The sequence below is a fragment of the Gottfriedia luciferensis genome, from assembly GCF_001712755.1.
Taxonomy (GTDB): domain Bacteria; phylum Bacillota; class Bacilli; order Bacillales; family Bacillaceae_G; genus Gottfriedia; species Gottfriedia luciferensis_B.
Genome location: NZ_MDKC01000006.1, coordinates 1 through 57,671, shown reverse-complemented (window position 1 = coordinate 57,671; position 57,671 = coordinate 1). Strand labels below are relative to the sequence as shown.

General features: G+C 32.5%; 43 protein-coding genes and 2 pseudogenes. 12 read left to right on the top strand and 33 right to left on the bottom strand.

The window, feature by feature from the left end; all coding sequences use genetic code 11:
* Nucleotides 1–275 precede the first annotated feature (275 nt).
* The 11 genes and pseudogenes from pstA to BED47_RS07090 all read right to left on the bottom strand — a co-directional run bounded on the left by pstA (nucleotide 276) and on the right by BED47_RS07090 (nucleotide 10,884).
* On the bottom strand, nucleotides 276–1,187 hold the full coding sequence (gene pstA / locus BED47_RS07140) for a phosphate ABC transporter permease PstA (protein ID WP_069033077.1): 912 nt from the start codon (nucleotides 1,185–1,187) through the stop codon (nucleotides 276–278).
* Between the two features lie 13 nt (nucleotides 1,188–1,200).
* Complete coding sequence (gene pstC, locus BED47_RS07135) at nucleotides 1,201–2,082, bottom strand: phosphate ABC transporter permease subunit PstC (protein ID WP_069033076.1); 882 nt, start codon at nucleotides 2,080–2,082, stop codon at nucleotides 1,201–1,203.
* 87 nt (nucleotides 2,083–2,169) lie between these two features.
* The gene (locus BED47_RS07130; protein ID WP_069033075.1) at nucleotides 2,170–3,057 is read right to left on the bottom strand and encodes a phosphate ABC transporter substrate-binding protein PstS family protein; all 888 of its coding nucleotides are present in this window, start codon (nucleotides 3,055–3,057) and stop codon (nucleotides 2,170–2,172) included.
* 150 nt (nucleotides 3,058–3,207) lie between these two features.
* Nucleotides 3,208–3,861 (bottom strand): phosphate signaling complex protein PhoU, encoded by a 654-nt coding sequence (gene phoU / locus BED47_RS07125; protein ID WP_069033074.1) that lies wholly within the window; start codon nucleotides 3,859–3,861, stop codon nucleotides 3,208–3,210.
* A gap of 25 nt (nucleotides 3,862–3,886) precedes the next feature.
* Nucleotides 3,887–4,711 (bottom strand): phosphate ABC transporter ATP-binding protein PstB, encoded by an 825-nt coding sequence (pstB, locus tag BED47_RS07120; RefSeq protein WP_069033131.1) that lies wholly within the window; start codon nucleotides 4,709–4,711, stop codon nucleotides 3,887–3,889.
* Nucleotides 4,712–5,163: 452 nt separating this feature from the next.
* On the bottom strand, nucleotides 5,164–6,141 hold the full coding sequence (locus tag BED47_RS07115) for an NAD(P)H-quinone oxidoreductase (RefSeq protein ID WP_069033073.1): 978 nt from the start codon (nucleotides 6,139–6,141) through the stop codon (nucleotides 5,164–5,166).
* A 182-nt stretch (nucleotides 6,142–6,323) separates the two neighbouring features.
* Nucleotides 6,324–6,695, bottom strand: coding sequence for a GntR family transcriptional regulator (locus BED47_RS07110; protein ID WP_025568487.1), 372 nt, complete (start codon nucleotides 6,693–6,695; stop codon nucleotides 6,324–6,326).
* Nucleotides 6,696–6,703: 8 nt separating this feature from the next.
* Complete coding sequence (locus tag BED47_RS07105; RefSeq protein WP_025568486.1) at nucleotides 6,704–7,453, bottom strand: ABC transporter permease; 750 nt, start codon at nucleotides 7,451–7,453, stop codon at nucleotides 6,704–6,706.
* Between the two features lie 67 nt (nucleotides 7,454–7,520).
* Nucleotides 7,521–8,162, bottom strand: a pseudogene (locus tag BED47_RS07100) (response regulator transcription factor).
* Between the two features lie 322 nt (nucleotides 8,163–8,484).
* On the bottom strand, nucleotides 8,485–9,156 hold the full coding sequence (gene deoC / locus BED47_RS07095; protein ID WP_069033072.1) for a deoxyribose-phosphate aldolase: 672 nt from the start codon (nucleotides 9,154–9,156) through the stop codon (nucleotides 8,485–8,487).
* Between the two features lie 297 nt (nucleotides 9,157–9,453).
* Complete coding sequence (locus tag BED47_RS07090) at nucleotides 9,454–10,884, bottom strand: PLP-dependent aminotransferase family protein (protein WP_069033071.1); 1,431 nt, start codon at nucleotides 10,882–10,884, stop codon at nucleotides 9,454–9,456.
* Nucleotides 10,885–11,314: 430 nt separating this feature from the next.
* Here BED47_RS07090 and qoxA point away from each other — a divergent pair, with 430 nt between their 5' ends.
* From qoxA to BED47_RS07060, 7 genes are all read left to right on the top strand, one after another.
* Nucleotides 11,315–12,211, top strand: a complete 897-nt coding sequence (gene qoxA / locus BED47_RS07085; RefSeq protein ID WP_069033070.1) for a cytochrome aa3 quinol oxidase subunit II — start codon at nucleotides 11,315–11,317, stop codon at nucleotides 12,209–12,211.
* A 49-nt stretch (nucleotides 12,212–12,260) separates the two neighbouring features.
* Nucleotides 12,261–14,204 (top strand): cytochrome aa3 quinol oxidase subunit I, encoded by a 1,944-nt coding sequence (gene qoxB / locus BED47_RS07080; RefSeq protein WP_069033069.1) that lies wholly within the window; start codon nucleotides 12,261–12,263, stop codon nucleotides 14,202–14,204.
* Nucleotides 14,205–14,207: 3 nt separating this feature from the next.
* On the top strand, nucleotides 14,208–14,804 hold the full coding sequence (gene qoxC / locus BED47_RS07075; protein WP_069033068.1) for a cytochrome aa3 quinol oxidase subunit III: 597 nt from the start codon (nucleotides 14,208–14,210) through the stop codon (nucleotides 14,802–14,804).
* Nucleotide 14,805: 1 nt separating this feature from the next.
* Nucleotides 14,806–15,090, top strand: coding sequence for a cytochrome aa3 quinol oxidase subunit IV (qoxD, locus tag BED47_RS07070; RefSeq protein WP_025568480.1), 285 nt, complete (start codon nucleotides 14,806–14,808; stop codon nucleotides 15,088–15,090).
* A 55-nt stretch (nucleotides 15,091–15,145) separates the two neighbouring features.
* Nucleotides 15,146–15,307 (top strand): YtzI protein, encoded by a 162-nt coding sequence (gene ytzI / locus BED47_RS23410; RefSeq protein ID WP_094030738.1) that lies wholly within the window; start codon nucleotides 15,146–15,148, stop codon nucleotides 15,305–15,307.
* 359 nt (nucleotides 15,308–15,666) lie between these two features.
* A complete protein-coding gene (locus tag BED47_RS07065) occupies nucleotides 15,667–16,488 on the top strand; it encodes a YitT family protein (RefSeq protein WP_175403465.1) in 822 nt (273 codons plus the stop codon).
* Nucleotides 16,489–16,626: 138 nt separating this feature from the next.
* On the top strand, nucleotides 16,627–17,370 hold the full coding sequence (locus BED47_RS07060) for an SDR family NAD(P)-dependent oxidoreductase (protein WP_069033067.1): 744 nt from the start codon (nucleotides 16,627–16,629) through the stop codon (nucleotides 17,368–17,370).
* Nucleotides 17,371–17,459: 89 nt separating this feature from the next.
* On the opposite strand, the gene BED47_RS07055 is transcribed toward BED47_RS07060, so the two are convergent.
* The 5 genes from BED47_RS07055 to BED47_RS07035 all read right to left on the bottom strand — a co-directional run bounded on the left by BED47_RS07055 (nucleotide 17,460) and on the right by BED47_RS07035 (nucleotide 23,687).
* Nucleotides 17,460–18,647 carry an MFS transporter gene (locus BED47_RS07055; RefSeq protein WP_069033066.1) on the bottom strand — a complete coding sequence of 396 codons (1,188 nt, stop codon included), beginning with the start codon at nucleotides 18,645–18,647 and terminating at the stop codon, nucleotides 17,460–17,462.
* 133 nt (nucleotides 18,648–18,780) lie between these two features.
* On the bottom strand, nucleotides 18,781–20,130 hold the full coding sequence (locus tag BED47_RS07050; RefSeq protein WP_084006811.1) for an MFS transporter: 1,350 nt from the start codon (nucleotides 20,128–20,130) through the stop codon (nucleotides 18,781–18,783).
* A 201-nt stretch (nucleotides 20,131–20,331) separates the two neighbouring features.
* A complete protein-coding gene (locus BED47_RS07045; RefSeq protein WP_025568475.1) occupies nucleotides 20,332–21,036 on the bottom strand; it encodes an SDR family oxidoreductase in 705 nt (234 codons plus the stop codon).
* 340 nt (nucleotides 21,037–21,376) lie between these two features.
* Entirely contained in the window at nucleotides 21,377–21,952 is a 576-nt protein-coding gene (locus BED47_RS07040) for a TetR/AcrR family transcriptional regulator (protein WP_069033064.1), read from the bottom strand.
* Nucleotides 21,953–22,358: 406 nt separating this feature from the next.
* Nucleotides 22,359–23,687 (bottom strand): glycosyl hydrolase family 18 protein, encoded by a 1,329-nt coding sequence (locus BED47_RS07035; RefSeq protein ID WP_069033063.1) that lies wholly within the window; start codon nucleotides 23,685–23,687, stop codon nucleotides 22,359–22,361.
* Nucleotides 23,688–24,378: 691 nt separating this feature from the next.
* Between BED47_RS07035 and BED47_RS07030 the strand changes: the two genes are divergently transcribed.
* Nucleotides 24,379–25,302: a LysR family transcriptional regulator gene (locus tag BED47_RS07030; protein ID WP_025568472.1), complete on the top strand. Its 924-nt coding sequence runs from the start codon at nucleotides 24,379–24,381 to the stop codon at nucleotides 25,300–25,302.
* 64 nt (nucleotides 25,303–25,366) lie between these two features.
* Here the strand turns inward: BED47_RS07030 and BED47_RS07025 are convergent, their stop codons facing one another.
* The 8 genes from BED47_RS07025 to BED47_RS06990 all read right to left on the bottom strand — a co-directional run bounded on the left by BED47_RS07025 (nucleotide 25,367) and on the right by BED47_RS06990 (nucleotide 42,757).
* Nucleotides 25,367–29,740: a S8 family serine peptidase gene (locus tag BED47_RS07025; RefSeq protein ID WP_069033062.1), complete on the bottom strand. Its 4,374-nt coding sequence runs from the start codon at nucleotides 29,738–29,740 to the stop codon at nucleotides 25,367–25,369.
* A 263-nt stretch (nucleotides 29,741–30,003) separates the two neighbouring features.
* The gene (gene nagZ / locus BED47_RS07020) at nucleotides 30,004–31,803 is read right to left on the bottom strand and encodes a beta-N-acetylhexosaminidase (protein WP_025568470.1); all 1,800 of its coding nucleotides are present in this window, start codon (nucleotides 31,801–31,803) and stop codon (nucleotides 30,004–30,006) included.
* Between the two features lie 646 nt (nucleotides 31,804–32,449).
* A complete protein-coding gene (locus BED47_RS07015; protein ID WP_069033061.1) occupies nucleotides 32,450–33,589 on the bottom strand; it encodes a Ger(x)C family spore germination protein in 1,140 nt (379 codons plus the stop codon).
* Nucleotides 33,586–35,013: a spore germination protein gene (locus BED47_RS07010; RefSeq protein ID WP_025569214.1), complete on the bottom strand. Its 1,428-nt coding sequence runs from the start codon at nucleotides 35,011–35,013 to the stop codon at nucleotides 33,586–33,588. Before BED47_RS07010 ends, BED47_RS07015 begins: the two co-directional genes overlap by 4 nt.
* Nucleotides 34,997–36,094 carry a GerAB/ArcD/ProY family transporter gene (locus BED47_RS07005; protein WP_069033060.1) on the bottom strand — a complete coding sequence of 366 codons (1,098 nt, stop codon included), beginning with the start codon at nucleotides 36,092–36,094 and terminating at the stop codon, nucleotides 34,997–34,999. Before BED47_RS07005 ends, BED47_RS07010 begins: the two co-directional genes overlap by 17 nt.
* Nucleotides 36,095–36,497: 403 nt before the next feature.
* Entirely contained in the window at nucleotides 36,498–39,761 is a 3,264-nt protein-coding gene (locus BED47_RS07000; RefSeq protein WP_069033059.1) for an Ig-like domain-containing protein, read from the bottom strand.
* A 930-nt stretch (nucleotides 39,762–40,691) separates the two neighbouring features.
* Nucleotides 40,692–41,552 (bottom strand): PIG-L deacetylase family protein, encoded by an 861-nt coding sequence (locus tag BED47_RS06995; RefSeq protein ID WP_069033058.1) that lies wholly within the window; start codon nucleotides 41,550–41,552, stop codon nucleotides 40,692–40,694.
* Between the two features lie 125 nt (nucleotides 41,553–41,677).
* Entirely contained in the window at nucleotides 41,678–42,757 is a 1,080-nt protein-coding gene (locus BED47_RS06990; RefSeq protein WP_069033057.1) for a bifunctional glycosyltransferase family 2/GtrA family protein, read from the bottom strand.
* Between the two features lie 249 nt (nucleotides 42,758–43,006).
* Here BED47_RS06990 and BED47_RS06985 point away from each other — a divergent pair.
* Nucleotides 43,007–43,395: pseudogene (locus BED47_RS06985) on the top strand (Lrp/AsnC family transcriptional regulator).
* Nucleotides 43,396–43,553: 158 nt separating this feature from the next.
* Here BED47_RS06985 and BED47_RS06980 read toward each other — a convergent pair.
* Nucleotides 43,554–44,507, bottom strand: coding sequence for a cation diffusion facilitator family transporter (locus BED47_RS06980; protein WP_025568831.1), 954 nt, complete (start codon nucleotides 44,505–44,507; stop codon nucleotides 43,554–43,556).
* Between the two features lie 367 nt (nucleotides 44,508–44,874).
* On the opposite strand from BED47_RS06980, the gene BED47_RS06975 reads away from it, so the two are divergent.
* On the top strand, nucleotides 44,875–45,330 hold the full coding sequence (locus BED47_RS06975; protein WP_025568833.1) for a DinB family protein: 456 nt from the start codon (nucleotides 44,875–44,877) through the stop codon (nucleotides 45,328–45,330).
* 245 nt (nucleotides 45,331–45,575) lie between these two features.
* Here BED47_RS06975 and BED47_RS06970 read toward each other — a convergent pair whose 3' ends face one another.
* The 7 genes from BED47_RS06970 to BED47_RS06940 all read right to left on the bottom strand — a co-directional run bounded on the left by BED47_RS06970 (nucleotide 45,576) and on the right by BED47_RS06940 (nucleotide 53,524).
* Nucleotides 45,576–46,238, bottom strand: a complete 663-nt coding sequence (locus BED47_RS06970) for a peroxiredoxin (protein ID WP_025568834.1) — start codon at nucleotides 46,236–46,238, stop codon at nucleotides 45,576–45,578.
* A 262-nt stretch (nucleotides 46,239–46,500) separates the two neighbouring features.
* Nucleotides 46,501–46,890, bottom strand: coding sequence for a YidH family protein (locus BED47_RS06965; RefSeq protein ID WP_069033056.1), 390 nt, complete (start codon nucleotides 46,888–46,890; stop codon nucleotides 46,501–46,503).
* A 1,042-nt stretch (nucleotides 46,891–47,932) separates the two neighbouring features.
* Nucleotides 47,933–49,093, bottom strand: coding sequence for a murein hydrolase activator EnvC family protein (locus BED47_RS06960; protein WP_069033055.1), 1,161 nt, complete (start codon nucleotides 49,091–49,093; stop codon nucleotides 47,933–47,935).
* Between the two features lie 267 nt (nucleotides 49,094–49,360).
* The gene (locus tag BED47_RS06955) at nucleotides 49,361–50,173 is read right to left on the bottom strand and encodes a VOC family protein (RefSeq protein ID WP_069033054.1); all 813 of its coding nucleotides are present in this window, start codon (nucleotides 50,171–50,173) and stop codon (nucleotides 49,361–49,363) included.
* Nucleotides 50,173–51,285, bottom strand: coding sequence for a flavin monoamine oxidase family protein (locus BED47_RS06950; protein ID WP_069033053.1), 1,113 nt, complete (start codon nucleotides 51,283–51,285; stop codon nucleotides 50,173–50,175). Before BED47_RS06950 ends, BED47_RS06955 begins: the two co-directional genes overlap by 1 nt.
* A 217-nt stretch (nucleotides 51,286–51,502) precedes the next feature.
* On the bottom strand, nucleotides 51,503–52,891 hold the full coding sequence (locus tag BED47_RS06945; RefSeq protein WP_069033052.1) for a PLP-dependent aminotransferase family protein: 1,389 nt from the start codon (nucleotides 52,889–52,891) through the stop codon (nucleotides 51,503–51,505).
* Between the two features lie 165 nt (nucleotides 52,892–53,056).
* Entirely contained in the window at nucleotides 53,057–53,524 is a 468-nt protein-coding gene (locus BED47_RS06940; RefSeq protein ID WP_069033051.1) for a hypothetical protein, read from the bottom strand.
* A 195-nt stretch (nucleotides 53,525–53,719) separates the two neighbouring features.
* On the opposite strand from BED47_RS06940, the gene BED47_RS23650 reads away from it, so the two are divergent.
* A complete protein-coding gene (locus BED47_RS23650; protein WP_175403464.1) occupies nucleotides 53,720–53,896 on the top strand; it encodes a hypothetical protein in 177 nt (58 codons plus the stop codon).
* Nucleotides 53,897–54,075: 179 nt separating this feature from the next.
* Nucleotides 54,076–54,777 carry an FHA domain-containing protein gene (locus BED47_RS06935; protein WP_069033050.1) on the top strand — a complete coding sequence of 234 codons (702 nt, stop codon included), beginning with the start codon at nucleotides 54,076–54,078 and terminating at the stop codon, nucleotides 54,775–54,777.
* Between the two features lie 489 nt (nucleotides 54,778–55,266).
* Here BED47_RS06935 and nagZ (BED47_RS06930) read toward each other — a convergent pair whose 3' ends face one another.
* Entirely contained in the window at nucleotides 55,267–56,907 is a 1,641-nt protein-coding gene (gene nagZ, locus BED47_RS06930) for a beta-N-acetylhexosaminidase (protein ID WP_069033049.1), read from the bottom strand.
* Between the last annotated feature and the right edge of the window lie 764 nt (nucleotides 56,908–57,671).

The window sequence follows — 57,671 nt, the reverse complement described above, 5'->3', positions numbered from 1 at the left end:
ACTCATTTAATTTTGTTATTCTGTATTTCTATAAATATTGAAATTATAAATATAATTTGGTTACACATAAAAGCATTAGCTCCTTACTTATATATTTAAACATATTGAGAACGAACGGTAAATAATTATTTTTTACCATTTGTTCTCAAATTTTAATTTGATCATTATTATCACAAAGTAATGTACAGCTATTTTTATTTAAATTTCCATACACTTTTTTAATAATTGATGATTCACGAGAATGCGTGGTGAAGAGCATGACAATTGGACCAAAATCACATAATTTCTTTTACTTTCACTTTTCTATTAGTACCTGTGTATCTTCTATGAATAAAATTAGCAATTAATCGAGCTAATAAATTAAATAATAGTACCATAACGATCAACACTGCAGCCGACTTTGCAGCAATTTCGTGAGCGTCTGGAACAATACCTTCAGAATTCAATTTCCAAATATGAACTGCTAATGTTTCTGCAGGACGAAAAATATTAAATGGATTCATTTGACTATTAATTGGAGCAATCGAATTTAAAACTGGAGTTGTTAATCCTGCTGTATAGATTAGCGCTGCTGCTTCTCCAAATATTCTGCCTGCGGATAGAATAATTCCAGTAATGAGTTGTGGAATTGCTGTTGGAATACTAATTTTAACGATTGTTTGCCATTTTGTAGCCCCTAACCCAAAACTACCTTCTTTAATATTTTTCGGAACATCTAGTAGTGCTGTTTCTGATACACGGGTAAGACTTGGTAAATTTAATATTGTAATTGCTAAAGAACCTCCAATTAAAGAATAGCCCCAACCAGTCATTGTAACAAATACAAGTAATCCGAATAAGCCAACTACAATTGATGGTAAAGAAGCTAAAGTTTCTATACAAAGTCTCACAAAAGTTAGAAATTTCCCTGGCTTTGCATATTCTGCCAAATAAATACCTGATCCTAATCCAAGAGGTATAGAAATAGCCAATGTTAATACTAAAATATAAAATGAATTAAATAATTGAGGACCAATGCCTCCCCCGGCTTGCGTATTACTTGGTCTTCCAAATAAAAAGTTTGGGTCCCAAAATCCCCAACCATTTGAAATGATTTCCCATAGTAGATAAATAAGTAGTAAAACAATTAAATATGAAACGATATAGAGAATGATTGTCCATAATTTATCAATACTTCGAGCATTCATTAATCTTGTCCCCCTATCTTTTACCAATTAATCGAATAATTAAAATAAAGAAAAATGAAATGAGTAGTAAAATCATCGCCAATGACCATAACGCATTGTTCCATGGGGTTCCATTCATCGTATTCGCCATATCCATTGTTAATATACCAGTTAATGTGACAGTGGGATCAAAGATGCTTTTAGGGAATTGAAGAGTATTACCAATAACCATCTGAACTGCTAAAGCTTCACCAAAAGCTCTAGCTAAACCTAGTACTACACCAGTCAATACATTAGTGATAGCAGCAGGAACAATAGCCTTAGTAATTGCTTGCCATCGGGTAGAACCTAATCCATAAGAAGCCTCTAAATAATCTTTTGGAACTGCTCTAATAGCATCTGATGCTATACTGGCAATTGTTGGAAGAATCATAATACTCAATACTATTATTCCGGCAATTAAACTAAAACCAACCCCACCAATATGATTCCGAATAATCGGAACTAGAATTGTTACCCCCAGAAATCCGTAGACAACTGAAGGAATACCGACTAGTATTTCTAAAACAGGTTTTAATATTTTATCTCCAAAAATCGGTGAAATATAATTCATAAAAATAGCTAAGGCGATTGCAATTGGTGCTGCAATAATAACTGCCCCAATTGATACTACGATTGAACCAGTAATAAATTTTAATGCTCCAAACCTAGGATTTTGTGCGTCATTTGGGCTCCAATTAGGAGAAAATAGCATTTCAAATAATGAAATATTACTCTGAGTAAATGATTGTATTCCTTTACCTACAATAAAAATAATAATCAAAATCGTAGTAAGTACCATTAAAATACCGCAAAAGGTTACTAATGTTCTTCCTAAGTATTCATTTGCAAAATAATTTTTTTTTCTTATTTTCATAAATAACTCCTAATAATAATATAAGTGCTAATAAAGGGTGCCTAATCAAACTTAATTTGAAATAGAACACCCTTTAGAGTTAGATCATTATTTTAAATTACCCATTTTAGACATTGGTATATAACCCATTTCTTCAACTTTCGCTGAAAAATCATCGCCTTTAACAAAATCTATATAACTTTTTACAGGGTCTTTTAAATCGCCTTTTGTAATCATATACTCGTACGAATAAAATGGATATTTTCCATTTGTTATATTATCAATTGAAGAATCATTTCCATCAATTTTAACAATTGTTAAGGCATTCTTCTTATCTCCAACTAGATATGAATTTGCTAGATATGAAATCGTCCCAGGAGTACTATTAATTGCTTGCTCTACAGCTCCATTTGAATCTTGAACTGTACCGACTGAATCGTTTATTTTCACACCACTCATAACTGTTTTTTCAAAAGCTGCTCTTGTTCCAGAAGCAGCTGGACGATTGATCACATTTATTTTCTCGTCTTTGCCCCCAACATCTTTCCAATTAGTAACTGCCCCTGAAAAGATATCTTGAATTTGTTTTAACGTTAATGAAGAAACAGTAACATCTTTATTAACAATAATCGAATAACCGATACCTGCAACTTTTGTTTCAACTAAATCCTTTGCAAGAGCCGGATCACTAAGTTTTTCAGCAGCTGGTACATCTGAATTCCCAATTTGAACTGCTCCTGATGTTACTTGGTTCACCCCGGTTCCACTTCCTCCACCTTGTATAGTAATCGAAACACTTGGATTATTACTCATGAATTCTGTAGCAGCTTCCTCAGCTAAAGGCTGCAATGCAGTTGAACCAGCCGCTGTAATTGTGCCACTTAATTTTCCGCCACCAGTTTGATTCTTTTTATTCGTATTTTTTTGAGTGTTACATCCTACTAAAATGACTGCTACTAATAAAAATGAAAATATCAGTTTAATATTACGTTTCATAACTTACCTCCAAAAAGCAATTTGTTTAACTTTCAAAGTGTTGCACTTTATATTTACAAAAAATAGTTTATGTCAAATAAAAGCTGCTATTCAATGTAGATTCATTCACTCTCGATTCTTTTACTTTTCAAAATTTTTATAGTTTCACCGTTATTGGTTTAAAAAATAATGTTTACCTTTTACAAGATAATAAATATTTTCAGCAATATTTGTTGCATAGTCTGCAATTCTTTCTAGATATCTGCAAATAAATGCCATTTGCATTAAATTTGTAACGTGATCAGGTGAATCGGCGATACTATTCATTAAAAATTTAACAGTTTCTCCATATAAATCATCTACTTGATCATCGATTTCACCAATTTCTTTAGCCGCATGTAAATCCTCTGAGCGATAAGCATCCACCGCTCTAGATAACATATCAATTCCTAGTTCATGCATTTTTTCAATATTTTCTAATGGTAAATTTTCTTGTCGATCACGTATCCTAATCGTCGATTTCGCAATATTTACAGCATAATCTGCTACTCGTTCAAGGTCATGTGAAATTTTTATAGCTGTTAAATTCCTTCTTAAGTCTACGGCTACGGGTTGTTGTCTAGTAATGATTACAACGATTAATTCATTTATCTCTTCTTCTAGTTTATTAATACGATCATCTTCATCAATTACTTCTAAAGCTTTTTCAATATCTTCAGCTCGAAAAGCATCCATACTTTTAATTACAGCCTTTTTTGTTTTCTCAGCTAATTGGATGATTAATTCTTGCAAGGTCCTTAAATCTTCTTCAAATTTATGTCTCATAAATGATCACCTCCTAATCCTTCTATTAACCGAAACGTCCAGTGATATAATCCTCTGTACGTTTATCTTTTGGTGTAGAAAATAATTTATTCGTATCAGAGTATTCAACTACTTCACCACTTAAGAAAAAAGCAGTTCGATCAGATACACGAGCAGCTTGTTGCATATTGTGAGTAACGATAATAATACTGAATTCCTTTTTCAGATTATGTATAAGCTCTTCTACTTTTAATGTAGATATAGGATCTAATGCAGATGTGGGCTCATCCATTAAAATAACATCTGGTTCAATTGCTAAACATCGCGCTATACATAATCGTTGTTGCTGACCTCCTGAAAGACCAAAAGCATTTTCATGGATACGATCCTTCACCTCTTCCCAAATCGCAGCACCCTTTAAACTTTTTTCAACTATTTGATTTAACTCTTTTTTATCTTTAATACCTTGAATTTTTGGTCCATAAGCTACATTTTCCCAAATCGATTTAGGAAAGACGTTTGGTTTTTGAAATACCATACCAACATGGGTTCGTAATTCTTCAACGGGATAATTTTTATCAAAAATATTTTGATCACGATATAAAATACTACCCTCAGTTCTAACGGTTGGTACTAATTCAACCATTCTATTTAAAGTTTTTAAATAGGTGGATTTACCACAACCACTAGGTCCAATTATTGCTGTCACTTCATTTTCATAAATACTTAAATTGATATCTTTTAACGCTTTATCTTGACCATACCAAAGAGATAAATTCTGTGTATCATAAACAATAGGTGTTTTAAAATTAGACTGTTCTTCATTGTTTTTTTTTAGATCATTTTTTTCTTTAATCATTGTATTAGTCATGTATTTTGATACCCTTCCATTTTGAAGTTTTATTACTATACTTGAACTCTTAAATTTCAATTCGCCTCCAGTCGCTAATCTCCCTTATTTTTGCTACATTCGTTTTAATTACTTCGTCTTTACTTCTTGCTTAACAAGCGTCAATTTTACAATCCTATAAATATTAGTTAGATTTCCCTATTAACGAAGTAACATACTAATCAGAATTGTAAAGAAAAACTCACTATTCTAGTTGTAAAAGGAAGCACAAAAAGTCAACCCCCATATTCGAGCAAGCTGCCAACTTCATTTAACTATCATTATCCTTAAATAATAGGAACTTCCGGTACTAGAAAGTGTCCATCGATTTAATTCTTCTCTACAGTCATCAATTTCCATGTATGCTAAACAAAAATATGGACCAGAAATCTGGTCCATATCATATCTTGGTATTTAGGTACATTTGTCATCTATTAGTTTACACGTAAAATGATTTTACCTAAGTTCTTATTTGCTTCCATATGTTTATGAGCATTTTGTATATCTTCAAATTGGAATACTTGGTCAACAATAGCTTTTATTTTGTTTTGAATGAATAACGGCATTGCGTTTTGAACAAATTCTTTTGTTAATTCTTTTTTATACTCATCGCTTCTAGGAGTTAATAGCGTAGCTTTTAATTGAACTCTCTTTTGAAGAAGTTCCATTAAATTCACTTTGTTAACTTCAGACCCACCTAAAATACCTATCATGATCCAACGCCCATCGGTTTTTAAACTCTTTAGATTTCTCTCCCAATAGGATGCCCCAATAAAATCTAGAATCAAATCTACACCTTGGTTATTTGTAGCTATTAATGCTTCTTCTTCAAATGATTGTTCTTTATAATTGATGCAAACATCTGCTCCTAATGAACGGCAAAAATCTAATTTATCTTGTGAACCAGCTGTGGTAATGACTTTTGCTTGAGTCATTTGTTTTGCTAATTGTATTGCTGCAGTACCTACACCACTTCCTCCTGCATGGATCAATACAGTATCTTGATCAGTCAATTCACCTAACCAAAACAGAGTTTGATAAGCTGTTAAGAATACCTCTGGAATGGCTGCAGCTTCTTCAAAAGAAAGATTTTCTGGAATCTTCATTGCTCTATCGGCTGGCATTACAACATATTCAGCATATCCACCACCGTTAACCAACCCCATTACTCGGGTTCCAACTTCGATATTTGTCCCAGAAGCTACTTCAACAACCTCTCCGGATACTTCAATTCCTAGAATAGGTGTGGCCAGGTAATTAGACTGACCTTCCCTAGCAATAATATCTGATCTATTTATCGCAGATGCCTTTACTTTTACTAATAGATCTCCTATTTGTAGCTTTGGTAAAGGAAAATCCTGAAATTGTAATTGTTCTGGACCTCCGGGTTGATTTACTACGACTGCTCTCATTTTTATGTCTCCTTAATTTGGTTTGAATCTTCCTGGAAATTTGCTCTAAGATATTTTTAAATTACTTGCAAATTATTTGAAGTTTAAATCTTAGAACCATCTATATTTGCAGGGCCTCCATAAACCTTCAATCGCACTATAGAGTAGTTACAATCTTTCACAACAGAAGATAAATTTTTCTATTAATATTGTTTCTCTTCGTAATTTTGCTTAACTGTTTCAAGTAAATCATCTAAAGGTACATTTATAATCTTAATGGAATCTATTAATTCATTTACTAATTCCATAATTAATTCATATCTAATACCATTTATAAAATTTATATCCGTAGTAATTTTACTAGGGGAATTCTTTTCCGTTGTGATCAATCCCTGCTGCTCCAATTCTTTGTACGCTTTCTGTACCGTTTTAGGATTAATATTAAATTGGGCAGCTAGTACTCGCCTAGATGGTATTTCTTGTCCGGCTTCTAATAGATTATTCGCAATTTGTTGCTTAAAATACATTACAACTTGCAAATAAACGGATTCTCGATTATTAAAAAGATACTCCATATATAATGCTATATACTTTCCTGCTTTAATGCATCAATAATATTTTCTTTCTTTATCTTTGCACTAGAGAATAGCATTGTAGAACTTACAATGATAAACACAGTAGTAAAGCAATAGAAGATATACATCCATGGGAGTGTAAAATTATAACTAAAGGTATTCATCATAGCAAGATGAATCAAATACATGATAACAATGCTAATAGGAAGACCAATAAGCAAGGACTTGATCCCATAAAAGATGCTTTCGTAATGAATCATTTTATTAAAGCCTTTTGGTGTCATACCCACAGACTTCAGCATGGCAAATTCCCGTTTTCGTAGTGAGACAGATGTAGAGATTGTATTAAAAATATTGGCAACGGAAATCAGGGTAATGAGTGTAATAAATCCATACGTAAAAATCGTCAACAGCATGAGCAGCTGTTCTTGCTGTTGTTTGGTTTGAAATCGATTATTAACCTGCATTTTACTGGATTTCATATTCTCAATATCCTGCTGCGTTTTCATTGGGTCCTTGCTTTTTAAGTAATAATATAAGTTGACTTCACCATTGGGATTAAGCGAAATAAGTTTATTCATTACAGGTTCAGAGACAATTAAATTTAATCCTCCTAGTCCTACCGACGATACACCTATTGGAAACTGATCAGTCAAATTCGCAATGGTCACATTGGTTAATGCAGTTTCTTTGCCTGAATCAGAATCTGTATAGACTAGATTTAATCTTTGACCTGGCTTTTTATAAATAGTCTTCATTTCAGTAATCTTATGTGATTTTGGATTCTTACTGATGCACCTGTCAATCACAATACCATTTATTTTCTCAACGTTCAGGATTTTGCGGTGTATCCTCCACTTTTTCCCTCAATCGCTTAATATACACTGTTAAAGTATTATCATTGACAAAGTCCCCAGCTACATCCCACATCTGCTTTAAAAGCTGATTTCTAGATAGAACCTGTCCGATGTGATTAGCAAAAATAAGAAATAGACGGTACTCCATGGCTGTTAATAGAATTTCTTCTCCGTTTTTATACACTTTTCCCTCAAGAGTATTAATCAAAATGTTTTTGATTTCTATATTTACTTTTAATGCCTGCTTTTGATAGCGTCTTAGAACAGTCTAAATCCTGGAAATGAGTTCACGTATACGCAAGGGCTTTGTAATATAATCATCTGCCCCCATATCAAGTCCCATTACCACATTCACCTCATCGTCAATCGCTGTTAAAAAAATGACAGGGATATCTTTTTGAGCTTTAACTAGCCAGCACAAATCATAACCACTTCCATCAGGTAGTGATAAATCAAATAAACATAAATCAATTTGGGCCATTTGTTCTTGCAGAATCTTTTTTGCAGATGATGCATCATAGCAAAGAATGGTCGAAAATTGATCGTTCTGAAGCGAGTACTCGAGTCCTGCGGCGATTATTTTATCATCTTCTACTATCAAAATTTTCATCTATGGATCTCACCAACCTTGTTTTCTTTATAACCAGTTTTAATTACTCTTTTTGCTCCACTTAACCAATCAATTTAAAAATCATAGGATTCTATGATTTAACGAATAGTTGAAAAGAGACTGTCAAATTGACAGTCTTTAAAGAATTGATAAAATACTTTATTAGATGGTTCCTCGGGAATTTTTTATACTCTTCCTGTTTTTAGTTTCATCTCGTTATTTTAAAAGACTAATACTACTCTTCACCCATATAACATATACAACTTATAATCGGCGATCGATACATGGTTAGTTACATTAAATTATTTTTTAATAGTATAATTTAATATTTAATTGAATTAAGAGTAGTATTTTCAGTAAAAATTTGAACAGCTGAGCTTGTACCGATTCTGGTTGCCCCTGCTTCAACCATTGCTTTTATATCCTCTATACTGCGAACACCACCAGACGCTTTTACTCCAACCGATTCTCCAACGGTTTCTCTCATTAAGGCAACATCTTTAAGGGTTGCTCCATGTAAAGAAAAGCCAGTCGATGTTTTTACATAGTCAGCCCCTGCTTTTACAGATAATTCACATGCTAATTGTATTTCTTTATCTGTTAAAAGACATGCTTCTATAATAACTTTGACTAAAGCTTTTCCACTTGCAACTTCCACCACTGCATTAATGTCTTTTTCGACTAGATCATAATTTTCACTTTTTAATGCACCTATATTTATGACCATATCTACTTCTGTAGCCCCATTTTCAATAGCATTTTTAGTTTCAAATACTTTGGTTTCGATTGTATTAGCACCTAGTGGAAATCCGATAACAGTACATACGTTAACATCAGATTGTCTCACGAGTTTTGAGGCTAATTTTACCCAAGCTGGATTTACAACTACCGAAGCGAATCCGAATTCCATCGCTTCATTACATAACTTTATAATGGCTACATCATCAGTCTCTGGCGATAATAATGTGCGATCAATAATATTTGTATATTTCATGTATTACTCCACCTTATCAATTAATTTGTGTTTAACTCTGTGCTGATTCTAATTGAATCTGACAAATTTTGAAACTTTATATCGACTTCATTTTTTTAGTATGTTAGAAAGTGAAAGATAATTGTGAATCAATTCACTCGATAATAGATCTTATACCGTTATGAATTCGTGGATTGTTTTCCACCTATTCATTATAAAAAATCTGTAAAAATTTAAACCATCCATTGTGGTACTTTTTACCCCATCCACTTAAAAAATGAATAAAAAAGGAATCATGATTAGTACATGATTCCTAGTTCACATAGATTTTAGTGCTTTAGAAAATCTTTTTATCCCTTCATCTATTGACTCTTCGTCTTCTCTTGCAAAGGTAAAACGAACAAAACCTTTTTTAGACCCCATTGTTGAACCCGGTGCAAAGATTACCCCTCTTTTAATTGATTCTTCTAGTAATTGTACTTCATTAACTTCTTTTTTTAATTTGCACCAAATATGGATTCCTCCTTGAGGCTGAGTAAATTCTACCTGATCCATTAAATAAAATTGAAGACTTTTGACAATTTGATTTCTTCTTTTTTCTAGTTGCTTCACTAAATTTTTAATATGCAAATGAAAATCTTTAGCTTCTAAAAAGTCATTTGCAATCCACTGTGTAAATCCAGAGTGACCAAAATCTATTTGTTGTTTAGCATCAGATAATCTCTCAATTACAGGCTTTGGACCAATAATCCAACCAATTCTTAAACCAGAAGCTACAATCTTTGACAATGAACTTATATATAATACATTTCCATTTTCATCTAGTGATTTTAATGTAGAGATCGTTTCTCCTTTAAAAGACGTTAAACTATACGGATCATCTTCAATGACAGGAATTCCAAGTTCTGAAGATATATCTAATATGGTCTTACGACGTTCAAGACTAAGATTGGTACCGGTTGGATTTTGATAGGTTGGATTTAAGAATATCATTCTGATTCGATGTTTTTTATGTAATTCGATTATGTCGGCTGGATTAACTCCATTATCATCAACCGGTAATAAATAGGTCTTAACCCCCGCTGATTTAAAAATCGGTAGATTGTATGCATAGGAAGGGTCTTCAATAGCTACTGAATCTCCAGGGTTTAGCAAACATTGAACAACTAAATATAAAGCTTGTTGAGCACCAGATGTGATTAAAATTGAAGAAGATTCCGTTTCAATTTTTCTATATTGTTTAACATGCTTTGCGATCGTTTCTCTTAATATTTTATAACCTTGAGGATGATCATATCCAAGACTTCCAATAAATGATCTAGTTGAAGTAATTTCTCTTAATGATTTTATTGGAAAAAGATCTTCTGACAATTCTCCACTTGCTAAATTAATTAGCTTATCTTCTGCTGTCTTTTGACGAATTCTTTGAGTTACAGGCAAGTTTGGTTGAAAAGAGCCAGCCTCAACATATCTGTTCCAACTTGGTATTCGCTTCTTAGTAATCCCCCAAATATCTTTACTAATTGTTGTTCCGCTTCCTCTATTTCTTTCAATAAGCCCATTTGATTCCAACTCATCATAAGCAGCAACTACTGTGCTTCGATTAATGTTAAATTCTTTTGCTAAATGCCTTTCGGAAGGAAGGTGTTTATCAAGTGGAAAAGTACCGTTAACGATTCCTTCTTCTATGTATTCCGCAAGTTGTTTATAGATAGCTTTTTTCGCTTCACGATCAGGTTTCCATTCCATTGACAATATTCCTCGCAATTTACAAAAATTTATCTTTAATTCTTATTTTTTAAACACCTATGTTATCTATTTTAACGAATTAATAATAATAAAATAATTTAACTATTATAGATTAATTCTCTACTTTCCTACTCATCCAATTATCCTATAGTTTCCCCATCCACTTCACAAAAAAACAAAATTTCTTTAAAAATTAGTTAATTAGACATTCTGAGGAAAACCAGAATTATCAACTGATGATCCTGATTTATGAAATCAAAAATCACTTCAAATACTATTAAATTCACTTTTTTTTTATTGTGAACATTTATTGACAGAAATTGTAATTTCGTTGACTTTCAATATTTATGGCTCTATATTTTAACCAATTGTGAATCAAATTAACTCAATAATGACGTTATGAAAATAAAAATTGAAAAGGATTTTGTTCATGAAGAATAAATGGACCTTACAAACTATTTTTATTTCTATTCTCATTTTGTTATCTGGTTGCGAGCCAGTAAAGGTGTTAGATCCTAAAGGACCTCAAGCTCAAACTCAAGCTAAAGATATTATGTTATCCATTTGGATTATGTCATTTATTGTCTTGGTCGTTTTCCTTATTTTAGGTTATATGCTTTTTAAATATCGTTCCTCTAAACAGAGTAGTGATTATGAACCTCCTAAAATTAAAGGTAGTGTATTGGTTGAATTAATTTGTGTCGGGATTCCAGTATTGATCATTATTTTTCTTTCAATCGTTTCGGTACAAAGCAACAATAAGGTAGAGTCTGCCCCAACTGGATACGCAAATAAAAAACCTTTAATAATTTACGCTACATCATCTGATTGGAAATGGCATTTCAGCTATCCTGAAGAAAATATTGAGACCGTAAACTATTTATATATTCCTACAAATAGACCACTAGAATTTAAATTATATTCAGATGGGCCAATCACAAGTTTTTGGATTCCACAATTGGGGGGACAAAAATACGCGATGTCAGACATGGTCAATACTTTATACTTAGCTGCTGATGTTCCAGGTGAATATATGGGACGTAATGCAAATTTCAGTGGTAAAGGATTTGCTGAAAATACGTTTAATGTCGAAGCGGTGCCTGAAAACAAATTTAATGAATGGGTCAAAGATGTTAAAAAAACAGCTTCACCTCTAACGAAAGAAAAGTTCACACTGTTGTTAAAACCAGGTCACCTTAGTGAATTAACGTTTACTGGAACTCATTTGGAGTACTTACCTCCAAATGAAGGAGGTCATAAACATCACTCTAGTGAAAATGAAATGGACTCTGAAATGGATATGCATTCAAAACACTCTAGTCATTAATCTTTCGGTCATTTTCAAATTTAAATGTAGTTAAAGGAGTTCATATATTATGGAATTTTTCAATCGATTTGCGATTCCACATCCAAATCCTGCTATTTATGCATCGATGATCGCTATTGGGGTAACTGTAATTGCTATTGTAGCTGGTTTAACCTATTTCAAAAAATGGGGTTATTTATGGAGAGAATGGTTAACAACTGTTGATCATAAACGAATTGGGATAATGTATCTACTATCTGCTTTGCTAATGCTTTTCCGTGGTGGTGTCGATGCCATTTTGATGCGGGCTCAGACGGCCGTTCCCGAAAATACGCTATTAGATGCACAGCATTATAACGAAATATTTACGACTCATGGCCTTGTCATGATTATTTTTATGGCAATGCCATTTATCTATGCTCTTATGAACTTTGTTGTACCGCTTCAAATTGGTGCACGTGATGTAGCATTCCCACGTTTAAATGCACTAAGCTTTTGGTTGTTTTTTATGGGGGCGATGTTATTAAATATCTCATTTGTAATTGGTGGCTCTCCAGATGCAGGATGGACATCATATTTCCCACTAGCTGGTAATGAACTAAGTAAATCCGTTGGTACAAACTACTATATGATTGCACTGCAAATTGCTGGACTTGGTACTTTACTTTCTGGAATTAATTTTGTCACAACGATTTTAAAAATGAGAGCACCGGGTATTACACTCTTTAAAATGCCGATTTTTACTTGGTCTGCTCTAACTACAAATGTGATTGTAATATTTGCATTTCCTGTTTTAACAGTGGCACTTTTGATGGGTACTATGGACAGACTATTCGGTACAAATTTCTTTACAACGACAAATGGTGGGATGGACATGCTTTGGGCAAATCTTTTTTGGATTTGGGGACACCCAGAAGTATACATCCTAGTTTTACCTGCTTTTGGTGTCTATAGTGAGATCATCTCCACATTTGCACGTCGAAACTTATACGGATACAAGTCAATGGTCTATTCCATGTTAATTATCTCGTTTCTATCATTCTTAGTTTGGACTCATCACTTCTTTACAATGGGTCAAGGTGCATTAACGAATAGTATATTCTCTATTACAACAATGGCAATTGCCATTCCAACTGGAATTAAAATCTTTAATTGGCTGTTTACACTTTGGAGAGGTAAAATCGTTTTTACCGTTCCTATGTTATATTCTGTAGGCTTCATTCCGATCTTTACGATTGGTGGGGTTACTGGTGTGATGCTAGGAATGTCTGCTGCTGATTATCAATACCATAATACGATGTTTTTAGTAGCCCATTTCCATTACACTATCATTCCTGGTGTCGTTTTTGCTATGATTGCTGGACTTACTTACTGGTGGCCTAAAATGTTTTGTTTTTTGTTAAATGAACGAATTGGAAAATGGGCATTCTGGTTTATCGCAATTAGCTTTAACGTAACATTTTTCCCAATGTTCTTTACAGGATTAAATGGGCAAGCTCGTCGTATGTATACTTATTCAGAGTCAACAGGATTTGGTCCATTGAATTTATTATCTTTTATCGGAGCAATCGGATTGGCGAGCGGTTTTATCTTACTAGTGTATAACATTTATTATAGTGTTCGTTATGCATCTAGAAATATTAACTCAGACCCATGGGATGCTCGTACTTTAGAATGGGCTACTCATAGTCCTGTTCCTTCTTATAATTTCGCCATTACGCCTGAAGTACATTCAATTGAAGCATTTTGGGATGCGAAGAAATTAGGAATTCCGATCTTTAAAGGGCAATATGACAAAATTCATATGCCAAATAATAGTGGCGCACCTTTTATCATGGGCTGCATTCTATTTGTTTTTGGATTCTCATTCGTCTTTTCAATGTGGATTCCTGTAATTGTCTCTGCAATAGCAATATTTGTTTGTATGGGTCTTCGTTCCTTTGAAATTGATAAGGGCCACTATATTCCAGTAGAAACAATTAAAGAAAACGAAAATGAATATAGAGGTGCATAAACTATGAAATTAATAAAATCACTCCCTTTAGAATATAGTACAGAGCAAAATCAAATAAATATATTAGGTTTTTGGATCTTTTTAGGTGCAGAAATCATGCTTTTCGGAACTCTTTTTGCCTCTTATTTTACATTAGTCAATCGTACTGGACATGGTCCTACAGGGGCAGAAATTTTTGAAATTACACCTGTATTAATTGAAACGTTTGTTTTATTAACGAGTAGCTTTGTTATAGGATTAGCAATTCATGCGATGCGTATTGGTCGAAAAAAAGCAGTAATCTCATTTCTTGCAATCACACTGATTCTTGGTTTAGTATTTGTAAGTTTTGAGATATCAGAATTCGCACATTATATGCATATGGGTGCAGGATTACAAACAAGCGCATTTACAGCGATTCTATTAACAACTTTAGGTACACATGGAGCCCATGTAATACTTGGATTTTTTTGGGGATTATTTATCATGTTACAAATTCGAAAAAGAGGAATCACTCCAGAAATTGCTAATAAAACATTTATCTTTTCACTCTATTGGCATTTCTTAGATGTTGTATGGATCTTCATTTTTAGCTTTGTTTATCTGAAAGGATTGATGTAACATGAAAGAATTATTTCCGCTTAAGCAAGTTAAAGGTTTTGCTTTTTCAATGATTCTTACTGGCATTGCACTTGTAGTTTACTTCTTTAACTTGTCATTTGCAGTTGGGATGACAATATTGCTTGTAACAGCATTTTTACAAGCGAGTCTTCAATTAGTAGTGTTTATGCATGCAGGTGAAACAAGAGAAAAAGGAGCTATTTATACAAATATCTTTTACGCATTATCAATCGCACTAGTTACCGTATTCGGTACCTTACTCTGTATGGTTTGGGGATATGCCTAATACGATATAAATGATTAATTATCTGGAGCATTAAAATAAACTTGGAGGTAATTTTATGTCAATGACAGCTGTATATGTTATAGGTGGAATCATAATCTTTGTTGTATTCGGTGCTTTTGTTTTAACAGTAAATAAAGGTTATGGGGTAAAACACAAAGTTGATAAAATTGATGATATAAATATTAATAACATTAATAAAGATAAAAATAATAAATAATTAAAGCTAATAAATGCCAGCTTTTGTTTAATGTTTTTTATTCAACAGTTTGTTCATAACAAGAATATAATAGATACTTTTAATAAAGGAAAAGGTTTGATCTAACTAAGATTATTTCAAACCTTTTTTTATATGTTTAATAGGTAAGATTAGTTGTATTATCACTTGAATACTTGCATCTTTTTGTTATAAATCCCCTCTAAATCTTTAAAAAAAATCCAATTTCCCCTCTTCTTCAGTTTAAACTGCTTACATCAATTATTTCATTTTTCACTAATTATGCTAATAACTATTTTTATAATTATAAAAACGTAAATTATCCATACTAACTTTAATAGAAACTTTTAGAGGTGTTTATTTTGATTCGATTAATATATCAAGTCATCTTAATCGGTTTATGCTCCATACTTTTTGGATTTGCCTATAACACTTTTCTTATCCCTCATAAATTGGCATCCGGTGGAGTTACCGGAATTGCATTTATGATTCATCATTTTTTACATGTAAATACTGGTTGGATTGTTTTCATTATTAATATTCCTTTATTCCTATTGGGTATTAAAAATCTTGGAAAAAGATTTATCCTATTTACTATCTATTCAGTTGCTGTTTTATCTTTAAGTTTAAAAATAATACCTATCCATGCAATAAGCAATGATATCTTACTCTCTTCTATTATAGGAGGCGCTCTTTATGGAACTTCTGTCGGTATGATCATCAAGCATGGTGGTTCAACAGGTGGGACGGATATAGTTAGTCTGATTCTTTCTCAAAAAAAGAATATGCAGGTAGGATTTTTGAGTGCATGTATGAATTTATTTGTAGTTTGTGCTTCTGGTTTTATATTTGGATGGACTATCACTTTATATACCATGATCACTATCTATGTAGCTGGTCGTGCAGTCGATATGGTATATACAACCCAAAACAAATTAACCTTAAGAATTGTTACTGAGAAGGGAGACGAATTAATAGACGCCCTTATCCATTTACATCTAAGAGGAATTACAGTACATAATGCTGAAGGTGCCTACTCACATAAACCAAAAAAAGTCCTTACAACTGTCATTACTAGATTCGAATTGAATGAAACAAAACATGCCATCAGAATGATTGATCCGAATGCTTTTGTAAACATCTCACAAACCCTTGAAGTGCTTGGACGGTTCAGGAAAACATAAGTGATTGTTTCTCAAAATGATTGTAGTAAATTGGGAGCGGCAAGGAATTGAATATTATTGAATCCGATTTCAAACTAATAACAAGAATTCATTGTTCGTATTAAATATGACTTTATAAGTAAATGGGTAGTATTTGTAATGAGACTTGAAAACAAAGTAGCAATTGTAACAGGTGGAGCTAGTGGAATTGGAGAAGCAACAGTTCGTCTCTTTGTTGAGGAAGGCGCTAAAGTGATCATAGCTGACTTTTCAGAGCGAGGTAATGACTTATCAATCGAATTAAATTCCAAAGGATATGATACGTTATTTGTTAAAACTGATGTATCAAAAGAAGAAGATATTAAAAAGTTGATAAATGAAGCCGTGAATCAATTCGGGAAACTGGATATTATGTATGCTAATGCGGGAATTGCCAATGATGCACCCGCACTTGAACTGTCATTTGAAAACTGGAAACGAATCATTGATATTAACTTATCAGGAGTATTTCTATCTGATAAATATGCTATTGAACAGTTTATTAAACAAGGCACAGTTGGTGTCATTGTTAATGCAGGTTCGATCCATAGCTTTGTGACATTGCCAAGCGTTACAGCTTATTCCTCTTCAAAAGGTGTTGTAAAACTACTAACTCAAAACTTATGTACAGCTTATGCAAAAGAAGGTATTCGTATAAATGCGGTCTGTCCTGGGTATATTGACACACCTCTACTAAAAAGTATTGATCCGCAAAAAAAAGAATATTTAGCTTCTCTTCACCCGCAAGGCAGACTTGGAAAACCAGAAGAAATAGCAAAGGCTGTCTTATTTTTAGCAAGTGATGATGCTAGTTTTATAAATGGTACAACCCTTCTTGTTGATGAGGGCTATACAGCACAGTAATTTTATGGATTAATACTTCCTACTAATATATTTATAATATATTTGAGAATTAACAACAAAAACAATATTGAATTAGTACTACCGGTTGATCAAGCTCCCTTTTCTACTGTAATATCTTGGTTGACTACCTTTTTAGTTAAGAAACGTGATAATCCAAATGTTGTAAAACTTGCAAATACAACACTTACTGTACTAAACCAAACAATTGAAGATAATGATATTTGCCCCACAATTATTCCACCTAAACCTGCACCAACGGCAAAACCTAATTGCATCATCGATTGATTAAGTCCTAACATCACATCTGATGATTCAGGTGAGATCGTTGCTAAATTATATTGCTGAGTTGCACCTAATGACCAGCCTGAAAATGACCATACTACCAAAATGATAAATACTACAATAATTGAATGTGAAACGAATGATAGAGCTACTAGTGATGTTATGTTTACAAGTAATCCTCTTTTTAAGGTGAATATTACACCTCTTTTATCGGCACTTAAACCACCTATTTTTGAACCAAATAAGCTTGCAACTCCAAGAACCAGTAAAGTAATGCTTAAAAGATGATCACTCATTCCTACTGTTTTTACAAGGTATGGTGATAAATAAGTAAAAATAATCCCGTATCCTGTCATTATGAAAAATGTGATTGATAATGCTAAAGCATTTTTGGGTTTTTTGAACAATGCAATTTGTTTCGTTAAAGGTATTGAAACACCACCATTCATTTTTGGTATTGTATTTAAAACAATTAAAATAACAAGTAAAACTAATAATGCGATACCGATAAATACAAATTTCCATCCATAAGTTGATGAAATAAAACGTCCGATCGGAACACCAATAATTAATGACGCTGTAAATCCCATGACAACTGATGCAATTGAACTTGCCTTCTTATTTGCGGGTGCAATTTTTGCCGCAATACTTAAAACTGTAACGACTGCTACACCTGTACTTAATGCCATAATAATACGAGCGATCATAAATAACCAATACCCTGGAACAATGACTGAAAGTAATTTCCCTAAGATAAAAACAAATAAAGTATAGATTAGTAATTTTCGTCTTTCCATTTTGGCTGTTAATACCATTAGGATCGGTGTACCAATTGCATAGGCTAATGTATAAACAGTTATTAATTGACCGGCTGCACAAATTGACACACCTAGAGCATATGCCATTTTATCCAAAATACCTAAAATAATGTATTGAGAAGTTCCTACTAAAAAACTGATCAATGCTAAAATATAAATCTTTGCTGTATTCGACATTCAATATTTCCCCCTAAATATTATTAATTTTAATATTTGCATAGATACCGAAATAAGATTCTGTATTTCTATAAATACTGAAATTTTAATTAAACAACTTTATCTTTAAAGTAAAGTGAAAGATATTGTTTTTCTACCCTTGCTTTTTCAGATGGCTACTTCTTAAAGACTCGGACTGACGGTCAGGTATAACATATAATAGAAGCGTGAATAACGAGATAATGCATACTACAATTAAAATGCCATATACATTTTCATAGTTACTGACCAGCGGATTCTTTTTTTGAAACGCGAGTAACATACCGGAAACCGCAACTGAAAAAGCACCTCCAAAAAACTGCATCAACTGCATGAGTCCCATGCCAGAACCGATCAACTTAGTAGGCAAAATGCGCGTCGTTTCGTAGTTTAACGATGCTAACGTAATAGAAAGCGCTGGCGAGAAAAATAAGTATCCAAACAAGATGACAGTCGGTGATTGACTGAGGTCCGTCCAAAAGACAATCAAAACAAGTGCTAAAATGACATGACCGACAAGTAAAAACCGAACGCTTCCGAACTTGTCGATCCAGCGTCCGACGAACAGCATGAGTAAAGCTGATAAAACGGCTCCTGGTGCGATTGTAAGTCCGATAGCCAACGGAGTTTTTCCAAATAAGTTAGCAAGTGCTAGAGGCATTAAAAACAAATTACCAAGATTCAGAACAAGAATGCTAAAACCAACAAAAAGTAGTTTTCGGTAAGTTGACTTTGTAAAAAGTTCCGGATTGATGAATGATTCTTTCTTGCGTTTGAGATGCCAAGTATGGACTTCGATGGATATCAATCCGATTAGCAACCAAGTAGTTGAGCGCTGCGTAACGGCGGTCAGAAGAGCCACCGCATTAACGACTGTCAGGCTAACACCAGTCAAGTCAAACTGGAAAGGCTTTGGCTCCTCTTTAGGGATTTGGCGTAACAAAATCGGGAGAAGAAGAATTACAATACAAGAAACAGTAAATAACTCGTTCCATCCGATGTACTCGCTTATCAACCCACCGACAATTGGTCCAAGTCCAAATGCCATTGCAGATCCAGCCGAAATCATTGAAATTGCTCTGCCTCGCTTTTCAAAAGGAATATACCTGCTAACTATAACAAGTCCAAGTCCTGGCATTACGCCGGCTCCAGCGGACTGAACAATCCGAACAATAAGCAAAGTTTGAAAATTCGTTGCGAAGATGCCGAAGATGGATGAAAGTCCCATTATTATGAGACCTACTGACAGCATCTTTCGAATGGTCAATACATCTGATAGCCTGCTGTAAATCAGTGTTGATAATGCATATCCTATTGAGTAACTTGAAACAATCCAAGATCCAAGAGACGTCGAAACCCCGATATCTTTAATTATGCTTGGAACAGTGACGTTAAACATTGTTGTGTTCATAACGACGATGAACAATCCAAACGTCCATAACGGCATTACGATTTTGTCTTTCATGGTGTTAACTCCTATCCAAAGCTTTACTCCAATCATTGTTAGATTGGTGGTCTAAGCCCAGTAATTTTACAGTATTAGTCTGATTTCATATCTACTTCATTACAACCTACCACTAAACGTCCCTTAGCAGTTCAAAAGAAATTTGATTCAAACAATCTTTTTGCTTTTTACTCTCTTATACGAAGTCTTACCAATACTTATTTATTGTTTAAATAATTGTGGGTATATCGCTTTTACACCACCAGATAAATTTTGCAGTACCATGTGGCTTAAATCATCTGCTAAAATTTCATATTTATCAGCTTCTATACCGTCTATGGCTATCTTTGCAATATTAGTAGGATTAGCCTTTGGTGCCTTTATGTTCGCTGTCATGTCTGTATCCATATACGCTACATGCAACCCAGAAACATGTATATTTTTAGGAGCTAAGACCAAGCGGAACGTATTCGTCATACTCCATTCTGCAGATTTCGCTGCTTGATAAGCTCCTCCTCCGTCCAAGCTCAACCAAGATAGAACGGATAGAATATTAAGAATTGTTCCTCCTCCATTCTTCTCCATTTTCGGAGCAAATGCTCTTATCATCGAAAGAGTGCCGAAAAAATGAGTGTCCATCTCTAATCGAATTTTATCCATTGAACCATCTAGTAATGTACCCTCAGTATTCGATCCAGCATTATTGATTAGTAATGTAACATCATTAGCAATCTCAGCTGCTGCAGCGATTGATTTTTCATCAGTAATATCAATCTGTATTGGAATGACTCCGGGAAGATTAATTAATTCTGGATTTCTAGCCGCTGCATAAACCTTTGCTCCTCTAACTAGTAGTTCCTGTGCAAGATGACGACCTAGGCCTCTATTTGCTCCTGTAATTAATGCAATTTGTTTCGAAATTTCCATTTTCGTGATCTCCTCATTTTCTATTTTTGTCTAGATAATTAGTAAATAATAATTTCCTTTATTTATTCAAGAACGAACATTCTCAAATGAACAAAAAAAATTTATAGTTTGTTGGATTCTAACTACTCTACAAAAAAAGCGATAAACTATATTTTTCTAAACGTTATAATTTATTTTCTTCTCATGTGTTCTTCTCATGTATATTAATATAACATATTGAGAACGAACGATAAATAATCATTTTTTACCATTCGTTCTAAAATCATTACAAACTGAATAATGAAAAGGTATTAACTGGGATTAGTTAACTCTTTTTATACACTTTAATTAGAGAATTAATCTAATATAGATAGTGTAGTGTCATATCAATTATATTTTTCAACTTATTTTTATCGTTAGTTGTTTTTGTTAATACTCTTAATCCCACAAAAGAATTATGAATAAACTGAGATAATTTTTCTAAATCATGATGTTTAGCTATTTCACCCGAATTTTGTCCAAGAACTAGTAAATCAAAAATAATTTCTTCAGTTTTAGAAAAGTTTTGTTCAACAATTTCAGCTACAACTTGATCATGTAAACACAACTCAACCGCACTATTCACTGTTAAACAACCTACTGATTTTTTATCATCTTTTGTAATTACTATTTCTAATATACTTCTAATAGCATCTTTTACAGATAATGATTTCTTAGCTTTTAAATTCATATTTTTCATTACATTGTTATTATAAAGTTCTAATGCTTTGATAAACAATGAATGTTTATCACCAAATGTATCATATAAACTTCTTCTATGAATCCCCATATGAGAAACTAGATCTTGCAATGAGGTTTTTTCGTAACCTTGATGCCTAAATAGCTCCATTGCTTTTTGTAAAACTTCTTTTTCGTCATATTCTTTATGTCTGGCCACGTTCGTACCTCCTTTTGAAAGATTATAGCATATTTATAAATAATCTTTGTATATTCAATAAAACAATACTGAAATTTTATAACTAATTACTCATTGTTTTTTAATAAAATGCTTACTATTTTATCTTAATATAAGCATCTATACAGAGGTTCATTACGTTTCATTTTGAGGTTATTAAAAATAATGGACAATTCCATGATTATTATAAAGTTGAGATTTTAATGGGTCAATGGGACGAACAAGACTCACCGAATAATAAGGTACTATAAGTGCAATTACTGATTTATCTTTTTGAAAGCAAACCAACTTAGTACATTTAGCACTTATTCTTATTTGAATAAAAAAATTGAAAAAAGAACTTTATTTAAAAAGTTCTTCTCTAATTTATCATCAATTTGTAAAAATTTCATCGAATCCAGAATTCATTTAATAATATTTCTTCTGTTTGTGGCATTGTTATCCCTATATGCCAGCACCCTAATCCAGCTAAATTAAAATTTTTTACTAGCTGAAATTTTGCAAGTAAACTTCGAGGATCTTCAAACCATACTTCATGTTGTGTTCCTTTATTATCTATATAACGAAATGCTGGTGCCGATGCATCTTGATCATAGTAGACTTGGCTTTTATATTTCTTATATATATTAATCGCGTTTTGTGTGGAAATAGCACTCCCTGTTCGGATGTCACCTGTTATTGGCCAATCGTATGCATATTGAGGAATTCCAAGTAATATTTTTGATTTTGGTACAACACTTGTAGCATATTGTAGAGATTTTCTCACATTTTGTATGGGAGCTATAGGACCGGATGGACTGCTCGACCAATGCCAGTTATAAGCCATTATAAACATCTTATCAACATATTTTCCAAATGTTTTGTAATCATAAGCATAATAATAACTTGGAATATTATCTGCTTCTTTTGGGGGCATCGCAATTAGAAGTTCCATTTTAGAACGATGCAGCTTAACTGATAGTTCTTTAATAAATTGATTAAGGTATACTCGGTCATTAGGTTTAACCATTTCTAAATCCAAATTGATTCCTTTAAGATCATTTCGATCTAATAATGTATAGATATTTGAAATTAGTTTTTTTCGTAAAGTTTTATTACTTATAAGATTATGTAATAAGTTTGGATCAAAACCTTTTTCACTAATATTAGTAAAGGTCGCATAAGGTGTTATACCTTTTTTCCATGCTTGTTTAATCGCGCCATTTTCTTTTACTTTAATCAAATTTCCTTGTTTAGTTGAATGATATTCAAAAATAAAAATACTTGTTAAAGTTTTTTTATAATGGTCAAGCATCCAATTATCCGTTTTTTTATTTTTAAGTATAAAATAAGTTCCTGTCCATATTTTCTTTTTTGAAGTTGACGGAATAAACAATTTTTGTCCAGGACTTATATTATCATTTGTTAACTTATTTTTGGATTTCAATAACTGAACACTAATCGAATGTCTGTAAGAAATATCCCATAACGATTCATTTCCTTTAACATAATATGTTGACCCTGGAATGATCATTGCTTGGCCGATAACCAGTTTATCATTTTTTTCAAGTCCATTTAATTGAGCAAAGTTTTTTACATTTAGTTTGTATTGTGAGGAAACTTTATTTAAACTATCTCCGGGTTTAACTTCATATATTACGAATGCAAAAGTTGTAATGGATGGAAGTAAAAATAAGAGTAAAAAAGTAAATAGTATGATTAAAAATCTTTTACGCATGTATACCACCTTATGACTTATAGAGTTTAGAATAAATTTAAATTTCCATTTTTATCATTAGCTTATTTTCAAAATTTTACTTAATGTATTGGATAAATTTTAAAAGAAGCTATCTTTAATAATTAAATATCTAAATTAGAATCCATTGAAGTAACCAAATCTTTCATTCGTTTTATGGTATTAATCAGGTTGCAATGAAAATCCTAGAACAAATGGTAAAAAGTAGTTATTTACCGTTCATTCTCAAAATGTTATATAATATATATGAGGAGAAATTAAATTATAACCTATAGAAAAATAGAGACTATCGCTAGCTTTTTTGTAGAGGAGTTAGGGAAGATCTCTTATATTAGAACGAAAATTCTCAAAAAAAATATTAAATAACTAAGATTATTAGAAGTTCCTTTATTTTGAACATTGTTGAATTGCATTCCATTTGGCTTATGTTCCTAATAAACACAATCGCCGAAAATTAGTGGATGGGCTAAAAAGTTCCAAAATGGATGTTTTAAATTTTCACAGCATTTTTATAATGAAAATGTGGAAACCATCTTCGAAATCATAACGTTATATGATGGTTTATCGAGTGAGTATCTTGAATTTAAGATAAAAACTTTAGTAAGTTTTATTGTCATAACCTTCTTCATTTAATGTTTCTTTTACTTTATAAAACTAATGAGGAGTAAATTTAATGGAATTAAGGGAAATAGAATACTTTTTGGCTATTTGTGATGAATTACATTTTACAAGAGCAGCAGAAAAATTAGGAATATCACAACCTGCTTTAAGCCGTCAAATGAGAGCCCTTGAAGATAAATTAGGAGTTCGTTTATTTGATCGCTTAGGTAAAAAAATTGCTATTACTGAAGCGGGAAAAATTTTAAAAGAAGAATCCGATAAAATATTTTCCAATATAGAATTTATCTATGAACAAATTGGAGAGCTTCAAAAAGTAAAAAGAGGAAAATTGGTTGTTGGAGTAATGTCTGGGGAGTTAAGTAAGTTGGCTTCTCTAGTATTCTTAGAGCTTCACAGAATGCATCCTTATTTACAAATGAAGATCATTAAGTTAGATAATATTGAAGAAAAAGTTATTCAAAATGAAATCGATATAGCTTTGACACTCTTGCCTTTAGAGAATGAACAGTTAAAAAGTATCCCTTTATATAATGAAGAATTATATTTAGCAGTTTCTTTTGACCATCATTGGGCAAAAAGGGATATTGTTGAATTTGAAGAAATCAAAGATATTCCACTTGTTTTATGTCCAAATAACTACAATTGCCGAAAATTTATTAATGAAGTCGCTACGTCTAAGGGATTTGACATTCAACCAATCATAGAATTAAATGATGCTCATTCTATTTTAAGTATCGTGAAAGCTGGTATTGGAGCTACTATACTTCCCAATGCTCTTCTCGCTTCGGCGAATACTGAATCACTTAAAGTTATTAAAATAGTAAATCCTATAATTAGTAAGGAAGTTGCTATTGTACATCACAAAGAAAAGTATATTGGCGCTGCAGCTAGAAATTTCATAGACTTGTTGCTTTCACTTTTGAATGAAAAAGGTCTTTATGTAGGAGATACTGAAGATTCCTTAATAAAATCCTGACAGCTTATACAAAAAAACATTCCCCACTTCATGAAGTAAGGAATGTTTTTTTTAATGAAGTTTCTTACTGTTGATGTTTAGGTAATTTTAATCGCTGAACACTGCCACCTTGTGTACCGACAAACAAATATTCCTCGTCTGGAGAAAGTTGAAGTGTTATAGCATTTCTATTTTCGAGATCCTTGGAAAGATTTGTCCAAGTTTTTCCTCCATCCACACTTTTTAACACACCTCGACCTCCTTTAAGTAGTCCTGATTCATAAAAAGAACCTGAGGCTGCATAAACAGTATTATGCTGAGTAGGTGAAACGATAATATCATTTACATACATGTTGAGTTCAGCGGTACCCGCACCTTTTGCCATTTCTAAAGTTTTTCCACCGTCACTACTAATATATAGATGGTTTCCTCCGAGTATTAGATGGCTTGGATTGTGTGAATCAATTGCAATACTGCTTATAGGAACGTTTTGAATTTTTTCAAATGTCTGACCCATATCTTTAGACAAGAATAGACCATCGTTTCCACCTGCCCAAATCCTGTTTGGATCATGAGGATCAGCGGATGTTAAAGCTGTAAATTTGTGTTCCTGCTTAATCTTTTTCCAAGTCTCTCCAGCGTCTTTACTAATATAGATTCCTAATTCATTAGTTCCTGGAATTGTATAAGAAATAACGATTTGCTTGGAGTCGGCCGGGTTAATCAGCATAGCAGTTGGGACTCCAATATCTACAAATTTTTGATCCCATTTTTCTCCGCCATCTTTACTTTGATATACATTCATAGTCCCAATCGCACTATAGCGTATTTTGTAAACTACATTCAATTCTGTTGGAGAAGTAGCAATTTTAAACACTTGCTCTCCAAATCTACCTTCACCTTCCGCAGCACCCCATTCTGAATCAATCTTGTTTTGAAGAGGTAATGCTGTCATGTATGTGTTGGAGTCAGTTCCAGCAAGTAACTGATATCCTTTAGAATTCCGTGTAATAGCCAAGTCATAAACCGTTGCCCCAGGAATACCGATTCGTTTATATGATTCACCTTTATCCTGAGTTCCATATATCCCTGCTTGTTCAGAAGATACATAAATTGGTCGGATACCTTTAGGAGAAGATTTACCACCTAACTCAAAATCGATTTCGAATGAGTTATACCCAGGAAGAGGTTTTTTCCATGTTTCCCAAGTTTTTCCTTTATCGTGACTAACCAATATTCCATCATAGGCTGTCCCTACATAAATATCACCCTCAAGAATTTCTAAACGAGATACATTATTAAATGGTAGATCGGAGTGTGTTAGTTCCTTCCAATCTTTCCCATTATTATATGAAGCATACAATCCACCACCGAAAGTACTAGTAACTAAGAGATTTCCATCTCCTACAATCTCTTTTGTAGTTCTATAAGGAAATGGAGGCTGATACAATAGTTCAGATGTAGCTGAACCAGAGAATACATCTTTAAATACGTAAAGCCCTTCATAACCTGCTGAAATATATAAGTTGTTATTTAGTAGTTTAGCTTTAGTAAGCATTCCCCACCAACCAGGTAGCTGCACCCAATTTAATCCTCTGTCCGTGCTGACATATACTTCATTCCTCGAAATAGCAATCAACTTTTGTCCACTATTATCAATTTGTAAATCAGATATTTCTATATCCGGAAAAGATAATGTCTTCCATGATTTTCCTCCGTCTTGGCTGGCTACTATTTTACCAGTATAAGTTAGATCATTGTATTTTGAATTAATTGCCACATATATATTTTTTTCATCTGTTGGATCAACCACTAGATTAGTTGCTACTCCTCCAGCTACAGGGAAATTTCGATACTCATGCCAAGTTTCTGCCTTATCTTCAGTACGGAATAAAGATAAAGTAGATGAAGGTAAAACTGTCATGTTCTTAGCATTTTTCAAATCAATATTCATCAGTCCTGCATTAGAGTATGGCCCAATAGAATTCCAGGATGAAACGTTTTCATTTTCTTTTGGTAATTTTTCCAAAAAGCTAGAACCTATTATTGTTGAATCATCATTTGCAGAATTTTTGACGATCGTACTTGCATCAATTCGATATATTCCTACTTCATTTGTTGGAACATTCGCTTTCCACCAACGGTCATGATCTAATACAGCTTCAACTTCAATTGTTTTCCCTCTTGGAGTATGTACTGTGACATTAGGAGCTTGTGTTAGATTAACCGGGCTGTAAATATAGGCTGTTGTGTCTTTTACTGTTGATCCAACAGGATCCGGTGATGCAGTAATTTTAAAATGTCTTGCAATTAACTTGTATGGCACGCGTATATGCTGCGATCCTTTTACAGATTGGATATTACCTTCTACCCAACCTGAGATATTCGTATCTTGATCCGGACGTTTTAAATTAATATTCAACCCAACATTTACCTGTTGACCTGAATTAATATGAATATGTGAAGGGTTCACAGTTACTTTAGCTCCGGATTTTATATCCTCTTTAATGGAGAAATCCATATCAACGGCTACATCTCCTGGATTATTTAAAGTTAATGATGCGTTTCTATTAATCTCCGAGTCTTTTAAATCAGCTAATCCTAAATTTAATACATTAGGAGAGGCTATTACATTGGTATCCGCTGCCGCCTTTACATCAAGTCTTCCTGTCCCTTGTGTAAGCACATCATATGATGCTAGTGGTTTAGCAGTCTCTTTTAATGCGCCTGAAATTTCACTAGCATTCCATGACGGCTTAAGTTGTTTCAGAAGTGCAGCTGCACCCGCCACATGAGGAGCAGCCATACTTGTCCCGCTTAATCTTGTATAACCTGAATCATTACTATCTGTCTTGATGTAGGTCGAATTAATTTCGACGCCTGGAGCAACTAAATCAGGTTTAGCCCGTAATTCAGAATCACCGCGTGAACTAAAGTTTGCAATTTGATCCGTTATGTCTTTGCCTGAAATCGTAATTTTAACAGGTCCTTTTGTCAAATATGACTTTAATTCACCAGCTTTTGTTCCATCAATTTTCATAGCAACTAACGATTCTAACTGGCCGTCTTCAGTAGAACCTGTCATGAATTGATGTTGTGTTTGTAACTCTTCATAGGAGTTGGATGTATATTGACTTGGAAGTGTATCCCCTAATTTAAAAACGGGTCCAACTTGCTCGGGTTGGAAAAAGATCGCAGCGGCTGCCCCTTTTTCTTGTGCAGTAATCGCTTCTGTACGTCCATCTGAACCTAGTGGTAGTTGAATTAAGACAATCTTTCCTTTTACATCTAACCCGTTATAATTTTCGGTTCCACCATCACCAACATCTATCAAATCACTTGTAATTGCTGTTTCAGGTGGATTAGCGGTAAACCCAAGGCGAGTTACAGATAAATTCTCGTCAATTGGTGCTACCATCTTCGCGTCAGGTACTTTGATACCACTTACACTTGCACCGACAGCAAGTACACCTTCAGCCATTGCTGGGGCACCAATAGTACCATATCCAGGTCCTGCATTTCCTGCTGCAGCGACGACAACCACACCGGCATCAACAGCATTTTGAGCAGCTTGTGAGATTGGATCATTTCCATCACCAGGTCCACTTAAGCTCATATTAATGACATCAGCCGGAAATGGATTGTCCGGTGAAATAGCCGCTTCAATTCCTGCAATAATATTAGATGTAGTTCCTGATCCGTTATTATCTAAGACTTTATAGGCTGTGATAGAGGCGTCAGGTGCCACACCTGTCAATTTCCCATGCGCAGCAATGATGCCTGCGACATGGGTACCATGTCCATAGTCATCCATAGGATCATTATCATTGTTGACAAAATCATATCCACCAACTACTTTATGCCCTGGACCAAACGCTCCGCCAAGGTCAGGATGATCATAGTCTACACCTGTGTCAATCACAGCGACTGTGACACCTTTTCCAGTAACTTCTTGATTATTCTGGTCATGCTTAGACCAAACATCAGGAGCACCAATCAATGGGACACTATTGGTTAAGTCTGAGTGATATTGCTGATCCTGATAAACAGCCTTTACACCTGGAAGTAAACGTAGGTCATTCACTTTACTTTTTGGTACTTGTAATGAAACTCCATTGAATGTGAACGTATAGTCGTTAGTCTTTTTGAATGGAATCATTTTTTCCTTTATTTCGTCTAACACTTTCCCATGTGACTGTTTTAAACTTTCAATTTGATCTTTTAACTTCCTTTCTGTTGTCCTGGATAAAGATCCTATATGATCTGATTTCTGCATAATTTGAGTCGCAGGGGTATCTTCCATTTCAACTATAACGCGTGTCATCGCATCATCTAGATTAGTCTCTTGTGCCCTACCAATTTTAGGTTCAAAAGTAAATTGGGAATTTAGGACTAATAAAGCTGAAGCAAAAATACAAGTTGAAGTTCCTACATTAAACGACCTAGTTCTTTTTTTCATCGATTGCATCACCTCTAACAAAAAATTCATTTTAGGATAGCGGAATTAAACCTATAAAAATAGGGGAATTTAGACTATTTAAAATGTTAAGATAATTATATAGTGATATATTTTTATGGTAAATGACATTATCGTTATCATAATGATTCATTTTAGTTATCAATAAAAAAGAATGGCAATAAAATTATTTCGGTAAAACAAAAAACCTACTCCGATACAGGAATAGGTTTAAAGACTGCTAGTTTTATTTGATAAATCCAGAATTAATTACTCATATTATTAATAACATTATTTGGATTATATATCGAATAATGATCCACTACAATTTGTTTTTTTAATGGAAAAACAAATTTAAGCTTCTTTGATCCAATTGAATAAGTAAGTATTTTTTCCTTATTTGAGGTAGTAACTTCTGAACTAGGTGAACCAAAATAATTTTTTATATTATTAATAGATAAAGATTTTAATTGAGGATCAAAAGAGCGTAATTCAAATATTAAATGGCCTTTTTGGTAACCAACAACTACATTTCTCTTTGTGTATGTGTTGTATGTTCCTTTAGCGGCCGCCACATATACACTACTGTCCTCTTTTCCCCATTTTTCTCTTACCTGGTCAATATTGGAATTCATTACATTAAATTCTGCATTGATTATTTTTCCTTCATTAGCCTTCGTCGAAATATTTTTCAAAAGTAAGTACTGCTTATTACTAGTCTCATTGTTATAAGTAACAGCTTTCTTAATTTGTTTATTTAAAGTTGTAACATTGACAGGTTGAACTTTATTATTGTTAAGTTTATATTTTTGTTTTAAAGATAGAATTTTATAGACACTTTTATTTATTGTGTCTTCTGATATTTTATGATTTTCAACTGCTGTATAGATGCTATTGTAGATGGTTTTAACATTTTCATTTCCATGTCCTATCAAAATAATATTACTACCGGCATTAATAGAGGTAACTGCTGCGTTACTTAAGTTATAGTGTTTAGCTATAGCGCCCATTGACATGTCATCAGTTATGACTACCCCATTATATCCATATTGTTTTCGTAAAAGATCTGTTATCACTGACTTTGACATAGATGCTGGATACTTAGAGTCTACTTTTTTTACTAATATATGGGCCACCATCACCATATCCGCATGATTTTTGATTGCATGATTGAATGGAACTAACTCAAATTTTTTTAAACTTGATAAGTCTTTATTCACTATAGGGAGTGCTAAATGAGAATCTACTGAAGTATCCCCATGCCCAGGGAAATGTTTAATGACAGGAATTGTGTTTCCTTTATGTATTCCATCCATCATTCCCTCACCAATACTTGAAACGATAGTTGAATTTGTACCAAACGAACGATCTCCAATTACTGTATTTTTAGGATTACTTTGTATATCGAAAACTGGTGAAAAATCAGTATTGAATCCAAAAGATGATAGCTCTTTTGAAATCATATTACCTATATTATATGCGTATTGCATATTATTTTTATTTCCAATCGTTCTTGCAGAAGGTGTATTTAAAACTACTGAAGGCATTCGATTTACCCTACCACCTTCTTGATCGACAGCGATAAATAATGGTACCTTGTTATTTTTATTGTAAGTTTTTATTCCATTTGTTAAATTAACTAACTGACTTGGACTTTTTATATTAGTTCCAAATAGTATTACGCCGCCTAATTTATAATTTTTTAAAAGAGTATCTGCATTACTTGATGTTGTTCCGTCAAAACCAGCGATCATCATTTGTCCGATTTTTTCTTTAAGAGTTAATTTATTTAGTTCATCAAGTATTGGATCAGATTTTGAAACATTTACAGTGCTCTTTATATTAGATACTGTATTATTATTTACAGTGGTCACATTGTTATTAATTTTAGATATTGTATTATTATTATTTTCAGTGGCTACATTGTTCTTTATTTTAGATATTGTATTTTCATGGTTTTTAATAACTGTATTATCATTTTTATTTGCTTTAACTTCAATACAACCAGATAATAATATGAAACTACTAATAGCAATCACCGATAATTTTTTAATATTGTTTTTCAAAGTTTCACCTCTAAATTTTTTTCATATGTTAATATTGTTTTCGAAAAAATAATAGATATGTTTTAAAACTATAAACAATTAATAACAAATATACTGATTTAATCTAAGTTTAATATTAAGTAGTAGTTACGAGGTTTTTCTTATACCGGTTAAAATCACTAATTTTTAAAAACTGTCTGACAGAGAATATAATTACAAAACAGTTGATAACGAATGTAAGTATTAAATCGGAAATAAGAGACCGATATTCTTTTTAAACAACATTTGAGAATATTCATTCTTAAATTATTATTAAAAGTCTATTTTTAAGTACAATTAATACTTCCTCACCACCTCTTGTTTACATTTATAACATATTAAGAATGAACGGTAAACAATTATTCTTTACCGTTCATTCTTTTATGTGAACTTCGAAAATACAATATCTTGAATGCAAGGATAAGATTAATACTGATTAACTATCTAGTCAATGACATTTACCAATTTAAAATAGAAAGTAATAATATTACTAACGAATTGAAATAATATTTACACTTTTTTTACTTTAGATTATTTTTAACTAATCCCCTCACTCAACTATATTTTAGTTTTACGATAGTTATGTGAAGGGATTATCTCCATAATAAATGAAACAAATAGAAATTCTTTATTCTTTTTCTTCTCGATCAATGACTGTAATCTTTACTTTAATAGTCCCAAGAGAATTGGACGCAAGTGGAAATTTATTATTTTTTTTAATTGATTTCCAGGATTTATAGTTATTTCTAAACAGTTCTTCTTCTAAATGGAATACATCTAAATCTTTACTTAATCCTTTCAAATACGTCTTACGGATTTCCTTTTTAATTTCATTTTCTGCTTTATTTTGTAGTACTCTATTACTGATTTTGGAATTTAACTGAGATACAGATGCATGTGCTTTAATACTCATTTTAAATTTTGGAACACCTGATTTGTTAACTTTTGACTGAATCTTTATATTTGGCTTCTCAATTGGAAGCAATGCTTTAAGTTTTCCGTTTTTTTCATTTAAAGAGAGAGGCGTCATCACAGTATTCTGATCAGTCCAACGTAAACCTATTAAATCGTCTTTTGAAATCCATTGTGTTTTTTTGGCATTCTGAAACACAAAAGCTCCATTTACATTCATCATCGGCATTTTTTTGGCATCTTTTTTCCACAATTCTTCATTTACCCCAAGTGTTGGAACGATAATTGATGAACTAGGTTCATTATAAAGTCCGGCGAATTCCACCATTTTCATCGGTGAAATGATTGAATGTTCTTCATAATTTTCATTAGGTAAATGTAATAAGCTCATAATTGGTGAATTTGGTAACATTGGTTGCACTGCAAAAATTTTATCAATTGGTTCTTTTGTTGTATAAAGCCAAGGTGTAAGTCTTGCATCTATAAACCTTTCAAATGTATCTAATGATTCGTCTATTTGTTCTTTACCCAAAGCAGATTCCTTAAACACAACCGAACTAATTTGACCAAAGATTGTCCCTTGTTGGATGCTATTATACAAGTCGTTCCAGGCCAGTGAAAATGTTGTTCCTTTCCCTTTACCAACCCAAATGTTAGGGCCTTCTGCTCCACTACTTCCTTGCTCAGATTTACCAATTGTTGTAAAATCTAATACTTGTACATATAAAACATATTCATTATTTACATAATCTACACCAAGAGCCGAGACAAATGTTACTTGATTTATTTGTTTTTGGTCCCAACAACCGGCTAAAAGTAAGATTGGAACAATTAGTAAAATAAGCTTCAGCTTCAATTTGATTCTTCTCCTTGTTTTCGTCCATGTTTCGTATATAAAAATTTTGGTGTTTTTCTCATAAATGGTTTGGGCAATTGAAAAATATCTTTAAGGTAGTCACTATCAATTGGATTTTTAAATGCCGACATGATTGATACTCCGAAAGATTTTAAAGTTGAGAGATAGATTAATATTAAAAAAAGAGCAAGCATTAAACCCGGCAACCCTAATATACACCCCATAATAATACATAAACCTCTCATTAAAATAACGGCACTTCCAAAAGACTGGTTTACAATTAAGAATTGAGCCATCAGTGTAATTGCAACAACGACAACTACATTCGGAGAAGCAAGTCCTGATCGAATCATTGTATCTCCTACTATTAACCCTCCTACCACTGTAACAGTTTGACCTGTTGATTTTGGCAAGCGCAAACCTGCCTCACGAAGTAATTCAAAAAGAATGACCAATAAAATTAACTCCATCCCTGGAGAAAATGGTATACCAATACAATTTAATGCAATTGTTGCAAGTGCTGGAAAAGGAATCTGGTCTAAATGATATGTAGTCATTGCAATGTAAAAACCAGGAAGTAATACTGAAAGTAACAATCCCATATATCTTAGTATCCTTTGAAGTGTAACAAAGTAATAAGGCATGTACATATCTTCAGCAGATTTTAGTAATAAATTTATATTAATTGGAGCAATCAATGCAGCTGGAGCACCATCTATTAAGATACAAAATCGTCCTCTTTGGAGTGATTCGATGATCATATCTGGTCTTGTACTATATGTTAAAGATGGAATAATTGTATATGGCGAGTCTGATAGTAATTCTTCAAGAGGAGAAACTCCATTTAGTATTTCTACTTCAACTGACTTAAGTCTCTTTCTTGCTTCAGCGATAATATTCTCATTTATTACATCTGATAGATAAAGTAAAGAAACGCTAGTTTGACTTCGTGTACCAATCTTAAATAATTCATTACATAAAGTGTTACTAGGTATTCTTTTTCGAAGTAATGCCACATTTGTTTCTAGAGATTCTGTAAAACCATCACGAGCACCTTTAATTGAAACTTCGTAAGTTGATTCCTCAGTTTGACGTTGTGGAATATTTGATATATTGACAGAAAAAATTTCATTTGTATTTTCAAATATTAAAATTAATTCACCAGAAAAAACTTTTAGAGTGATTTGTTGTTCAGTATCCTTTTCACTACTATTTAACGGTATTAGTTGTAAAGTATTATTTTGCAGATTAGGTAATACAAACTGGTTCATATGTATGGTATCAATCATTCCGCTAGAATAGACAAAAAGCACACGTTTATTTCTCGGATTATTATTTAAGTGATGTACTTTTATTTGCACATCTGCACAATTTTTGAAAAGTTTTCTTATTTTTTGTTCATTTACTTTAGATATGGGACTCATCCCCTTTTAGATTCACCTTAATTTTCAAGACAAAGAGTACTATTAAAATTGATATTAAAAAGATAACAGGTACAAATATAGGTACATAATTATGTTTCATAAATGAATGGAGTTTTAAATCCGTTACTGGTATACATACGGCTACTAATAACACAAAACTTAAAGCCCAAAACATTTTTTTTAACCTGCTTTTTGATCTAATATTTAAAATATCTACAAATATGTATATAGTTAAGGATATTCTTATAAAGGAACATGACATAAATTGAAAAACAGAGAAAAAGTCTACGTGTTGAATAAAATGACCAATTCCTAGAAGGCGCCATTGCTCATAAACGGGGTAGCGCATTTTTTCTGATAATTGAGGACCAAATAATGAAATTGAATAAAACAATGGGAAAATTGAAGATATTAACATCAAAATTCCTAAAAAGAATATTTGCCAAAATCTTATTTCCTTGTTAATTCGATGCTGAATTAATAATAAAAACAAAAGTTCGATATATCCTCCAGCAATAAAAAAGCTACCTTTAAAAATTGGATTCCAACCATTCTGTAACATCGGTTTCATCCAATTTATATGCATAAATTGGATATTGGCTCCATTAAGAAAAAAATCAAAAATTAGAATAAAAGGAATAAAAAATACTGATATGACAGCAATGGATGATAATCCTGCATAAGCACAATAAGTGCAGATCATTAATAAACATACTTCAATTACAATTGTAGGTGTTTTCGGTAAATAGATTACTGTGATCCAATATGAAATGGACTTTAAAGTAATGTATGTATTTATCAATAAAAAAGCTAATAATGGAATGACTATTATAGAAAAGGCTAAATTTCCATAGTTCTGTTTTATCAGTAGGGTGACAGATTTTTGTTTCGTTTTTCTCATGATGTAATATAAAATACAAAGCCAGACTAAAAGAAATGGGAGAGCTATAACTACTGATAACCAAGCATCTCTTCCGGCTATGTCAAGTAATGCTGAAATCATTATAAAATGGTTCATAAATAAACTGGAAAGTAGTACGAGGATTAATGCTGCACTTATGAAAATTTTTTCATTATTCATAATTCGAGCAAGACCTCCTTCTCTACTAGTAAATTATTGTATAAACATGTTTATATTTTCCATTGAATGAACAGCTTATTCATTAAAAAATACAGCTATTACACACCAATAACAGTGGTAAAAGCTGCATTAGAAAAAAACTGCCCCGATTTGGATACAGGTTTAAAATAAGATAACTTGCCCTTATAATTATTTTGATAAAAACAATTTAGTATTTTATATGATAATGATTAAGAAATTAGATAATATAAAAGTAATATATAATAGTAGGAATTAGCAATATTCCCCATAAAAATACCCCGTAATTATTGCTAACTTACGGGGGTGGGGTGAACATAAAAACCAGACTATTTTTTATCTTAAAGGTATAGTTTATCTAAACATCAATTATACAAACTATTCTTTAAGGTTTAACGATAACAGGAACAATAATTTTAAATCCATCATATTCCGCAATTATTACTGCGGCTCCTTCAGACTTCGTTAAGATTTTATGATCAGCGGTCACTTCCGCTACTTCCGGATTGGAACTAGTATATTTGACATCAGCTGTAACATCATTTATCGTCCCATCGCTTGACATAGCATTAATAATTATCTCATTTTTTGAACCTGCTGAATTTACGATATAACCAGGTGCAGAACTTATCCCTCTAGTAAATGTAGGATACTTTGCTACAACTTCAACATCAATTGTGGTTGACATTCCAAAAACAGTAGCAGTAATTGTCGTTTTTCCAACAGAGTGAGCGATGAGATGTCCATCAGCAGAAATCGATGCAACTGATTCGTCCGCCACCGTCAATTTTGCTTTGCTATTAAGATTATAACAATCACAATTTCCATCTCTGCGAGGATGGCCAAAAGATCCATTAATTGAGACGTCAGTAGACTTATTAGGTTCTAACATAATATTACTAGTTGTCCATCTATCGTTTTCAGCCCAATATAAATTTACAGGCTTAGTGTTTCTTACCCAAATAGCATCTCTCATATTTCCATAAATGAACCAGATGTATGCTTCACCAGTGCCGACCCATGTAATGACCCCGTTCTGGTCAACAGTTGCTACATTTTCGTCGGAAGATTCCCATTTCCCTTCTGTATCAACCTGAACGATATTATGATCTGTATATTCAGCAAACGCGTTCGCATCAATAGTTCCTGATTCAGGGTGTAATATCATTCCATTTTGCGTACCAGTTATCGCATCTATTATAGATCCTGATTCAGGCTGTAATACCATCCCCGTGCTAACAATTCCTACTAAATTTACTGGTCCAGCTTTATCTTGTACTTTTACTGGAATTTTAATAGTAGAGAAACCTGCAATTGTTGCACTAACCGTCGTTTTTCCAGTATTCATTCCAATAAACTTCCCGTCTTTAACACTTACAACTGAAGGGTTCTCTGTTGTCCACTGGATTGAATTCGATATCTCCCTTTGAGTTCCATCATTGTATTGAGCAAAAACATGTACTGGATAAAGCTTATCTTTTTGGACAACAACATCCAATGAGGAAACGAGTAAAGATTCAATTTTTAAATCTTTAATTGATGCATCATTCCCAGAATGAATTGAAACATTCAAGATTTTTGTGCTTGTGCCATAATCGATCAGTACTTGTGTTGTTCCTGGTGCTACTGCTGTAAGAACACCATTCTTAACTGTAACTTTGTCTGGGTCTAATGAAGTGAATCCTGTGTCTGATGTAACGTCAGTTGTTGAACCATCCTTATATTTTGCTTTTACCGTGAACGAATGCGTGTGCTCAGATAAACTAAAGGAGATGTCATTTTCACTAGGAATCAGATCAACAATTTTATTTACAAAATCTTTAGAAGGTTCATTTGAAACGATAATTGGAACCTGCCTTGAGTTACCTGAGCTATTTACTGTAATATTTGTTGTACCAGTGCCTACAGCAGTAAGAAGCCCATCCTTATTTACCTTAACAACATCAGGATTTGACGATTTATATGTCGCAAATGAAGTTGAATTTAACGTTGTTTTGTCTGAATAGTTCGTTTTTACTTCTAACTGCAGTTGTTGATGTAATACCATATTTTTCATATCTGGTGAAACAGAAATTGATTCAGGGAGTGGAGCCCTCTTCTGATTGACACTATCTTTGACTGCTACAGGGATATCTAAAGTAAAACGACCACCATAATAGATAGCATGCATTTCAGTTGTTCCACTCAATTGACCAATAACCTTAGGTGCACCACCAAATTCTCGCTGAGTGGAAGCTACTTTGGAATTGTCGGAGTAAAATTCAACTGAACCTGAGACATCCTCAATTCTCCCATCACTGTATATTGCATTTATTGTAATAGGCGTTTCCTCACCTGTTCCTAAAGTAAGGTTTGATTGAGAAGCTGCTAAACCAATAACTCTTGGAGTAGCAAGTTTATTAGTAACATTTACTTCAATCTTAACTGGAGGAAGAACATCCGATCGATATGAAGCTGTCACAATTGTTTTACCTGTCTTACGTGCATTGATATATCCTGAATTAGTAACCGTTGCAATACTGTTATCATCGACGGTCCATTTGACATCATAAGGATTTACATTTTCATTTAAATTAATACCACCTTCTGATATTCCATTAGTGAATACTTCGGTTAAATTAACAGGCCAATTTTGATTTGGCAATAATTCAACTGTAGGTTCATCAGTTACAAGCTTTGTAGGCTTAACAACATTAACTTGTACAGCACCAACCAACTTATCATATTTAAAATAGATATATGCTTGGCCTATTCCAACTGGGGTAATCTGACCATCTTTACTTACGGTAGCAACATTACGATTTGTCGTTGTCCAACTACCTGAAGAAGTAACATCTTTCCATGTATATGCTCCATTCCCCCAGGTGTTCTTTATATTGGCATTTACTTGAACCGGCTTATCAGAGGTTTCTAGCCTAAACATGTCAGCCGAAAGGTACAGCTCATCACCATGAGGAATACCTCTTATCGAAGCAAAGAAGTTTATTACTGGAAAATTTGCGTAAGTTACTTTCATTGCAACATTCCCATTTGATAACCCTTTTAATGCACCTTTTTCAACCGATGCAATTGAAGGATCTTGTGATTCCCATTTAGCTAATTTCGTTACATCTTCCGTCGACCCATCGTTATAAAGCGCTTTCAAAGCGATCGGACGCTCTTGCCCTTCATCTATGTATGTAATTTGCTGCGCTTCTAAAACAAGTGATACAATTTTTTTACTTTCTGAAGTAGCTGACAATTGGTTTAAAACTTGTGCACTTTTCTTAATATTTACTTCAACGTTTAAAACTGCATTACCAAGACTAAATTGTACATTTGTAGACCCAACATTTACTGCTGTTAGTCTTCCAGTTTCAACAGTTACAACTTTTTCATTTACGGATGTCCATTTTCCTTCTGCTGTTACATCTGCTTTACTACCATCCTTATATTCTGCTTCAATCTTTAGATCGTGATGACCTTGATTCAGTGAGAGTGAAACTGTTGATTCACTTGGAATGAGTTTTACAATCTCCTTCGATTGTGGATCCTTTCTTAACTTTACTGACTCTTTTGTTGAGGCAAAAGCTAAACTACTAAATAGAGACAGAAATAAAGTTAGTACGAGTGTTAATGAAGTAATCCGTTTTGTCATCATTGTTCTCATTTGTTAACCTCCATAATTTTTTATATTGAACAATCTGTAAATTCAGATTGATAATATCCTCCTTCTATTCATTGCCTTTAGTAAATCGTTTTCTTAATCCTCTTTTAGGTCGTATAAAACTAGTCATAATTTAATATGTAATCCAACAGTTCAAGATAAGATAAATTACATTTTAGGATAACGGGATTAAAAAATAATTTTAATCAAAAAATTAGGACTATTTAAAATGTTAACTTTATTATATGGTGATATATTTTTGGGGTAAATGACATTCTAGTTATCAAAATGATTCATTTCAGTTATTAATAAATAGGATTGGAAATCAAAAGTATGGCATGAAAATAATAAAAAAATTAAAAAAACCTGCTCCGATTTGAGAACAGGTTATTTATAGGATAAATGAACGTTTTAATTACTAATATTATTCTTACATATCAAAATTTGATTAACTTAATGGTTTTCACTAGAATAGCAATATTTTTTGAAGTAACATATTTGTTTCGTAAATAAACGACATAAATATGTTACTTGCCTTTATATATCAACGTTTTTTAATAATTAAGAGTAAACACATTTGTGTCGGTACACAACCATTTACAAATATTCGTTATTTATATATTTATATAATCAATTGAAGCAATAAACTTGTGAAGTAATTAAATTCGTGTCGTAAAAACCTAGAGAGGATATATATTTATGTCGAAGTTATCTTTAAAGTAATCTTATTTTTGGCGTTAATATTTTCAGGTAATCAAATTTGTGTCCTAATAAATTTAGAAAAACGTAAGTAAATAATATTTGTATAATTGTTCGATTTTAAACGGATATAACTCTCAAATCATAAAAAAAGCTCCCGAAATCAACTTTGGGAGCTTTACTAAACAACAAAAATCATTCACGTCAACTATACAAACAACACAATCCAAAGCATTAATTTTCTTCAGCTAAATAAAAATACTCCCTATCTAGCACCTTAAAATAAATCCAATAAGGAATCTGCCGATGCCCTGGAAGCAATGCATCTACAGCCTGCTGTTGCGTTTTGTATCCCTTTGCTAACTCATCTATTTGCTTACCATAGACTTTAACAATTACAGCATTAGTTGGTGTCGGTGGCCTTTGATTCTCCCTAAGTGGATATTTTTCCCGAAGTTTCTTTCCAAACTTCGAAAGACCATCCCAGACTTTCGGGGGTAGTGTTACCATGTATAATCTTTTAGCAGAAAAAGACGAATCGTCCTTATGCTCACGAAATACTTCTCGAACCATTTTTGCCGCAAAAATATGATCTGGGTGCCCATAATATCCCACAACATCATCATAAGTAAGAATCGTCGTAGGTTTATATTTTTTTATTTGTTGATAAATGTAGTTTTTCAACTCGATTGGATTGACTTCAGAAAGCTTGGCATCTGGGAAAGTTGCTTGAACAGGTGTTACACCTAGCTTTTTTGCTGCAAGCTCTCCTTCTTTCTCGCGTGCTTTTCCGAGGACATCTTTCGAGACTACGCCACCTGTTTTACCCGCTTCACCTTCTGTCAAAACAACCATCGTTACCTTGGCGTTTTTTTCATGAATCTCACGAAAAACTTCTCCAGAAACGGTAATCTCGTCATCTGGATGCGGAAAGATAAGCATCATTCGTTTTGGTGAATCTTTCGGAATCAGAGAATTTGTCACAACTGCATTTTTATCTAAAATTAGGTTATGTACGAACCCGAATCCGACAGTCAGTATTATTAAAATAGTGAACAACACAAACAAAATCCGTCCAATGAATTTATTTAGCATATAACTGTTACCTTTCTTTCGACTTTGAAACATTAATTCAGCGCACTTTTCCAAAGAAATAAGCGAATCGTTTAGCTTGATTCGCCTAATTCATAAAAATTTTTAATCATAGATTCTGAATAATTTTACGTTTTGCTAACTTTTTGACGTTTCTTTGTTTTTTCAAATACCCACTCGTTTTGAATTTTGAAACTACTGAAAGAAAGCAATAAGTCCACAACAATTTTTAATATACTCGCTCCGCCATGGAAGGCATCTTGTAGGAAAGTAACACCATACGCTGAAACGATCATTTGAATCCCTGATAAAATATAGTAGCGTACGACAGACCTTGCAGAAGAATGTTTAAAAACGGTTTTTGCATTTAATATGTAATTAACGATTGATGAAATGACACGTGAGATAATGCCAGCCCATAACACAGCTGCACTTGTGCCAATCCTATGTTCTAATAAATAAATAAATAGCACAAATAACCCATAGTCAACGACAAAAGAAATTAGAGATGATGATAAAAACTTAAAGAACACAAAATAAATTTTAATAGAATCCACAAGAGGATTAAAGTGTGAACTGCTGTTTTTATCTAAATAGATTGTTTCAATCATTGTCTCCTTGATGTCAATCCCCTGCTGTTTACAGCCCAGGAGCATATTCAACTCATATTCAAACCGCGCACCAGATAAATTAAGTAAAAAATTCATATATGAAACGGGAATTCCACGTAAGCCCGTTTGTGTATCCGTAATAGACAAACCTGTTAGATATTTAAAAATTGAGCGAGTTAGTGTGTTTCCAAATCGACTACGGAACGGTATATTTTCTTCAGAAAAATTTCGCACTCCTAAGATTAAATTATCTGGCGATGCCATCAAAGCTCTTGCCACTTGATCAATATCCTTCGGTGTATGCTGTCCGTCACAGTCTGCTGTCACAAGACCAATCGAATTCGAGAAATTTTTTAAAAAATATGAAATCCCTGTCTTAAGCGCCATCCCTTTTCCTAGGTTGTGAGGGTGCTCAAGAACGGTACATCGGTCTAATTGACGTAAGTTCTGAAAAATTCCATTGTACTGTGCATCGCTACCATCGTTAACGACTATAATATGTGGATTAAATTTAGACTTCAATTCCTTAACCAAATGGATCAATCGATCATCTGGACTAAGAGCTGGTATTAAAATAACAGGAAAGTGATACTGCATTGATTCGCGTCCTCTCAATCATTTCCATTAACAATTTTAGTATCTCACACATTTATACTGAATTGAACAATAATTTAATATTTTAAATAAGTTTATCCAAACACAAAACATATAATTAAAAATTTAATAGGTATATATAAATCGATTAGATATTTGGGCACATGAAAGTTTATAGTCTTAATCGGTATCTCTTTTTAAAAGCAATTTTGTTTGCTCCTCAACTTGTCATTTATCCAATATTCTTTGCTGATGCAATCGAGTATGGATATAGCAGAAGCCGTTCACTTATCTTCTCCGTCAGTAATTGAGCGAGTACGGAAATTAGAGGACCAACAAATTATTGAAGGATACTATGCACATGTATCTCTAAAAAAATAAACCGTCAAATTTCTGCATTTATATTGTTTAAATCAACAGATTGTAAAGCATTAGCTAACTTTTGCAATAATCATCCAGATGTACTTGAGTGTTACAGAGTAGCTGGTGAAATTAGCTATATTGTCAAATTAGCAACGCATTCTGTAGAAAGTTTAGAACAATTTATTGATGAATCAATGCAATATGGTACACCATCAACGAATATCGTGTTATCTTCTAATGAAAAAAAAATAATTGCTCCTTTTATTAGTGAAGAATAAAAATTCTGGCAAAACATCATTTTCTCCTATTTTGATAAAAGAACTAAAATCATTAAAAGAAATATGTTATACCATGCAAATGAACACTTTACATTAAAAAAGAGCCAATCAAGGCTCTTTTTTATGATCACTTTCCTATTTAAACTTATTTAGTCTCTCTACTTTATAGGAGATAGATATTTATTATGTTCTAAAAATTCCTTTCCATATTGTCCATGCTCATTAATCGAAGGGTGTTCAACTTGAATTGTTGCGTGTACAAGCCCATATTTTTCTTTCAATAAGTGATTGATAGATGAAACGGTAAGAAAGGATTGACAATCTTTTCTTAAAAAAACATGAGCTGTTATACAATAATGTTCTGTTGTAATACTCCAAAGATGCATTTCATGAACATCTTCAACTCCTTCGATTAGTTTTATATCTTGACGTATTAAATCAAGATCAAAATTATTTGGAACTGATTCCATTAAAATTTGATAGGATTCACGTGTAATTCTAATACCACCAATGATGATAACAACACTAATGATCATACTGATAATCGGATCTATAATTGTATAATTTGTAAAATAAATTAATATTGCCGATATGATCACACCGATTGAGTTTAATAAATCACCAATAAAATGCCAAAGTGCACTTTTAACATTCAAATTGTTTTCTACTTTCATGCTCCGAATTAGAATATACGTAAGAATAATATTTATTAGTAACCCAATCGATGAAACGATTAACATGATACGTAAATCAATTACAGTCGGATTGATAATCCGTTTGATCCCTTCAATACAGATACCAATCGAAATAATTATTAAGGCAAGTCCATTTAGAAAAGACGCTATTATTTCAAATCGAAGATAACCATAAGTATATTTCTTATTTGGGTTTTTCGTTGCTAGATAGATAGCAGTAATACTTAATCCTAAAGCGATTACATCAGATAACATATGAGCAGAATCTGATAAAAGCGCTAACGAATGTGAAATGATTCCACCAACAATTTCAACAACCGTAAAAAATATGGTTAGAAAAAAGGTAGTCCATAATGTTTTCTTTGATTTAAGTTGCTCCTTAACATGATTTAAGTGGTGATAATCATAATTATTCACTTAGTTTCTCTCCTCTTTAAGATCTTAGAAAGTATTTTATTTTTCTATTCTTACCAACTTTTATTTACTTATAGTAAACATATGATTATAAACAAATAAAGACTGACCATATAAAATACATCCTTGATCCTCATTGAACTAAACTCCCAGTTACTTCAATAAAAAAATGATATTCTTAAGTTACTTTTTGATTTACAAAAATAGAAATGATTCACATCATACATAAATAAAAGGCTGAATCTTAACCTGGCTTATTTAGTAACATACATTTAGCTATCAATTAACAAGGGGATATTTTTAATGTCTATTTGACACTTCCATTACATCGTAAGTATAATTATCGGATGGAAATAAGGAGGATAATCTTATGCAATCACAAAGTCTAATCAAACAATTTCAATTTGTTCGCATGGGCACACTGAAGAAATTTGATGCCATTACAGAGGAAATGGCAGATGTAAAGTTAGATGGTTTGAATAACACGCTTCGTTGGCAACTCGGTCATATTTATACGGTCACTGAATTGGGAATGCATTTGGGCAGCCCTGAAAAAATGCAACTTTCGGCTCGTTATAAGGAGCTCTTTGGAAATGGTACGAGTCCGGCAAACTGGACAGGCGAAATACCAACATTACAAGAAATAAAAGAACAACTTGAAAGTCAAATGGCACGTGTAGTTGAAGTGGCTAATGAAACAAACGAGGCTGCTGCACCATTCGAGATTGCTAATTTTAAAACAGTAGGCGAAATGGTACATTTCTCTATTAGTCATGAAATGCTTCATCAAGGTCAAATTATCACAATGACAAAATTGACAAAATAAACGATCATCTTTTGAAGAGATTGAAAAAATTGAGTAAAAAAAATGAAATCAAACAAATGATTTCATGGATTTCAAGTTGTTGAAAAACGAATTGGACAAGAAAAAATGCTGCGATTTTCCGCGGCATTTTTCTTTTATGAATTTTCTAATTAAAAACTAAAAGTTGAAATGGATTTTCCCCCTTTGCAACACTAGCTTACAACTTTGAAAGATTCATAATTATCGATTGTTTTCCTTTTATTAAATTACTTTGAACAAAACCACCAATCATAGCATTGAATCTGTCCTTCTTTTGATTGTTCCATACGTTTATTTGCATCCTGAATTGTATTTGGTGGCGGCATAATTAATCGTTCACCTACAAGTTCATTTTCTGGCCAGTTTGCTGGTGTCCCTGCTTTATTTGCATCTGCTATTTGCAATGCTTTTACAGCTCTTATAATTTCATGGATATTGCGTCCAACATTATCTGGATATGTCAATATTAACCGTATTTTTCCTGTCGAATCAACAATAAAAACACTTCGAACAGTTTTTGTGCCAATCGTCGGATGAATCATCCCTAATCTAGAAGCTATTTTGCCAAGGCTATCTGCTATGATTGGAAAAGTTATTTCTACATTAAGATTTTGCTTTATCCATTCAATCCATTTTATATGGGAGTAAACTTGCTCAACAGATAATCCTATTAAATAAGTATTCAACTTCATAAATTCAGGCATCATTTTTTGAAATGCTACAAATTCTGTTGTACAAACTGGAGTAAAATCACCTGGATGACTAAATAATACATACCAATGTCCTTGAAAACCTGTTGGAAGAACTAATTCACCAAGAGTAGTTTGAACTTTTAATTCAGGAAACAGATCACCTATGAATGGTTTTGTATAAAGCTCATTTTGCTCCATTACTGTACCTCCATTTTAAGAACTATCTTTGTGGTACTCAAAGCTACTTATTATTTCTTAATAGATTACAATAACTATTCTTTTTTTATTTTTTAAGGAATACTATCATCTCTAATCATATTCATAATGGTTCATTTAATGCTACTAACTTTAAATGCCCTATAAAGTTTTGGTGTGTTACTTTATATTGAGATATTTAAAGCTATAAAAAAATGACCCTCAAATTGAGGATCATTTTTATACCTTAATAATAATTAGGAATTTAAAAAATTCCCCAAACATCTATATAATAAACTCCAAAAATTAGAAAAATAAGCACTAATGAAATCGATAAATAAAACACGAGTATCCTTGAAGATCTATATGTTTGATTATTAATATCATTTCCTTTTATAAAATAACTAATAGTTGATATTATTAAAGCAAAAATTCCAACTATAATTGATGATAAACCAATTATCTTTGATAGTGTATCCCCTAAAATTGCACTAGAAGATAGAGTAGCAAAATGGAGATTAGTAATTAAGAAACCTACTCCCATAATTGTTATACATGTTCTTACCCATGCAAGATATGTTCTTTCATTTGCCAAATGTTGTTGTATATATTTAGAATCAGTTGTTTCTTTCTGTTTTTTTAATGTATTATCCATGCTTATACCTCTATTTTAAGTAAGGTGTTTTACAATTCTCTTTTGCTCTTCGAATAATTTTTTTATATAAAGAAAGGCACAATTAGCCGTGCGCCTTTTACTTTATTTTATTTTCCCTTTCTAATCCAAAATTTAAAAATATCATTATCCTCTTCATATTTAGCCTATAGGAATATTCAAAGCATTTATAATAGGCATTTTATTGGACTCATTATAATCTCTTACATCTATAATTTGAGTTGTTGATATTTCACTTGTTATAGATGATGAATCCACACATTTAATATCACGTATTGGAAAGTACCTAATATATAGTTTTCTTAAGCTCAAACCAATTATCAATGTTAAAATTAAAAACAATTTGATACCTCACTTACTAAAAAATATTATGTTACAAAAGTGATTATATACCCTGTGGGGTATATCGTCAATAATTTGTTTTTAATATAAAATGATTTTGCTCCTTAAGCCTACATAGACGAGCGTCTACAGAAGCACCGCCTTATACTCCTTCTACTATAATTATTTTTCATTCATTATTATCCTCCATTATATAAAGTCCGGTTGTAGCATCTTGAGAATTTCATTTAATACCTCTAACTATTTTGAAAATAAAATAAACAATAATAGAAATTACAAAAATTATTATTAAAGCCGGTAAGACTGCAAGCAAATTTTTTCCTCCTAATATTTATTGCTCAGAAGTGTTTAAACAAATATATATTTTATTTTGTAATTTTTTCTTATAAAACAATACTGCAAGAAACTAAAATGGAAGTTAATGATCCCTCCCTCCTCACCGACACTTGTCCCACAAAAAATGGTGAACAACACATTGCTGGATCAAATAATTGAAAAAATATAAAAAATAGCCGAGAATCAACTCGGCTATTTAGATTCATAATATATTTCATAAGAAGTTTGGTTACGAATATCGATTCCTACTTCTTCCTGCATTAATTTCATTTGGATTTACACCATATCTTCTATTCCAGCAGATGTATGAAAATTTATGTGTGTGGAGGAATAGTTTTATAAAATCCTAAAACTTAATATACTTCGCTGGATTTACAGCGTTTGATTTTGCTTCATTCCATTGTCCATCATGTAATTCAAAGTGAAGATGTTGTCCAAAAGAATGCCCAGTATTTCCCATCGTTCCAATTTTTTGTCCTTTTGAAACAGTTTGCCCTGTTGAGACTTGATACTTTTGCATGTGAGCATAAACTGATGTAAATACTTTTCCATTGATATTATGTGTAATAAAGACAACATTACCATAACTAGATGAATGGTAAGCTCGTATGACAACGCCATTTGCTACTGAGACAATCGGTGTGCTTCCATTTTTTGCAATATCTACGCCAAAATGCGTTTCATGATCAAATGAACGATATCCGAAACCTGAAGATACATATCCTTCCGCTGGTCGAGTAAAATCACCACCTGTAATACTTGAAGCGGCTTTTATTGCTTTTTCCTGATCTTTTAATAGGTTTTCCTGTTCTTCTAAACTCAAAATATCTTGTTCCTTTTCATTTACATCATCCTTAAGTTTGCTTAATATTGCCTTCATTTGAGTTTCTTGATTAACAAGTGTAAGTTCTATATTTTGAAGATCTTTTTTATCATTTTCTAACTTATTTTGAGTTAACATTAAGTCTTTCTTTTTTAATTCAACTTTTTCTAAATCGTTCCGTTGGTCCTTAACAATGTCTTGATCTGCATTCATAAATTTACCAATAGCATTTATTCGCTGAACTAAATCACCAAAACTTTTTGCATCAAAAATAACATTTAAATATGAGTTATTTCCACCCGATTTTTGTATTGTAATTAAACGATTATTTATAATTACTTGACGCTGATCTAACCGTTTTTGAAATCCTTCTATTTCAGCTTGTAATTCTTCTATTACTTTTTTACCATTTATTATTTCTGCCTCTTTTTGGCTCATCTTTATTTTTGCATTCTCAATGGATAAGTTAATTGAATCTAAAGAGTTTACTAACAATTTTTGCTGATCTTTTAATTGATCCATCTCATTTTTCGCTTTTTGCGCTTCTTTTTGAACTTTTACTCGTTTATCTTGAATACTCTTAATCTTTGTATTTGGTAAAGTCTCTGCAAGTACACCTTTTGGAAGTAAAGTGAGTGATAAACTTGCAGCTACTAATATTAGTTTATTAATAATTCGTTTCATCGTTTTCTCCCTAAGCTTGACATATACTTATATATGTTAACTTAGAAATGTAACAATTTAATGCAAATTAGACTACACTCTTTTTACAAGTTTTTTACAAGCTCTTTGCAACACTAAAAAAAATAATTAGTAAATCATATAATCATAGTGTACTCAACCTGAGTGATTGAAATCTTAAAAATTTCTAGAAACATAAAAAAAAGCGTCAAACCGCTATCGTTCCAACGAATTTGACGCTAATATGTAATGGGTTCACCTTTAAATAAATTATTGGAACTTCCAATAACCATCCAACATTTCAAAAAAGTGATTTTGATTCGTATGAGAAAGGTTTACTAAAAAAGGTGTCTGCCCTTTTTCTTTTAATACCGTAGCAGCCGGACCATCTCCAATAGGTGTACAAAATAATAAATTAGTTCCGTTCAATTTTAATATTCTACACCGTGCATTGATTTCGGAATCAGTGAACTCTTCTTCTTGTTTAAGGCCAAACAAATTCTCCCAAATTTCTAATGTCTTATCTAAATTATCTACAACAAAACCAATGCTTTCCAATTTGGGTTGACCTATTATATGTGATCCGATAAATCCTTGTTCCTCTAATTCCGAATGCCTTTCTTCATCTGATTTTTCCCATTCAATAAAAAATGGTAACTTAACCTTTTTTTCCGGATATTCTGGGAATAACAATGACCATCTGATTACTTGACCATCAGCACGAACTCTCTCCCCAGTAAGCGGTCCATATACTGTAAGTCCTTTTGCTTTTAGTTTACTTGCTAGTTCATCAATTTGATTCGTTCTAATTGCTACTGTCGCAGGTCCTTCCCGATTTTCTTTTGCTAGCTGTTCTACGATTTGCGTAATTAATCGATTTTCCTCATGTTTTTCAGCTATTGATAAAACTTCAATTCCTAAAAATTCAATATAACTTAAGCCAAAATAAGTTAGGGTATTATATGTACCCCAAGATTCATGACGCCCTCCCTTTACAACATGAATTCCTCTTTCCTTTAAGGGTAAAATTGCATTCTCTGGTTTTTTGAAGAACCAAACTAGGTGATCAAAGTATAAATCCATTATCGTACTCCTTTCAATCGATAGTTAATGATTTCAGCAACCGCCTTTTCAGCTGACAAAAGAGCACCTTCAAGATGTCCACTATAATCTGAATTCGTCTCTGTACCAGCAAATATAATTTTCTTTCCCCACATGCCTTCTACTGAGAGTGGACCATAGCTTTGGTAATTTTTAAGAGGACTTAAGTCCTCCTCAACAGTAGTTTCAGAATCTGTGGACCAATCTTTGTAAAAAATAGCTTTTACGTTTTTAGCTTCACTTCCAAAGAGTTTAACTAATTGGTCAACAACCAATTTTAAAACTTTATCCTGACCCATTTTTTTACGTGCTTCTGGTGGCATTCCAAAGAAACCAAATAATGCACCAGAGCCTTTAATAGGAGAGGCATCATATATTTCTTCTAAGGGACCAACTACACTCAATACGTATCCAGAAAGTCCTAATTCTCTCCAGAAGGGACGATCATAGACTGCTACTACTTTGGCCTGTCCCGCCATCCACGTAGGTTTTTTTACGATATCAGTAATAAGATTTGGATGAAGTGAAGGTGAAAATTCAATGTGTTTCGCCACAAGACGTGGTGGCAATGCCAAAATAACAGCATCTGTAGGAAATTTTTTTCTCATCCCATTAGAAAGCTCTGCTTCAACTGTGATATTACCAGATTCATTCAGTTGAATTTTCTCAACTCGTGTCTCCAACTCAACTATTTCTGAGGGTATTGTGTCTGCTAGAGCATCGATAAGAGACTGCACACCTCCAGTTAATCTAAGCCATTTTTCGTCTGAGTTTTCCTTCAGTACACAGCGTTCTGGTGGTTTTATTTGAAAACGTTCTTTTAATATTTCGCCTTTCATATATTGTTCAAATGTTTCTAAATTTAGTTCTTTTACAAGGTTAGCTATATGATTCTCAAACTGTGGCCAAAACCACGTAGGGCCAAGGTCAAATTTGCCTAGGTCCGGTCTGTTTAGATCAGAAGTACTCAAAACCCTACCACCAATCCTATCTCTTGCTTCTAGAACTCTACATTTAATACCTTTTTCAGTAAGTAGTGATGCAGCACGTAGACCACTTAAACCTGCACCAACTATAATTACAGGATTGTCCATATATTGTCCTCCCTCTGACAACGTCAATATTGTATAAACGTAATTTAATCATAATTCTAAAACGATTAATCTCTAACCCGTAACACATTCAATCCACTTTCTAGAAAACTAATTCTACTTAATAATTCTATTTTTCAAACATCTTAACACGCACAAAAAAACCATACAACATTATAATTGTGTGGCAAACAATTTAATAAGTGTATGGTAATTGATACTACTTAAGATCTTGTAGTAATCGTTCAAGAATCATCAATCCATGCTCAAGCTCTTCAAGCGTTTCTGGTGCACAGACGGAAACCCTAACAGCCCGCTCTGGACAACTTTTTCCAACCACAAAGCGTTCCGCCGCATACACTTGTACCCCTTGTTGTGCAGCTAACTTTTCAAATTCAGCACCTGTGAGTTTTCCCGGTAACAGTAACCAATGAAATATACCTGTTTCAGTACCTAAACAGGTATAGTCTGACAAATATTTATTTACGACTTGATTTCTACGAATGGTTTCTTCACGATGAATCTTAATTATGTTTTCAAATTGATTCGATACAATTGTACGTGCCGCTAGTTCTGAAAATAAAGGGGAAACTGATATATTTAGATTATAAAGTGCCTTTGAAATTGCCTCTTTGAATCGAATAGGCACAGCAACACAGGCTAACCGTAACCCCGGTGCTATTGATTTTGATAAACTCGCAATATAGATTCTGTGTTCTTGTGCAAATGATGCTACTGCTGGAATTGGTTTTTCATTAAGGAGATTATATGTCGCATCTTCAATAATGAACTGATTATACTTTTTAGCTATTGCTGCAATTTTTTTACGATTTTCAATAGACAAACAAGAAGCTGTCGGATTATGATAATCCGGAATCAAATAGATGCCTTTAATATTGTCATTTTTACAAGCATATTCAAAAGCATTTGGACTCATTTCATAATTCTCTGACTTAATTGGTACGATTTGTACGCTAAGCATCGCTGCAATCGTTTTTAAGCCAGGGTAAGTATGATCGTCAGCACCAATGCGATCTCCAGGCTTACAAAGACTTGCCAGTGTAGCAGCAATCGCATTTTGACCCCCATTTGCAAATAAAATATGATCAACTGTTGTTTCAAATCCACCTCTTAAGATTAGCTTTATAGCTGCATCCTTTTGCCACAAACTTTCCCCTGCTCTTCCGTATCCAAACCATTTTTCATAATCTGACTCTTGCAGCATGTTTTTCAGTTGAAGTAATAATGGCTCATATGAAGCATTATCAGGAAGTGTCGCACCCATCTCAATTAAATGCTTCGGCTTAGTATCTTCAAGTAAATACGCATTCGATAATGCATCATAAGATACAAATGTCCCACTTCCCACTGTTGCACTTAACAATCCCTTTAACTCGCAGACTTTAAACGCTTTTGAAATTGTACTAAGATTTAGATCTAAATAATCGGCCAGTTCACGCTGTGGGGGAAGTTTAGTCCCAGGTAATAAAACGCCATTTAAAATATCTTTTTCCACTTGCCCTGCGATTGCCTGATAGATGGGCTTTTTATTTTTATCAATCGATGGCTTCCAACTCATCGGATAATTTTCGAAAGAATTAATTGACATAATATGCATCCTTTTTTCACACAATTATATAATTGTGTGATTTATAAAACAAATATAATTTCCATCGACTTTTATGCAAGTATGCCTTGCTATAGTCTTCAATTCCAACTGATATTATGATATAACCAATATAAAAACTCCCCAACATGGCAAGGAGTTTTTTCTTCATTTATTTCGTTCCAGAAAATCTTTAACTCCTTCGAAATGATGCTTCATTTTTCCATCGATTTTCTCAAGAATAAAATGACCGTCTTTTGCAATGGGACTACTTTGTGTTTGATGTGCATCAATTGAAACAGTATAGTGACTCGAACTCATCTTCATTGATGATAAGTTATGAATATGTTGCCCAACATCATAATACAACCAATCGATTGCATGGTAGTAAGCATTCTCTATGGTCATGAAGACTGGGTGTAGAAAAAGTTTACTTGTTGGAATCAGTAAACCTACTACAACTACTCCGAACCAGACTAGTACCACTTTCTTTCCTATCTCTTTCGCCAGATGAGCGAACATGAATCTTGAATCAACAAACGATTGTCGATTTTTCGTTTCCTTTTGAATGAGTTTGTGATGACCCTCGATCACTAATTTTTGTTCATATGGATAATACGTTGCAAAACGTTTCATCAGTGGCATCCTCTCTTCCATAAAACACTATTCATTCATCACGTTTCTCTCTATTAAACGATATGAGACAACTGGTAAAGTATTCTTACAAATGTCTTCACCTCTACTTTTACTCTTCTGGCATACTCATTTCTTTACATGATTCTAAATAAATACATGAACAAATTCCAATACTAATCTTAAGAGGTGATTTTAATGGGTAAATGGAATGAACAAGCCGCAGCGAATAATAATTTGCCATCTAGCACAATCCGAACATCTGAGCTTCTGTTAGGCAAGAAAGCAGACCATGAATTTTCAGAAGACCTTTCTGATGGCGGAGAAAGAAATGAAAATATTGAAAAGCTGAATAAGAATTCTAAACTGAAATAATTGTAAGTATGCCTCAATTAACAGAAAAAAGAGCTAATCGAATACATGACGATTAGCTCTTTTCAATTTGCATATACAAATTAGAAGACACAATAAACAATCAATTATCTTTACAAATTAGTTGCATATGATATACTCTTTTTTGGTTTAACTAGATTAGTTTTCAAAGGAGTAACTTCATGAGTATTCAAAATGTGTATCTTTCTATAAAACAAGGAGAAACAGCCACAAACCAAAATAGAATTCCCATTTCCTTTAATGAAACGTTGCTAGGTCGTACGTGGGGTGATGATTTCCCAGATATTCCTTTTACAAGTCAATATATTTCAAGAAAACATGCTTTAATTAGTTTCGATAAAGAAGAAAATTACACCATCGTTGATCTCATGAGTAAACATGGAACACAAGTTAATCATATTTCTATAGAGAAAAATAAACCATTTTTCCTTCGTGATGGCGATTGTATAAGTCTTGCAAGTGGTGCCGCTGTACTTATTTTTCATAATCTATCAGAGCAGAACCTTGGAGACACACTTGATATGCCATTAGTTTTAGATAAACAAATAAACGATAGCATTGGAATAACTGTAAATGTAGTTAAAAGAGAAATTTTAATTGACGGCGTAAGAATCCATCTAACTAGTAAAGATACAGAATTATTTTTGTTGTTATATCAAAGAGCCAATAGCGCAGTTAGCTATAATGAAATTAAAATAAATGTTTGGCCGGAACGAATGACGAAAGATATTGAGCAGCCTGATGTAGGACGGGAAGAAATTAATACCCTTTTATATAGATTACGTAAGAAATTAGGTAAATACGGACATAAGATTATATCTGTTCCTCGATATGGTTATATGTTTGATCAAGAGGATATGTAATAGAGTAAAGAGTGTAGTAATTTTAAAAATTCTACACTCTTTTTTTTAAAATTAACTAAAAACAATTACTTATTTTGCGATTATTTATATAGCTTATAATAAATTAGCTCTTACTTTTTTCTCTATAATAGTTAATTCAATATATATTGCAATAAATGAACATAATGAACCAACTACCAGAAATATTGCGCATACATATACAGGTAGAATTAACAGAATGTACGCTAATATAGTTCCAACAACGATTAATAAATAAAACAATACAATTCACCCTTTTTCGCATTGATCAAATTAAATCAAAATCGACTTATAAAAAATTATGTACTCATGTAAAGATATTACTTCATGCTTTCTTACTCAATATCACATTGATAACAAAACACTAACATTTAAAATTACAATTTCAGAAAAAGAAAAAACCTGCTCCGATTCAGGAACAGGTTGATAGTTTGTTATTTTACGTATTTACTAACCACTTAATTACTCATATTATTTATTAACATTATTAGGATTGTAAATTGAATAATGATCCAATACAATTTGTTTTTTTAAAGGAAAAACAAATTTAAGCTTTTTTGATCCAATTGAATACGTTATGATTTTTTCATTGTTTGAGGTAGTAACTTCTGAACTAGGTGAGCCAAAATAATTTTTTATATTATTAATAGTTAAAGAGTTTAACTGTGGATCAAAAGAACGTAATTCAAATATTAAATGGCTTTTTTGATAGCCAACTACTACGTTTCTCTTTGTGTAAGTGTTATATGTTCCTTTAGCAGCGGCGACATATACACTACTGTTTTCTTTTCCCCATTTTTCCTTTACCCCGTCAATAGTCGAATTCGTTACATTAAAATCTGCATTGATAATTTTTCCTTCATTCGCCTTTGTTGAAATATTTTTTAAGAGTAAGTACTGCTTATTACTAGTTTCATTGTTATAAGTAACTGCTTTCTTAATTTGATTATTTAAATTTGTAACATTGACAGGTTGAACTTTATTATTGTTAAGTTTATATTTTTGTTTTAAAGCTAAAATCTTATAGACACTTTTATTGATTGTGTCTTCTGATATTTTGTGATTTTGCACGGCTGAATATATACTATTGTAGATGGTTTTAACGTTTTCATTTCCATGTCCAATCAAAATTATATTACTTCCGGCATTAATAGAAGTAACCGCTGCGTTACTTAAGTTATAGTGTTTCGCTATAGCGCCCATTGACATATCATCCGTTATGACAACCCCATTATAACCATATTGTTTTCGTAAAAGATCAGTTATCACCGCTTTTGACATAGATGCTGGATACTTTGAATCTACCTTTTTTACTACTATATGAGCTACCATCATCATATCCGCATGATTTTTTATTGCATGATTGAATGGAATTAACTCAAACTTTTTTAAACTTGCTAGGTCTTTATTCACTATAGGAAGTTCTAAATGAGAATCTACTGATGTATCCCCATGCCCAGGGAAATGTTTAATGACAGGAATTGTGTTTCCTTTATGAATTCCATCCATCATTCCAATACCAATATTTGAAACAATACTCGAATTTGTACCAAACGAACGATCTCCAATTACTGTATTTTTAGGATTACTTTGTATATCGAATACTGGTGAAAAATCTGTATTGAATCCAAAGGATGATAGTTCTTTTGAAATCATATTACCTATATTATATGCGTACTGCATATTATTTTTATTTCCAATTGTTCTCGCAGAAGGTGTATTTAAAACAGCTGAAGGCATGCGATTTACCCTACCGCCTTCTTGATCGACAGAGATAAACAAAGGTACCTTGTTATTTTTGTTGTATGTTTTTATGTCATTTGTTAAGTTTACTAATTGACTCGGACTTTTTATATTCGTTCCAAAGAGAATTACGCCGCCTAACTTATAATTTTTTAAAAGAGTATCTGCATTACTTGATGTTGTTCCGTCAAAACCAGCGATCATCATTTGTCCGATTTTTTCTTTAAGAGTCAGTTTATTTAGTTCAACAAGTATCGGATCAGTTTTTGAAACACTAACATTGTTCTGAGCCTTAGCTTCGATACAACCAGATAATAATATGAAACTACTAATCGCAATCATTGATAATTTTTTAAAATTGTTTTTCATATTTTCACCTCTAAATTCAAAATGATGTGTGCATTATTGACCTTTATCTAATCATAGCAAATAAATGTTTCTAAAATATAAACTTTTTGTATCAAATATATGATTTAATACAAATCTAATCTTGATCCAGTAATAGTTTTATAAATGTTACTCCGACATCAAATCAGCTATTTGAGAATGCTCGTTCTAAACCTTAGAATCTCACTAATTTTCTACAAAAAAAGGAGAATCCGTATTTTTTTCTATATGCTATTAATTAATACAAATATACCCTTCCTGTAAATATTTTTATAATAAGTCGAGAGCAAACACTAATCAGTTATTCATTTTAAATTAGTTCGGTAAAGATAAAGATAAAATAAAATTAATTTAATATGTAAAGTAAAAAAAGCTAACTAATTTGTTAGCTTTTTCAGAGTGTTGAAATATAAAATGATCAATAGGGAAAACGGACATTAAATGAACATTTAATAATGATGAAATTATCATTTTCTGCATGATCTTGTAATGGTTTTAAATGTTAATATGTTCGAGCAATTTTATGATTCCAATAACACTAGACATTTTTTTTCAGAAGTTAAAAAATTATGAGCTTATTCTTAGAAAAACAAATTCATTTGACTAATTTAGTTTAATGTTCGATATTAATTGAACTACAAACTGATTAATAAAAACTGCTAGATTACTCTAAGTAAAGGCTATTTGATTAGGATTTAGTGTATACTTTTTTTGATGAAAAAGTTGATTGGAATGGAGGGGTGCTC

Excerpts from the sequence above, each read along its gene's own strand:
- pstA (WP_069033077.1), bottom strand. The coding sequence starts at position 1,187 with ATGAATGCTCGAAGTATTGATAAATTATGGACAATCATTCTCTATATC.
- pstC (WP_069033076.1), bottom strand. The coding sequence starts at position 2,082 with ATGAAAATAAGAAAAAAAAATTATTTTGCAAATGAATACTTAGGAAGA.
- BED47_RS07130 (WP_069033075.1), bottom strand. The coding sequence starts at position 3,057 with ATGAAACGTAATATTAAACTGATATTTTCATTTTTATTAGTAGCAGTC.
- phoU (WP_069033074.1), bottom strand. The coding sequence starts at position 3,861 with ATGAGACATAAATTTGAAGAAGATTTAAGGACCTTGCAAGAATTAATC.
- pstB (WP_069033131.1), bottom strand. The coding sequence starts at position 4,711 with ATGACTAATACAATGATTAAAGAAAAAAATGATCTAAAAAAAAACAAT.
- BED47_RS07115 (WP_069033073.1), bottom strand. The coding sequence starts at position 6,141 with ATGAGAGCAGTCGTAGTAAATCAACCCGGAGGTCCAGAACAATTACAA.
- BED47_RS07110 (WP_025568487.1), bottom strand. The coding sequence starts at position 6,695 with ATGGAGTATCTTTTTAATAATCGAGAATCCGTTTATTTGCAAGTTGTA.
- BED47_RS07105 (WP_025568486.1), bottom strand. The coding sequence starts at position 7,453 with ATGAAGACTATTTATAAAAAGCCAGGTCAAAGATTAAATCTAGTCTAT.
- deoC (WP_069033072.1), bottom strand. The coding sequence starts at position 9,156 with ATGAAATATACAAATATTATTGATCGCACATTATTATCGCCAGAGACT.
- BED47_RS07090 (WP_069033071.1), bottom strand. The coding sequence starts at position 10,884 with ATGGAATGGAAACCTGATCGTGAAGCGAAAAAAGCTATCTATAAACAA.
- qoxA (WP_069033070.1), top strand. The coding sequence starts at position 11,315 with ATGAAGAATAAATGGACCTTACAAACTATTTTTATTTCTATTCTCATT.
- qoxB (WP_069033069.1), top strand. The coding sequence starts at position 12,261 with ATGGAATTTTTCAATCGATTTGCGATTCCACATCCAAATCCTGCTATT.
- qoxC (WP_069033068.1), top strand. The coding sequence starts at position 14,208 with ATGAAATTAATAAAATCACTCCCTTTAGAATATAGTACAGAGCAAAAT.
- qoxD (WP_025568480.1), top strand. The coding sequence starts at position 14,806 with ATGAAAGAATTATTTCCGCTTAAGCAAGTTAAAGGTTTTGCTTTTTCA.
- ytzI (WP_094030738.1), top strand. The coding sequence starts at position 15,146 with ATGTCAATGACAGCTGTATATGTTATAGGTGGAATCATAATCTTTGTT.
- BED47_RS07060 (WP_069033067.1), top strand. The coding sequence starts at position 16,627 with ATGAGACTTGAAAACAAAGTAGCAATTGTAACAGGTGGAGCTAGTGGA.
- BED47_RS07055 (WP_069033066.1), bottom strand. The coding sequence starts at position 18,647 with ATGTCGAATACAGCAAAGATTTATATTTTAGCATTGATCAGTTTTTTA.
- BED47_RS07050 (WP_084006811.1), bottom strand. The coding sequence starts at position 20,130 with ATGAAAGACAAAATCGTAATGCCGTTATGGACGTTTGGATTGTTCATC.
- BED47_RS07045 (WP_025568475.1), bottom strand. The coding sequence starts at position 21,036 with ATGGAAATTTCGAAACAAATTGCATTAATTACAGGAGCAAATAGAGGC.
- BED47_RS07035 (WP_069033063.1), bottom strand. The coding sequence starts at position 23,687 with ATGCGTAAAAGATTTTTAATCATACTATTTACTTTTTTACTCTTATTT.
- BED47_RS07030 (WP_025568472.1), top strand. The coding sequence starts at position 24,379 with ATGGAATTAAGGGAAATAGAATACTTTTTGGCTATTTGTGATGAATTA.
- BED47_RS07025 (WP_069033062.1), bottom strand. The coding sequence starts at position 29,740 with ATGAAAAAAAGAACTAGGTCGTTTAATGTAGGAACTTCAACTTGTATT.
- BED47_RS07010 (WP_025569214.1), bottom strand. The coding sequence starts at position 35,013 with ATGAGTCCCATATCTAAAGTAAATGAACAAAAAATAAGAAAACTTTTC.
- BED47_RS07005 (WP_069033060.1), bottom strand. The coding sequence starts at position 36,094 with ATGAATAATGAAAAAATTTTCATAAGTGCAGCATTAATCCTCGTACTA.
- BED47_RS07000 (WP_069033059.1), bottom strand. The coding sequence starts at position 39,761 with ATGAGAACAATGATGACAAAACGGATTACTTCATTAACACTCGTACTA.
- BED47_RS06995 (WP_069033058.1), bottom strand. The coding sequence starts at position 41,552 with ATGCTAAATAAATTCATTGGACGGATTTTGTTTGTGTTGTTCACTATT.
- BED47_RS06990 (WP_069033057.1), bottom strand. The coding sequence starts at position 42,757 with ATGCAGTATCACTTTCCTGTTATTTTAATACCAGCTCTTAGTCCAGAT.
- BED47_RS06975 (WP_025568833.1), top strand. The coding sequence starts at position 44,875 with ATGCAATCACAAAGTCTAATCAAACAATTTCAATTTGTTCGCATGGGC.
- BED47_RS06970 (WP_025568834.1), bottom strand. The coding sequence starts at position 46,238 with ATGGAGCAAAATGAGCTTTATACAAAACCATTCATAGGTGATCTGTTT.
- BED47_RS06965 (WP_069033056.1), bottom strand. The coding sequence starts at position 46,890 with ATGGATAATACATTAAAAAAACAGAAAGAAACAACTGATTCTAAATAT.
- BED47_RS06960 (WP_069033055.1), bottom strand. The coding sequence starts at position 49,093 with ATGAAACGAATTATTAATAAACTAATATTAGTAGCTGCAAGTTTATCA.
- BED47_RS06955 (WP_069033054.1), bottom strand. The coding sequence starts at position 50,173 with ATGGATTTATACTTTGATCACCTAGTTTGGTTCTTCAAAAAACCAGAG.
- BED47_RS06950 (WP_069033053.1), bottom strand. The coding sequence starts at position 51,285 with ATGGACAATCCTGTAATTATAGTTGGTGCAGGTTTAAGTGGTCTACGT.
- BED47_RS06945 (WP_069033052.1), bottom strand. The coding sequence starts at position 52,891 with ATGTCAATTAATTCTTTCGAAAATTATCCGATGAGTTGGAAGCCATCG.
- BED47_RS06940 (WP_069033051.1), bottom strand. The coding sequence starts at position 53,524 with ATGAAACGTTTTGCAACGTATTATCCATATGAACAAAAATTAGTGATC.
- BED47_RS23650 (WP_175403464.1), top strand. The coding sequence starts at position 53,720 with ATGGGTAAATGGAATGAACAAGCCGCAGCGAATAATAATTTGCCATCT.
- BED47_RS06935 (WP_069033050.1), top strand. The coding sequence starts at position 54,076 with ATGAGTATTCAAAATGTGTATCTTTCTATAAAACAAGGAGAAACAGCC.
- nagZ (WP_069033049.1), bottom strand. The coding sequence starts at position 56,907 with ATGAAAAACAATTTTAAAAAATTATCAATGATTGCGATTAGTAGTTTC.